This is a genomic window from Streptomyces sp. MNU76 (genome assembly GCF_020982545.1).
Classification (GTDB): domain Bacteria; phylum Actinomycetota; class Actinomycetes; order Streptomycetales; family Streptomycetaceae; genus Streptomyces.
This window is the reverse complement of sequence record NZ_JAJKLK010000009.1, coordinates 230687-286873: the sequence shown is the minus strand read 5'-3', so window position 1 is coordinate 286873 and position 56187 is coordinate 230687. Positions and strand designations below refer to the sequence as shown.

The window sequence follows — 56187 nt, the reverse complement described above, 5'->3', positions numbered from 1 at the left end:
GACGGCTCGGTGGTGTATCTGCTCGCCAAGCCGGTGAAACGGCCGACGATCATCTTCACCAAGCTGGTCGTGGCGATCGCGGTGACCATGGCCTTCTCGGCCGTACCGACGCTGATCGCGGGCCTGATCCTCAACGGCAACGGGCAGCAGATCGCCGTCGCCTACACCGTGGCGGCGCTGGTCGCCTCGATCGCGTACGCCGCGATGTTCCTGCTCCTCGGGACGGTCACCCGGCACGCGGTCGTCTTCGGGCTCGTGTACGCCCTCGTCTGGGAGACCCTCTTCGGTTCCCTGGTGGACGGGGCACGCACCCTCAGCGTCCAGCAGTGGGCGCTCGCCGTCGCCCAGAAGGTCACCGACGGCAACCTGGTGACCTCCGACGTGGGGCTGCCGACCGCGGTGATCCTGCTGACGGTCGTCACGGCGGGCGCGACCTGGTACGCGGGACAGAAGCTGCGGACGCTGAAGCTCGCCGGCGAGGAGTGACGGGACCCTCCGGGGCGAGCCGCCGCCCCGGAGGCCCCGCTCTCGCGGTCTTGACGGAGGCTTCACGCCCGCCCGGGCAGACTGGGCGGACGGATACACGGGACACACCGGCCAGGAAGGGCGGCCAGAGGGCGGGAGGAACGGGGATGACGGCGGAGCATCCGTCCGACGGAGGCGAGACGCGGGGCGCGGGCGAGGACGTCTGGGACGACCTCGTGCTGGACGAGGACTTCATACGGTCCGCCGAGACGGCCGAACCGTCGGCGCGGGCCCGGATGTTGGCGGCGCGGTGGCGGGGGCAGGCTCCGGATCCCCAGCCCTGGCGCTCGGACGAGCCGCCCGCCGGGTGGTTCTTCAGCAAGGCGCGACGTCGCAAGTGGCGCCGCCGCTGACCGTTCGGAGTGGCCGGGGGTGCGCGGCCGATATTCGGTGGCGGGCAACTCGGCCGCCGGGCACAGTGGTTGGTGTCCAGGTCGCCGGATCGGATCGGCGTCACGTACTGGGAGAGGAGCCCGGCGATGCTGTCCTTCAGGCGCAGTACGTCGAGTTCCCCGCAGGGCGGCCCACGACGGACTCCGGAGTAGTTACCCCTCCGTCGAGTCCGTCCCCCCAGTGGGGGGCTGCCCGGGGCGGCCGCTTCGAGCACGCGAATCGCTTCGCGTGGGCCGCCCACCCGGAGGATTGGCCGAGTGGTAAGGCACCGGCTTGCTAAGCCGTGGTCGGGTTCTGCCCGCGCACGTTCGATCCGTGCATCCTCCGCCGTTTCGCTGTCGCTGTGACTTGGCCGGGTTCGTTGGGCGAGGGCGTGTGTGTAGAGAGGCCCCCGGGCGCTGTGCCGGGCTCGTTGGGCCAGGGGGTGTGTAGACAGGCTCAACTGGGCTGTGCCGGGTTCGTCGGGCGAGGGCGTGTGTGTAGAGAGGCCCCCGGGCGCTGTGCCGGGTTCGTTGGGCCAAGGGGTGTGGGCGGAGAGGCTTCTCGGGGCTGTGCCGGGTCTCGCGGCGGCGGTCGGGGAGCCGAGGGGCGGCGCCGGGTGGGCCGGGTGTCCTTGCCGGGCGCACACGTCTGGTCCGAGGCGCCGTCAGGATGTTGCCGCGTCAGCGCACGTGGGGCGGTGAGGTCGCCCGGCCAGAGGTCCCTCGTCCCTCCGGCACTGTCGCCCCGCTTCCCCAGGCCCCCGCCGCGGCGGGGGCCTTCGGTTCGGTCAAGGCAGCAGGCGTTCCAGTACCTCGGCGATGCCGTCGTCCTCGTTCGAGGAGGTCACTTCGTCGGCGACGACCTTGAGGTCGGGGTGGGCGTTGGCCATGGCCACGCCGTGGGTGGACCAGGTGAACATCGGGATGTCGTTGGGCATGTCGCCGAAGGCGATGGTGTCCGTGCGCTTCACCCCGAGGCGGCGGGCGGCGATGGAGAGCCCGGTGGCCTTGGTGAGGCCGAGGGGGAGCAGCTCGACGATGCCCTCACCGGCCATGGCGACCGTGACGAAGCCGCCGGCAGCCTGACGGGCGGCCTCGGTGAGTTCGTCCGAGGTCAGGGTGGGGTGCTGTATGTAGATCTTGTTGAGCGGGGACGTCCAGAGGTCGGAGACGTCCGCGAGCGGGATCGTGGGGAGCGAGCCGTGCAGGGAGTACCCGCTGCCGACCAGGATCTCGCCGTCCAGGCCCGCGCGGCTGGCGGCCAGGTGCAGGGGGCCGACCTCCGCCTCGATCTTCGCGAGGGCGACCGCGGCGAGCTGTCGGTCCAGGGTGACGGCCGTGAGCAGCCGGTGCTCTCCGGCGTCGTAGACCTGTGCGCCCTGGCCGCAGACGGCCAGTCCCCGGTAGCCGAGGTCGTCGAGGATGTGGCGGGTCCAGGGGACGGCCCGGCCGGTGACGACGATGTGGGCGGCGCCCGCCGCGGTGGCCGCGGCGAGCGCTTCCCGGGTGCGCCGGGAGACCGTGTCGTCGGACTGGAGAAGCGTTCCGTCGAGGTCGGTCGCGATCAGCTTGTAGGGGAAGCCCGGGGGCGTCACGGACCGTTCGGAGACCGTGGTCGTTCCGGAGGCCGTGGCCGCGTCGGACGCGACGGGCGCCTCCGACACCGCGCTCTCGCCTGGGTCCGTGGATCCCCCGGTGGCTGCCGCTTCGCTCACTTGGCTACCGGCTCCAGCACCTCGCGGCCGCCCAGGTACGGACGCAGGATCTCGGGGACGCGGACCGAGCCGTCGGCCTGCTGATGGTTCTCGAGGATCGCCACGATGGTGCGCGGGACGGCGCAGAGCGTGCCGTTGAGCGTGGCCAGCGGCTTGACCTGCTTGCCGTCACGGACACGGATCTGCAGGCGGCGCGACTGGAACTCCGTGCAGTCGGACGTCGAGGTCAGCTCGCGGTACTTGCCCTGGGTCGGGATCCACGCCTCGCAGTCGAACTTGCGCGAGGCCGAGGAGCCGAGGTCGGCGGAGGCGACGTCGATGACGCGGAAGGGCAGTTCGAGCGACGTCAGCCACTGCTTCTCCCAGTCCAGCAGACGCTGGTGCTCCGCCTGCGAGTCCTCCGGCGCGACGTACGAGAACATCTCGACCTTGTCGAACTGGTGGACGCGGAAGATGCCCCGGGTGTCCTTGCCGTGCGAACCGGCCTCACGGCGGAAGCAGGGGGAGAAGCCCGCGTACCGCAGGGGGAGGCGGTCGGCGTCGATGATCTCGTCCATGTGGTACGCCGCGAGCGCGACCTCGGAGGTGCCGACCAGGTACAGGTCGTCCTTGTCGAGGTGGTAGACGTCCTGGGCGGCCTGGCCGAGGAAGCCGGTGCCGGCCATCGACTGCGGGCGGACCAGCGCCGGAGTCAGCATCGGGGTGAAGCCGGCCGCGGTGGCCTGGGCGATCGCCGCGTTGACCAGGGCGAGTTCCAGCAGGGCACCGACGCCCGTCAGGAAGTAGAAGCGCGAGCCGGAGACCTTGGCGCCGCGCTCGGTGTCGATGGCGCCGAGGATCGTGCCGAGTTCGAGGTGGTCCTTCGGCTCGAAGCCCTCGGCCGCGAAGTCACGGATCTCGCCGTGCGTCTCCAGCGTGACGAAGTCCTCCTCGCCGCCGACGGGGACATCGGGGTGGACGAGGTTGCCGAGCTGGAGGAGGAGCTCCTGGGTCTCGGTGTCGGCCGCGTCACGCTCGGCGTCGGCGGCCTTGACGTCGGCCTTGAGCTGTTCCGCGCGCTTGAGCAGCTCGGCCTTCTCCTGGGCGGAGGCCTTGGGGATCAGCTTGCCGAGCGACTTCTGCTCGGCACGGAGCTCGTCGAAGCGGACGCCGGACGACCTGCGCCGCTCGTCGGCGGACAGGAGGGAGTCGACGAGCGCGACGTCCTCTCCACGGGCGCGCTGGGACGCGCGCACACGGTCGGGGTCCTCACGGAGCAGGCGAAGGTCAATCACCCCTCAAGGCTACCGGTGCGTGGTTCCGACCCACGACTTGAATTCGCGGTACGCCCTTTATGAGGCACTTTAAGCGGAATGTCGATCGCCTGGGCCCGCCATGGCAGGCGCTGGTGAAAGTCAATGAACTGAAAGGCGACCCCCTGAAAGGGGGTGGGGGTGCGGCGCCTGGTTGACTCGACTTCCTTGTGCGGCAAGGGACTTGGGGATCGTTCGTCCACAGGACTCCACAGTGCCGCAGAGTTATCCACAGGCTGTGCGAAAGATCTGTGGACGTCCGAGAAGATCGCCGGGGAAGTCGGGCGCCGTCCTGAGGATTCCCGGCCCAAACCGCCTTCACGCCCACTTTCGAGTGGATTGACGTGGGAATGGGTCGCTCTAAAGGATTGACGGGAGGAAACACATGGGCGAAGGGTGACCCATGGGGTTGTGGACGCAGCACGGCTCACGAAGGGGATTTGTCGACTGAGTGGGGCTGTGTTGTCGACTTGTCCCCAGGTCGAGAAGGTGCCCTGTGGATAACTTCTGTGGACAAAGAAAATAAGCAGGTAGCACCGACGGCGGGCCGGGTCAGAACCGGCCGTCCTGGCAGCGCGCCACCCAGTCCGCCGCGGCCACGAACTCGGTGTCGGAGGTGCCCGGCAGCGTGGGCCGGACCTTCGCGGTGGCGGCGTCCGCACGCGGGTACGAACCGAGGAAGCGGACCTGGAGGCAGACCCGCTTGAGGCCCATCAGCGCCTCCGCCACCCGCCGGTCGGCGATATGGCCCTCGGCATCGATGGCGAAGCAGTAGTTGCCGATGCCCTCGCCGGTCGGGCGGGACTGCAGAAGCATGAGGTTCACGCCGCGGACGGCGAACTCGCCGAGCAGGTCGCGCAGTCCACCGGGGTGGTCGTCGCGCTGCCAGATGACGACGGACGTCTTGTCGGAGCCGGTCGGGGCGGCCGGCCGGGCGGGACGGCCGACCAGGACGAACCGGGTCTGGGCGTTCTCCGCGTCGTGGATCTCGGTCTGCAGGGCCTCCAGGCCGTAGCGCGAGGCCGCGAACTCTCCGGCGAAGGCGGCGTCGTAACGGCCTTCCTGCACGAGACGGGCACCGTCGGCGTTCGAGGCGGCGGACTCCCAGACCACGTCGGGCGGGAGGTTGGCCTTCATCCACTTGCGGACCTGCGGCTGGGCGGCCGGGTGTGCGGTGACCGTCTTGATGTCCGAGAGCTGGGTGCCCGGCCGGACCAGGAGCGCGAAGGTGATCGAGAGGAGCACCTCGCGGTAGATCATCAGGGGGGCCCCGGCCACCAGCTCGTCGAGCGTGGTCGTGATGCCGCCCTCCACGGAGTTCTCGATCGGGACGAACGCGGCCTCGGCCTCACCGTTGCGGACGGCGTCGAGCGCGGCGGGCACGGACACCATCGGGACGAGCTCGCGGGTCGCGGCCTCCGGCAGCGTGCGCAGGGCGACCTCGGTGAAGGTGCCCTCGGGGCCGAGGTACACGTAGCTGGCTGACATGGACTCACCCTAATGGGCCCCGGTGCAGCCGTACGACTCTCGGCCCGGCCCCGCGGCCGTCAGCCCTCCAGCAGACCCTGCCCCACGTACTCCCCCTCCGACGCGCCTCCCGGCACCGCGAAGAGGCCGCTCGACTCGTGGCGGATGAACTTCGACAGGGCGTCGCCGCGGTCGAGTTTGCGCTGGACGGTGACGAAGCCGCGGAGCGGGTCGGCCTGCCAGCAGACGAAGAGGAGACCGGCATCAGGGACGCCCTTCGCGTCGATGCCGTCGTGGAAGGAGAACGGGCGGCGGAGCATGGCCGCGCCGCCGTTCTGGTCGGGGCGGGAGATACGGGCGTGCGCGTTGATCGGGACCAGGAGACTGCCCTCGGCGTCCGTCTTCTCCAGATCCATCGCGGTCGTCTCCGTGGCCTTCGAGCCCCCGCTCAGCGGGGCGCCGTCGGACTTGCGGCGCCCGATGACGTCCTCCTGCTCCTTGAGTGAGAGCTGCTCCCAGTCGTCGAGGAGCATGCGGATACGGCGTACGACGGCGTAGGACCCGTTCGCCATCCAGGCGGGATCGCCGGAGGTGCTCGGTGAGGCGGACCCGGGCACGAAGATCCGCTCGTCGAAGTCGGACTCGGTCGGCTTGGGGTTGCGGGTGCCGTCGACCTGCCCCATCAGGTTGCGGGCGGTCATGGGGTGGGCCGTGGCGCCCGGCGAGCGGTTGAAGCCGTTCATCTGCCACCGCACCCGGGCCGCGCCGCCCGCGTCCTTCTGGATCGCGCGCAGGGCGTGGAAGGCGACGAGCGCGTCGTCCGCGCCGATCTGCACCCACAGATCGCCGTCGCTGCGCGACCTGTCGAGCTGGTCCGAGGAGAAGTCCGGCAGTGGGTCCAGGGACTCCGGGCGCTGCTTCTCGAGGCCGGTACGGGCGAAGAAGCTGTGTCCGAAGCCGAAGGTGACCGTCAACGACGAGGGCCCGGCGTCCAGGGCGATCGCGGTGTCGTCCTGAGCCGCGGGCTCGCCCGCCATCAGCCGCCGGGCCGTGTCCGACCAGCGGCGCAGCAGGGCGGCGGCCTCCTTGCGCCCGGCCCCGGCAGCCAGGTCGAAGGCGACGAGATGGCCACGCGCCTGGAGCGGGGTGGTGATCCCCGGCTGATGTTTCACGTGAAACATGACCTCCCCCGCGCCGAGGGAGGACAGCGGGGTGACCTTCTCGGCGGAGGACGAGGAGGCGGAGCCCGCCGCGTAGCCTGCGGCGGCGCCCGCCGCACCCAGCGCGAGACCGGTGACGCCGGCCGTGCCGAGCAGGCGGCGGCGGGAGATGGGTCCGCTCGCGGGGCTCCCGTGCGGTCGGTCCCCTTCCCGTTTCTGTTCCGCACCGACGGACGACGACGGTGAGTCGTCCGTGGTCGCCCGCACCCGTGCGGCGGCGGTGTGGTCACCGCCGCCCCGTGCTCCTCTCCGGGCGGGGCCGTCTTCGACGAGGTCCTGGTCAGCCATGGTGTGTTTCAGCCGATCTTCGCGTTCTTGCTGACGGTCGCCTGGTCGATGTCGGATGTCCGTACGGTCATCTCGATCTTCCAGTCGCCCGCCATGGGGACCTGTACGCCACTCGCCGTCCAGTGGCCGGTGGTGACGCGTTCGGGGACCACGGGCAGCGGGCCGATCTTCTTGGCCTCCAGGGTGAAGGCGACCTTCACCTCGGGGACGTCGATGGGTTTGCCGTCGGGCCCCTGGACGTAGACGTGCATCTCGTTGGCACCCACCCGTGCGGGGTCGATCTGCAGCCGGGCGACGCCCTGGCCGTTCTTGCCACCGGTGTCGAACGACATGTCCAACGCCAGCGCGCCCGACGTCTCGTCCTGCTGCGTCACGGCCGCCTTGGCCGCCTCGGCCTCCTCCACCGTGCGCCCCGGCTCGGTGGCCGTCAGCACCGTGGTGACGGCGAGCAGGACGACGGCGACGCCCGCCTCCGCCAGCACGGACCGACGCAGACCGGGACGGCCCGGATCCGCGTCCCGCAGCCGTTTCTCGCGCGCGCTCGCCACCGCCGCCCGCTGCCGGGCGAGCTGGGCGGCCCGCTCCGCGCCCTCGCCGGTCGCCTTCGTGGAACCGACCGCCGCGTGCGCGACCACCGGCTCCTTCTCCTCGGCGGCCCCCTTCTCCTGAGCGGCTTGCGTCTCCCGAGCAGCTTGCGTCTCCAGCGCGGCAGGCGCCTCCGCCAGCTGCGAGGTCCACCGGCGCGAGATCCACGCGATCCCGACCAGGACGGCCACCAGGCCGATCTTCACGAGGAGGAGTTGCCCGTACGACGTGCCGGTCAGCGCGGACCAGCTGCCGACCTGGCGCCACGACTGGTAGATCCCGGTCGCGGCCAGCACGAGCACGCTGCCGAACGCGAGCCGCGAGAACCGCCGTACGGCCCCGGTCTCGATCTGCGCGCCCACGGGTGCTCGGAAGAGTGCCACGAGGAGCGTCGCCAGGCCGCCCAGCCAGGCGGCGACGGCCAGCAGGTGCACGACGTCCAGGGGCATCGAGATGCCGGTCTGGATACCGGTCGAGGCGTGCTCGGCCATCGCCCAGCTCGCGGCGAGGCCGGCCGCGACCACGCCCCCGCCGACGGCCAGCCCGAAGGTGAGGTCCCGCTGGAGGGACGGGTCGTGGTGCTCGGAGTCCGCGTCGGTGTCCGTGTCGGCGTCGTCCCGGGAGTCCGCATCGTCGGCGACGCGCGCGGTGCCGGCGGCCGCCGTGGCTGCGTCCCCGGCGTCCCCGGCGTCCCCGGCTTCCTCGGTCTCCTCGTACCGCCGTGCGTACGCGCCGAACAGCACCGCGATGAACAGGGCCGCGGCGGCGAGGAGCAGCAGACGGGAGACCAGGGCGGCGCCGGTCTTCGTCTGGAGGACCTGGCTGAGGAGGTCCAGGTCCAAGACGTCGCCGAACTTGCCGGAGCCGGTGTAGGCACCGCGCAGCAGCAGCATCGTGAGGGTGGCGATGGTCAGCGTGAGCCACCCGGCCACCACGAGCCGCTGCACGGGCCGTACCCCGGCGCCGCGCTGCCAGCAGGCCAGTACGAAGGTCGCGCCGCCGACCAGCAGGATGAAACCGGCGTACGACAGATAGCGCGCGACGCCGTAGAGGCCGCCGACGAGCCCGCCGCCCGCGCCCTGCTCGGGTACCGCGACCGTCGTCTTGGACGGCGCCCCCACCGAGAAGGTGAAGGCACCGGAGACAGGGTGGCTGTCCGCCGAGACGACCTGGTAGGTGACGGTGAACGTCCCGTCGGGCAGGCCCGAGTGCAGCCCGACGGCATAGCTGTTCCCGCCCAGATCGGTGACCTCGCCGGTGTCGGCCTCCTTGCCCTTGGGGTCGTACACGCGCACCGAACCGTCGGACACCGCGACCTTCTCGGAGAAGGTGAGCGACACCTGGTCCGGTGCCTCCTGGACCACCGAGCCCTGTTGCGGGTCGCTGCCGGTCAGCGCGGCGTGCGCGGAGACGGGCACGGCACCGGCGAGCAGAGCTCCGACGGTGGCGAACAACAGCAACAGCAAGGGCCTCAACCGGCTCACCGGTGCTACCTCCCTCAGTGACCGCTGGTCGGCTGGTACGTCGCCGACTTCACGGGCATCTCGACCGTGATGGCCTCGGACGTGGTGAAGGTCAACCGCAGGGACACCGTCTCGCCTTCCTTCGGCTTGCGCTTCAGGTTCTCGAACATCAGGTGGTTTCCACCGGTCTCCAGGACGAGTTCGCCGTCGGCGGGGACCTTCAGGCCCGCGACCTCCCGCATCGACTGCCCGGTCGTCTCGTGGACGGTGACGTCCTGGGCGAGGTCGCTGGTGACGGAGGTCAGCTCGTCCGCCGTACCGCCGTCGTTCTCGATGACGAGGTATCCGGCGGCCATGGAGTCCGTGACGGGCTGCGGCATGTAGGCCGCCTTCACGGACAGCTTCGCGGCGGAGCCGGAGGAAGAGGAGTCGGTGGAGCCGCAGCCCGTCAGGGCGACGAGCGCGGCGGCGGTGATCAGGACGGGGCCGGCCGGTGCTCTCACGGGTTCTCGCCCTTGAGCAGCTTCGGCAGGCCCTTCTCGTAGTCCTGCACGGTGGCATTGTCGTCGTACAGCACATAGCCGTCGTCGGTCTTCGGCGAGAACGCGATGACCTGGGTGCCGTGCTCGGAGACGGTCTTGCCGTTCTCGTCCTTGGTCGGCGGGGCGATGGAGATGTGGAGGGTGCGGGCGCCGGCCTGGATGTCGTCGAAGTCGCCGGTCAGGCCGACGATCTCGGAGTCGATGCCCTTGAGCCACTTGCCCAGTTCGGCCGAGGTGTCGCGCTCCGGGTCGGTGGTGACGAAGACGAGCCGGAGGTCCGCCAGCTCCGCCTTCGGCACCTTCTTCGCGATCTCCTTCTTGGCGACCGCGAGGTTGTTCATGGTGAGCGGGCAGACGTCGGGGCAGTTGGTGTACCCGAAGTAGATCAGCGTCGGCTTGCCCGCGGTCTCCTTGCGGAGGTCGTACGACTTGCCGTTGGTGTCGGTGAGGACCAGGTCCGGCTTGGTGAACGGCCGGTCGAGGACCGTGAAGTGCCTCTGGGGGCCGGTGTCGGAGACCTCGGCGACCGACGTGGTGGAGTTGTCGCCCGTGCCGCAGGCCGAGAGGCCGAGGACGGCCGCGGCCAGCAGGGCACCGGCCGCGAGCGTCTTCTTCTTGGTGTTCGTGCGCATGAGGGATGTCCAGTTGGTTCGAGCCCCGGCGCGCACGGGGCGTACCCGCGCGCGCCGAGGGAGAGGCCGGGAAGCCGGAGGCTCAGGCGTTCGTGCGCCGGCGGCCGGCGAGGACGCCGTACGCCACGCCCGCCGCGCCGACGACGATGCCGACGACGCCGAGGACGCGGGCGGTGGTGTCGCTGCTGCCGGCGGGTGCGGCGGTGGTCTTGTTCGACGCGGCCTCGGCGTCGTCGGCGTCCTTCGACTCGTCGGAGGCGTTCGAGGCGCCGGACGCGCCGTGGTGGTCGTCGGACGCGGCGGACAGCGCGAGCACGGGCGCCGGGTTCTCGGGCTCCTCCTGGCCGTCCTGCGGCACCTCGATCCAGCGGACGACCTCCTTGTTGGAGTACGTCTGGAGCGCCTTGAAGACCAGTTCGTCGGTGTTCTCGGGGAGTTGACCGATGGAGACCGGGAACTTCTGGAAGAAGCCCGCCGCGATGCCGTCGCCGGTGGCGGTCCAGGTGATCTTGGAGACGGCCTCGTCGATCTGCTCGCCGTGCAGTTCGAGCGGCTTGTCGAGCTTGGCCTTGGTGACCTGGATCTTCCAGCCGGGGACGGCCTCCGGCTGGGCCGAGGCCAGCGGGTGGTCGGTCGGGAAGTTCACCTCGACCTTGGTGGTCGTGGCGTCGTCGCGCTCGTTGGGGACCTTGAAGTTGACGGTCGCGTACCCGCCCTTGGCCGCCGTGCCCTCCGCCGCGACGCTGACGTGCGCGAACGCGGGGCCGGACAGGAGGAACACGGCCGAGCCGACGAGGGCGCCGACGGCGGCGATACGAGAAGCCTTCATGACTGGTGACACTCCACAGTGAGTGAGGGAGAAGAGAGGACGAGGGACCGCGCACCCCGCGAGCCGACAGCCGGGCTGTGGCCCGGGCCGGCATCCACGGCCGGGACCGGGAGCACGGCTGGGAGCCGGTGCTTCGGGTCCGGGAGCCTGCGCCTGGGGATCCGAGCCTGTCGGTCCGAGCCGTGAGGTCCGAGCCCGGGGTCCAGGTCCCGGGCCGGCTCAACAGGCGCCCGAGTTCTGAATCCGCAGAATCGGAAGCCGCAGAGCCGGAGCCCGTGAGGCTGGAGCCGTGGAGCCGTGGAGCCGTGGAGCCGTGGAGCCGTGGAGCCGTGGAGCCGTGGGGCCGGGGTCGGCAGCAGGTGCGCGGGGCTCGGCGCCGGGCGACGGACGCCCTCTCCCTGGTGCGGAGTGAGTGTGCGTCGGGTCAGGCGGCGAGCATGAAGGCGGGGGCGGCGGCCGGCGGGCCGCGGCGGACGACGGTGTGCTGCAGCACGGTCGTCCGCAGGGCGGCGGGCGCCACGTGCACGGTGTGCAAGGCGCGCGAAACCGCCTCCGGCGTGCTCGGCAGCCCGGACCGCAGGACCCGCGCCAGCGCGAGCGCGCCACGCAGCGACCGTACGAGCGGCTCCTCGGTCGCCAGCCGGGTCAGACGGAGCAGCGCGAGGTCGCCGTGGCGCAGTACCCACCCGGCGGCCACGGCCGCGAGCACATGGCCGAGCAGCATGGGCAGGGACGGCAGGAGGGCGGCGGACGAGCCCGGCGCGGTCGTCATCGCGTCCGCCGGGTCGTGCGTGACGTGCGTACCGCCGACTCCCGCGTCGATGAGGATGCGGCGGGCCCGCTCGGGGCTCAGGGCCGCCGCGGTCGTGCCGCACACGAAGCGGGCCGCGCGCTCGATGAGCGCCGCGTCCATCACCTCCGTCGTGCGGGACGCGCCGGTCGCCCCGTGCTGGTTCAGGCCGAACAGGACGTGCAGCACGGTCTGGCCCACCGCCAGCAGTGCCGCGATGCCCGGGAGCGAGCGTTGCCGGCCGGCCAGTGCGGCGGCGACGCAGAAGGTGCCGACGAACCCGACGCCCAGACTCCACAGCGGGACCGTCGCGCACGAGGCGAGTGCGTGTCCGGCCCCGGCCAGCACGACACAGACCGCGGCGAACACCGCGGCCCGCAGGACCCGGAGGTCGCCTCCGGCGCGGGTCCGGCGTGGCGCGGCCGGGCGGTCTGGGTGGGGGACAGTCATGGCGGGCCCATCATCGCACCGGGGCGCCCCGCCGGGTTCGGCGGGTTCATGGGTTGAGGTACGGGGAGGGAGAGCGCGGTGTTCAGGGGCGTGCGGTGGAGGTGGGTGCGCGCGGAAGGGGCGGGTGATTCGGAAGGGTTCGGTCCGCATACACCGAATGTGCGGGGGACGCATCCGCCGTATGGGCGGAGAGACGGGTCCCGGGCGATTGCGGGCGGGCCTCGGTGGCAATACGTAACGGTATGTCGAGCCGCGGCCAGGAGGCTGGAGCATGAGCATCTGGTGGTCACTCCATCTGCGGCGCGAGGCTGCGAGCGTGCCGCTCGCCCGACGGCTGCTGATCGGCACGATGGAGACCGCGGGCGTCGATCCCGACGTCTCCTACGACCTCTCCATCGCCCTCAGCGAGGCCTGTGCCAACGCTGTCGAGCACGGCGGCGCGATCCCGGCCGGCACCAGCAGCGAGGCGTACCGGGTGACGGCCTACCTCGACGGTGAGAAGTGCCGGATCGAGGTCGCCGACTCCGGCCCGGGCTTCCCGCACCGCCGCCCGGTCCGTCCGGCCCCCGCCGACGCCGAGGACGGCCGTGGCCTCTGCCTCATCCGGGAACTCGCCGACCACGTCCACATCGGCAACAAGCCGGGCCGCGGCGGCGCGATCGTCAGCTTCGACAAGATCCTCAAGTGGCGCGACGACGCACCGCTGGTGGCCGTCTAGAGCGCACCCGTTCCTCGTGACCCTTGTCCCGCAGGGTGATCGTCAGGTTGCCCATGCCGACCAGCACATCGGGGTGGTCCGCGCCGAACCGTCGGCGCAGCCCCTCCACGGCCTGGTGTTCCGAGCGCTCGGCGTGGTCGTACAGGCCCCGGTCCCCGTAGGCGTTGGCCAGGTTGAGGCCCGCGGAGCAGACGGCCGGGTGGTCGTCCCCGAGCGTCGCCGCCAGACAGTCGCGGGCGTGCCGGCTCAGCTCCTCCGCCTTCTCGGTGTTGCCGAGGGCCCGGTGGTACATGGCGAGGTTGTTGAAGCAGTACATGGTGAACGGGTGTTCGGCGCCGAACGAGTCCTGGTACTCGTCCAGCACCTCCTCGACCTGGCGGACAGCCCGCGCGGGACCGTCCTCGGGATCGGTGGCGAAGTAGTCCGCGGCGAGGTTGAGCCCGCAGGCCAGGATCTCGGGGAGGGTGCTGCCGTGGCGGTCGTGGTAGCGGGCGTACGTCTTCCAGGTCTCCTCGGTGATCCGCAGCGCCTCGGCGGTACGGCCCGCCTTGCGCAGGGAGACCGCGAGGCTCTTGTCGGCCTGCAACACCTCCGGCACGCCCGGGTTGAACACCTGCTCGAAGCCTTCGCGGACCTCGCGCAGGAGCTCGGCGGAGGTCCGGTAGTCCCCGAGGTCGCGCAGGTCACGCGCGTGGTGGCCCTTGGTGGCGAGCGTGTAGGGATGGGTCGGGCCGAGCAGCGCGGTGCGGCGGCGGACGATGTCCTCGGTGAGCCGGCGGGCGGCCTCGCTGTCGCCGGCCAGCCGTAGGTCGATGGCCAGGTTGTTGGCGGCCGAGAGCGTCCGCGCGTGGTCCTCGCCGAAGGTCTCGCGGAAGCCCAGATGGATGCGCAGGTCCAGTTCCAGGGCCTCCTTGTAGCGGCCCAGGGCCCGGAGGGCGAGTCGCTGCCCAGCGCGTTCGGCGCCACGGGCCACCCCCCGGAGGCCGCAGGTGCTGCACGGTCTGGGCGGGGTGGGCAAGTCCCAGCTCGCCCGCGAGTACGCCCACCGGTTCAAGGCGGACTACGACCTGGTGTGGTGGATCGACGCCGAACAGCCGGACCCCGTGCTGCCGAAGGTGGCCGCCCTCGCGCAGGAACTGGACCTGCCGGTCGGCGACGACGTCTCCGAGGCGGCCGAGGCCGCGATGCGGGCCCCGCGGCAGGGTGACCCGTGCGCCCGCTGGCTGCTGATCTTCGACAATGTGCCGGACCTCAACCGGGCGTTGCCGCTCTTCCCGGGCCAGACGGCTCCGCTGCGGGACCACGTGTACGGCCACATCCTGGTCACCACCCGCGACCGGCCCGGCTCGACGGTGGTGCAGTCGCTGGAGATGGAGGTCTTCACCCGCGAGGAGAGCGTGGAGCACCTGTGCCGCCGGGTCCCCGGACTGCGCGACGCCGACGCGGACCGGGCCGCCGACGCGCTGGGCGACCTGCCGCTGGCCGTGGAGGTCGCGGCGGCCTGGCTGGAGGCGACGGCCACACCGGTGGAGGAGTACATCGACCAGCTGCGGGAGCAGTCCACCCGGGTGCTGTCGGTGCAGGAGGCGGTGAACGCGGTCGAGTACCCGTCCTCCGTCGGCGCCAAGAGGGGGACGAAGACCTTTGGGCGTCGCGCCCCTCGCTCTCCTACGGCCGGACCGTCCGCCGGTGCTGCTCCGCCGCCCGCCGGGCCGCTCGCAGAGCCTCCGCGCCGACCTCGTCCGTGGCCAGCGCCTCCCGGAGGCCCGCCACGAACCGCTGCCCGGTCTCCGTCAGCGCCCCGGAGTCCGCCAGCGTCCCCACCGCCTCCGCCGTCTGGTCCCGCCACCGGGAGAACCGCGTCTCGGCATCCGGCCCGCCCCCGCCGCGCCACCGGGCCCGCCAGAAGTCGACGACCGCCAGATGCGCGTACGTCCCCTGCAACAGCCCCTCCAGCGGGCGCGGGTCGGGACGCCAGGGCGCGTAGAACAACGTCGCGCAGGTCGGGTCGTACAGGTCGACCAGATCCAGTACGGCCCCCAGCTTCACGTGCTGGAACTCGTGGACGAGGAGCAGCGCCAGGGTCTCCGGCGCGGACGGTCGGGCGACGGCCACCGCGCCGAAGGCGTCGCGGGCCGCGGAACTGATGTCGGCGCCCTCGGGGGAGGGCGTGAGGGGGGTGATCGTCCGGAGCCCGGCGGCGATCCCCGGCGCGTACTCGGGCAGTTCGCGCCGGATCCAGGCCCAGGCCGCGGTCAGGTCGGACCGCCACGCCTCGGCCTCGTCCTCGCCGACCTGGGGGTGCGCCGGGTGACCGTGGCAGTCCCGCCAGGGGTCGGTGTCCTCCAGGGTCACGGCCCAGCCGTCCAGTTCGAACCGCCGACTGCCCCGCCAGGCGGGGTCCGCGCGGCCGCTCCGGGGGATCGCGTACGTCCGGTCACCCGCCCGGACCGTGCAGCCGTCGACGTCCGTGCGCACCAGGGCCCTCTCGGTGCCTGCCTCCACTGTGAGGGTCCCGAGCGTGGGCAGCCGCAGCAGCCCGGCGTGCACCGGGACGACCACCGAGGCCCGGCGGCCGGACCGGAACGCGGCGGCGGCCGCGATCTCCGCCGTCCCGCGTACGGCCGTCGCCGCGGCGCCCGTGACGCCCGCGGTCGGTCCCGGCGACGGGCGGGCCCCGAGGGCGCTCAGCGCCCAGGACCGCACATAGGGGTGGGCCAGGACCCGGTCCACCGCTTCGGGGGCCTCGGCGTCGAGGGCGGTCAGCGTGTCCCACGCCTCCTGGCCGTCCTGCTGGCCGCCCTCGGCGGCCGGCGCGAGCGTCGTCTCGTGCCGGACGAGGCCCAGCAGCTCACGGGCCAGGGCGAGTTGGCGGCGGGCCAGCAGGTCGACGGTGGCGCCCGAGCCGCGTCCGGTGGCCAGTTCGGCCAGGTGGTGGTCGGCGAGCGCCGGCCGCGCGGACTGGTCGGTCATATGACGGTCCCGGAGGTCGGTGATGAGGGCCAGCGGATCGGAGCAGTACACGGACGGGTTGCGGAAGCCGCTGCCGTCGGAGCGGTACCGGTGGGTGTGGAGACCGCCGCCGCACGAGCGCACCACCGGGCAGGACCGGCACTGCTCGGCCAGCCCCGTCGAGGCCCCGCTGACGGGCCACGATGCCCGGACGCCCGGCGACCTCGTCCAGGGAGTTGCGGAACACGTCCAGTCCGGTGGCGGGCGCCCCGTCGTGCGCGGTCGTGAGGGAGTCCGCCTGTTCGAAGGTCCCGTCGGTCTCGATCACGGCGAGATCGGCGGGCGCCGGCCCCGGCGACTCGGTCAGGTTGCTCTCGCCGCGCAGGGTCCGCAGCACCGAGTCGAAGTTCCGGACGTCCATGGCGCGACCGGTCGCGGTCCACCGGTCGTGGACGGCCGGCAGCCGACGCGCGTACGCCGTGCCGTCGGTGTCCTCGGCCGGACGCGTGGGCGGCTCGTCCCAGGTGGCGTGCGGGAGGAGGAAGTCGACGCGGGGTGGGGGCGAGGGTCGCCGGCGCGTCATGGACGGCGACCGGGTCGTTGCGCAGGTCGACGGTGCACAGGAGGCCGGCGAAGAGAGGGCGGTGGCGCGGCCGGTTGAGCAGGGCGATGCCCTTGAGGACGCGGTCGTGGCTGCTGCGCCCGTCGGCGTAGCGGCGGTGCAGGTCGTTGGCTGCCCGGTCGCCGTCCAGCGAGACGCCGACCTTGATGCCGAACTCGTCGCACAGGTCCAGGAACCGTCCGTCCAGCGTGACAGCGTTGGTGTGGATCCGCAGGTCCGGCTCGCGCACACCGCTCAGGGCGGCCGTCAGTTCCGTGGCGGCCCTGCGCAGCCGGGCCCGGCCCGCGAGGAGGGGCTCACCGCCGTGCAGGACCACGTGGACGGCGGGCAGCCCGTGCGCCCCGGCGTGCTCGGCGATCCGCTCCGCCGTGGCGCGCGGGACCCCGTCCGAGACCACCACGGGCCGACGGCTCCAGCTCTGGTCGGCGTGCTCGTACACATAGCAGTGGTCGCACGCGAGATCGCAGCGACTGTGCATCTTCAGCACGAACTGACGCAGCGGCAGGAGCGGTCGGCCCATGACGGTCTCGACGGTCATGTGGTCTCAACGGTCATGTGGTCTTGACGGTCATGTGATGTCGGTCGTCTCGGTCGTCATGTGACGTCGGTGGTCTCGGCGGGATCGGGTGGGTGCGGGCGGTGTCACAGGGAGGACTGGAAGGCCGCCACCGCGACCCTTGCCGGGCCCCGGCGTTCGGCGCCGTTCGCCACGGCACGGGTCAGGGCGGGCGACAGCGCGCCGCCGCTCCGCGCCGCCAACTGCACCAAGGACACCCGCTCCGGAGCGACGGCGGCCGTGGCGTGCGACTCGTCGGCCGTGGGGTCGAGGGATGCGTTCATGGGGACCTCATCAATCTGTGCGGGGAAACTGACGGGGTTGCGGAGTCTTGCGGCTCGATGAAGCAGATGCCGACAGAAATTTCTCACTCAAGCATCAGCCGCAGAAGAAGTTAGCGGCCGACCGGGCGAACAGAGCCGAATATCCGGTCGGCTGCCGGTTGCGACCAGAAGATAGCCGACGCCGAGGAGTGGTTCGGACGGCACCACAAGCCTCGTCCGTATTCGGGGCGGCAAACGTGAGAACCGTCTCACCGCCCGGCGCAAGCACGGCAGTTGAGCGGAGGACCGCCCATTCCGGCCGACTCCGGGGCTCCTTCGACTCTCAGCCCCCGCACAGCCACGTCCCAGGCCGCTGACGGACTGCGTCCCTAACTTCACCCGTATGACGGGAAAGCACACAAGCAAAACGATCACGCGGCGTCGCGCCCTCGCGGTGACCGGGGGGAACGGTCGCCGCCGGCGGTCTGGCGGTCGCCGGCTATCAGTCGGCGTTCGCGGACGGAACGACGAGCACCGCCGAGGCGACGGCCACCGCCTCCGTGACGAGCACCTCCGACGCGTGCATGACGCTGATGTCGAGCGTCACCGAGGGCCCGTACTATCTGGACGGCGCCCTGGTCCGCAAGGACATCACCGAAGGCAAGAGCGGTGTTCCCCTGACGCTCCGGCTCACGGTCGTGGACGCCACCGACGGCTGCACCCCGGTTCCCGGCGCGGCCGTGGAGATCTGGCACTGCGACGCCTGGGGCTACTACTCCGGCTACACCACCGCGAATCCCGGCGGCTCGGCGCCCGCCGAGAGCGAGGACGGTTCGACGGCCGACGACGCGACCTACCTCCGCGGTTACCAGATCGCGAACGCGAACGGCGTGGTCAAGTTCGAGACCGTCTTCCCCGGTTGGTACACCCCGCGCACCTGCCACATCCACGTGAAGGTCCACACCGGCGGCGAGAAGGAGGACGGCACGTACGAGGGCGGCAAGGTCAACCACACCGAGCACTCGATGCGGCTCGCCGGGGGCGGCCACCGGGGCGCCACCTGGGTGCTCGGGCTGCTGGTCGCCGCGGCGGCCATGGATCCCGGGGCGCGGGGGCGTGAACTGGCCGCCACCGCGAAGAAGATCGCCGCGCATCCCGACCGGCGGGCGCCGCGGCGGCCGTCCCGGGGGTCGTCGGTGTCCGCCAAGTACGGGGCGGCCGGGGCGCGGGGAGGCGCGCGCCGGATTCCCGCATGTGCGGCGGGCGTTGGACGTGCTGGCGAAGGCGCGTGCGGCGGGGACACCGGAGGCGGACGCCCGGCTCGACGCGTTGCTCACGGTCATGTCGACGTTGCAGGACACCGAGTTGCTGTACACCGCCGGGCCGCATGGGTTGCGGCATGTGCAGGGGCGGCGCGGGGGTGATCGACGTGGGGGTACGGGGACGTCGGAGGGGAGGGCGGCGCTGGCCGCCTTCGACGTGGATCTTCAGGAGCGGGGTGGAGTCCTCGGGGAGCGGGGCGTCGCTGGCGGGGCGCTGTTCGTGGACGCGCTGCCGGTGGCTGCCGCCGCGAAGGCACCCGTCCAGGGTTTCGCCCCCGCCGCCCCTACCCGTCCCGTCCCGTCCCAGGGGCTGCGCCCTTCGACCCCCGTCCGCGGGTCCGGTGGGGGTTGCTCGCGCAGTTCCCCGCGCCCCTCAAAGAGCAGGGGCTGCGCCCCGTGCTCTTTGACGAAGGGCCGAAGGCACCTTCAGGGGCGCGGGGAACTGCGCGACCAGCCCCCACTCACCCGCAGACGACGAACCGGCCCCTCAGCCCCGCGCATCACCCTTCAGCGAGGCCATCCACAGCTCGACCTCGTCCGAACGACGCGGCAGCGCACCGCTGAGGTTGCGGTTGCCGTCGGCCGTCACCAGGATGTCGTCCTCGATGCGGACACCGATGCCCCGGTACTCCTCGGGGACGGTGAGGTCGTCGGCCTGGAAGTAGAGGCCGGGCTCTACGGTCAGTACCATGCCCGGCTCCAGCGTCCCGTCGACGTACGACTCGACGCGCGCGGCGGCGCAGTCGTGGACGTCCATGCCGAGCATGTGCCCGGTGCCGTGGAGCGTCCAGCGACGCTGGAGCCCCAGTTCCAGGACCCGCTCCACGGGGCCCTCGACGAGCCCCCACGCGACCAGCCGTTCGGCCAGGACGTGCTGCGCGGCGTCGTGGAAGTCGCGGTACTTGCCGCCCGGCCGCACGGCGGCGATACCGGCCTCCTGGGCGTCGTACACGGCGTCGTAGATCTTCTTCTGGAGCTCGCTGAACGTGCCGTTGACCGGCAGTGTCCGGGTGACGTCGGCCGTGTAGTACGTGTGCGTCTCGACGCCCGCGTCCAGCAGGAGCAGGTCGCCGGAGCGGACCGGGCCGTCGTTGCGGACCCAGTGCAGGGTGGTGGCGTGCGGGCCGGCGGCGCAGATGGAGCCGTAGCCGACGTCGTTGCCCTCGACCCGGGCGCGCAGGAAGAACGTTCCCTCGATGTAGCGCTCCGACGTGGCCTCGGCCTTGTCCAGCACGCGTACGACGTCCTCGAAGCCGCGCACGGTCGAGTCGACCGCCTTCTGCAGCTCGCCGATCTCGAACTCGTCCTTGATCAGCCGGGCCTCGGAGAGGAAGACCCGCAGCTCCTCGTCGCGTTCGGCGGTGACCTTGTCGGTGAGGGCCGCCTCGATGCCGGCGTCGTAGCCGCGGACGACGCGGACCGGGCCGGTGGCCTCGCGCAGCTTGTCGGCGAGTTCGCGCACGTCGGCGGCGGGGATGCCGTACAGCTTCGCGGACTCGGTCAGCGAGTGGCGTCGGCCGACCCACAGCTCGCCCTGGCCGGAGAGCCAGAACTCGCCGTTCTCCCGGTCGGAGCGCGGCAGCAGGTAGATCGTCGCGTCGTGGCCCTCGCCCGAGGCGGAGGGCTCCAGGACGAGGACGCCGTCCTCCGTCTGGTTGCCGGTGAGGTACGCGTACTCGACCGACGCGCGGAAGGGGTACTCGGTGTCGTTCGAGCGGGTCTTGAGGTTGCCCGAGGGGATCACCAGGCGGTCGCCCGGGAAGCGCGCGGAGAGCGCGGCGCGGCGGGCGGCGGTCTCGGCGGCCTGGGCGATCGGCTCCAGGCCCTGCAGCTCGGTGTCGGCCCAGCCCGACTTCATGCTCTCGGCCAGCTCGTCGGACACGCCCGGGTACAGGCCGTTCTTGCGCTGCTTGATGGGCTCCTCGGCTTCGGTCGCCTCGGTCTCCGGGGTCGCCGGCTCGAGCTCGTCCGCCACGGTCATCCTCCTAGGTACGGCACTGGACCCCGTCCATCGTACGGTCGTACCGAGCAGCCCGAAGGGCGTGTGACCCCCGCTCACGACCGGTCACCACCCCCTCACGACAAGCAGCCACGGGGTCTGTCCGAAACCGGACGCGCACGTCCCGGCCTCGCCCGGCGACCGGTGCCGACGCAGCGTGTCCGACGCCCCGCGTCCGCCCAGCAGCGGCCGAACCGGCTGCCCCATGAGGCCGGAGTACGGCGGTCGGCGTCGCACGGCGCCCACCACCTCGCACCTCGTCCCGCGCATGGCCCGGCTCACGGCGCGTGTCCCCCAGTAAGCGGTCATAGCCGGTCGCGCTCGCACGGCCCGTCGCGGGGACGCGCGGCACCGAACTCGGCCGCGTGGAACGTCACCCGGCACGGGATCCCTCCCATGGCGGGGGATCCCCAACCGCCCACGCCACGCGGTGTCCGGGCCTCAGCGCGCGAGTCACCAGCCCCGCGCTTCTGCTTCCGCCCCGTCACAGACCCCTGCAGCCTCCACCACGCGGCGACCGGCATCGCGCACGCACGTGGCCGAGGTCCGCGACCCGGAGCCGGACAAGCCCCGGTCGGCCAGGCCGGCCCTACTCGAACCGCGCCGCCAAGAGCACCACGTCCTCCGTGTCGTCCGCTTCGTCGAGGCCGTTCGGGAGCATCGTGCGCAGGACGTGGTCGGCCAGGGCGCCGGGGTCGGTGCGCAGGGCCCGGGGGACGCCGGTGGCGGCCGCGTGCAGGCGGGTGAAGGCGCGGTCGATGGACTCGCCCGTGCGCTGGAGGAGGCCGTCGGTGTAGAGCAAAACGGTTTCTCCTGGCTCGGCGGTCAGCTCCACGCTGGGCGCCTCCCAGCAGGCGAGCATGCCGAGCGGCGCCGACAGGGACGTCTCCACGTACTCCGTGCGCCGCTCGCCGATCACCAGCGGCGGACTGTGTCCGGCCCCGGCCAGGGTGATCTTGCGCAGCGCGGGCTCGACGTAGGCGAAGAGCGCGGTGGCGGAGCGGGCCGGTTCGGTGAGCCGCAGGAGCAGCTCCAGGTCGGAGAGGACGGCGACGGGGTCCTCCCCCTCCATCACGGCGTAGGCGCGCAGCGAGGCCCGCAGTCGTCCCATCGCGGCGACCGCGCTGGGCCCCGCCCCCGTGACCGAGCCGACCGCGAGGCCGAGCGCGGCGTCCGGCAGCGGCAGCGCGTCGTACCAGTCGCCGCCGCCGCGCGGCCCGGTGCGGTGCCGGGCGGCGAGCTGGACACCGGAGACGCGGGGCAACCGGGAGGGCAGCAGCTCCTCGGCGATGGTCGCCATGGACGCGCGCGTGCGCTCGACCTCGACGAGCCGTGCCAGGTGCTCGGCGGCGTACCGCGTGTACAGCCCGACGAGGTGCCGCTGCCGCTCGACCGGCTCCGCGGGCTCGTCGTACAGCCACACGGCGGCGCCGAGCCGGCCGGCTCTGTCCGTGGACAGGGGGAGCGCGTAGCTCGCCGCGTATCCGAGCCGGGCGGCGACCTCGCGGTGGCGGGGGTCGAGCCCGTCCTCGGCGAACAGGTCGGGCTGGGCGATCTCACCGTCGCCGCCGGGCAGTCCGTCCAGGATGCGGCCGTACGGCAGGGAGCTGCGGGGCACGGTCTCGATGTGCCCGAGGTCGGCGCGGCCGAGACCGAGGCCGATCGTGGTGTCCGGACCCAGCCCGTCGGCCGGTTCCAGGACGACGAGACCCCGACGGGCGCCGACGAGGACGGCTCCGGCGTGCAGGAGTTCAGTCAGGGCGCTGTCCAGTGAGTCCGTGCGGATCAGACGTTCGGTGAGTTCGTGCAGCGTCGTGAGGTCCGAGACCCAGCCCGCGAGCCGGTCCTGCAGCACGGCCCCGGGGGCGGTGCCCGGTCCTGTGGCGGGAGGGGCCGCCGGGGTGCTCGGGGTGGCGGGCGCGGGCGCGACAGTGTGTGCGGGGGAGGGAACCGTTGAATCGATTCCAGCCACTTTCGGAGGGTGAGGGGCGTTCATGGTGTCCGGCTTTCCGACCGGTGCGTATTGCTCAAAAGCATCGCAAACCCCCATGTCATTCTGCGCCGCTAGCAGTCTCTCCACATGTACACGCACTCGTGAGGGGATGTCCAGCATTGTCCTGCTGGGATATCTGGTGTCCGTGAGGCGTCGTTGGACTGCCGCCGACTTCTTGTCCAGTCCTTAGGAGAAAGCTAAGTTGGCCTAAAAGTGTTGTGGTGAACGGTGTATTGAGGTCGACTGGCCTTGTTCAACAGAGCGTCACAGCGGTCGTGATGGGTACGTACCCGGTGAAGGCCAGGGGCGGCGGATGCCACCCGGAACCTGGCGACGGACCCGGGCGTCCTATCCACCGACGACCGAGCCCCATCCTCCCGTGGCGGAGGCGGCGAGCACATGCGGGACAGTAAAACGCCAGGCGCCGCCACCCCTACGCCATGCCCATGCTTTTGACAGACGCAAGTCGATGCAAGCGATGGACGCGGACGTAACCGAGCTCGGCCCGCAGGGGTTCCCCTTGTCCGCGGCAAGGGTGTGATGCGCCAGCAGGTACGCACAGTGCAGTGAACGACACATGTTGTGATGTGACCCACGGTGTTGCCATGCGTGCAACGGAAAGGACGAGCGCTCATGCGCGAGATCCCCGGAAAGCGACGCAGGCTCCTGTCCAAGCGCAACGGCGGGAGGCCCGAGCTTCTTGAGCAGGTCCTGACGTTCGCGACGCAATGGCAGTGGCCCGTACTCCCGGGGGTGGCGCCGGACCCGCAGGGGCGTGCCCGCTGCGGCTGCCCGGACCCGGAGTGCGTGGTGCCCGGCGCTCACCCCTTCGACCCCGGCCTGCTGGCCGCCACCACCGACGAGCGCATGGTCCGCTGGTGGTGGACCAACCGGCCCACCGCGCCGATCGTGCTGGCCACCGGAGGCACCGCCCCCTGCGCGGTGAGCCTGCCGGCGTCGGCCGCCTCGCGCGCCCTCGCCGCCCTCGACCGCACCGGCATGCGCCTCGGCCCCGTGGTCGCCGCCCCGCACCGCTGGGCGATCCTCGTCGCGCCGTACTCCATGGAGCAGTTGGGCGAGCTCCTCTACGCCAAGGACTTCGTCCCCGGCTCGCTGCGGTTCCACAGCCAGGGCGGCTATCTCGCCCTGCCCCCCTCCGAGACCGGGCACGGCCTGATCCGCTGGGAGCGCGCGCCGCTGCCCGGTTCGGCCGCGCCCTGGGTGCCCGACGTCGAGGCGGTCGTGGACGCGGTCGTCGACGCCCTCACTCGTACGGGTGTGAGCGCGCCCGAGTTCTGAGCCCGCCCGGCGCGCGCGGGCCGGGCGCCCCCGGCCGGTCGTTATCTTCCGGACATGCAGCGTCTTCCCGGGGGCCACGGGGCCCCGTCGCGCGGCCGTCACAGCGCTCCCCCACCCCGGAGCCGTAGAGCACCCGCGTCGGCGCGCGGCGGGCCGGATCCGCGCCGCATCCGCCTCGCGGGACTGACCGCCGCGGTCGCGGTCGCCCTCGGTCTCCCCCTCGTCGCCTCCGCCGGCCCGCTCGGCGACGTCCCCGCGTCCGACCGCGCCTCCACTCCCGAGCGGGCTTCCACTCCCGAGCGGGCTCTCGCCGCCGAACTCGACGGTGCCGCCGAACTTGACGGTGCCGCCGGGCGCGTCGGTGCCGCCGCCGGCCTCGGGGCCGGCGGTGACAGCGGCGGTGGCGTCGGTGGCGCGGACGAATCCGGCGGTGACGTCGAGAAGTCCGCCGACCGCGCCGATCAGAAGGCGGGTGGCGCCGACGGGCCGGACACGAGGGCCGCGGACGACGCCGACGCGTCGGACCAGGCAGGGGGTTCCTCGCAGCTGCTCGGCCTCGGACTCGCCACCGCCGCCCGCTGCGGCCCCGACCTCACCTCCCCCGACGGCATCGAGGCCCAGACGTGTGTCCTCACCCAAGGCGACCGGACCTGGGCCCGCACGTACTACCGCAACGCCACCGGACGTGAACTCAGCTCGGTCCTCAGCATGATGGCGCCGGGCGGGCACACCGTACGGATCCACTGCGCCGTGGGCGGGCACGACGAGCCGGGGGTGTGCGAGACGCCGAGGGAGCGCACGCGGGGCGGGACGGGGGCGTACACGGCCGTCGCGGAGTTCGCCGCACCGGAGGGCGAGGGGCCGCTGTTGCTGCGCTCAGGGAGCAACTCAGGCAGCTCGTAAGGGCGTTGACGCCCGAGGGGTTTCCGTCCAGTGGAGCCGCCGCGGAACCCGGGCATGAAAGGACCCGGTTGCTGGCGACGGGGGATGCACCAGCAACCGGGCTAATGGAACCGTAACAAGAGATCGGCGCTTCGCAAATTCGATCTCGGCTATTCGGACACGAATTTGCCTGTCACGTAGGGGAGTTGTGACAGGAGTCACCACACGTCGAACGCGCTCGGTCGTCCGGCGTCCCCTTCGGCTCGGGAGCGAACGTCAGCTCAGCGTGACCTGTCGGTTGGTGAGACCACCGCGTGCCCGGCGCTCCTCCGGCGTGAGCGGGGACTCGTCGGCCAGGGCGCCGGCGAGCCGCTCGGCGAACTCGGCCGCCGGCTTCTCGATGTCGTCCGCGCCGACCCCGCTGGGGAGGTCCCAGACCGGCACGGTGAGGCCGTGAGCACGGAAGGAGCCCACCAGACGGGTGCCCTCGCCGAGACTCGAACGCCCGGCCGCGTGCAGTCGGGCCAGCGCGTCCAGAAGCCGCTCCTCGGCGTGCGGCATGACCCAGCGCAGGTGGTTCTTCTCCGGGGTCTCGCACCAGTAGGCCGCGTCGACGCCCGCGAGCTTCACCGTGGGGATCGCCGCGGAGTTGGCGCGCTCCAGGGAGGCGGTCACCTCCGGCGTGGAGTTCTCCGTGTCCGGGACCCAGAACTCGAAGCCCGTGTGCACAACTGGCTCGAACTCACCTTCGGGGTCGATCAGGTCCTGCAACCGCGGACCGTCGGCCGGGGCGCGCCGCCCCTGAACCGGAGTGCCCGGCGCGGCGACCAGTGCGCGCTGCAGGGTGTCGGCGAGGTCGCGGCTGATGTCACCGGAGGCCGTGTCGTTCTGCAGGCCGAGCAGGACCGAGCCGTCGTCGCGGCGCAGCGCGGGCCACGCCATGGGCAGCACGGTGGCGAGCGTCACCGACGGGACCCCTTCGGGGAGCGCGTCCTTCAGCTTCAGCTCGACGGTGGCGGCGGGCACCAGCTCGCGCAGCGCGATCCAGTCGGCCTCGCCGGGCAGGCCCTCGAAGGGGCGCTGCACCAGCTCGGTCACGGCCTGGGCGGCGGCCCGGCCGTGGCAGGCCTTGTAGCGGCGGCCGCTGCCGCAGGGGCATTGCTCGCGCGCGCCGACAACCGGAACCTGCCCATCGGCGCCTGCGGCGCCGACTCCGCCGGTGCCCTGCGGGCGCTTGGCCTTCGTGTGGGGTCGCTTCTTGGCCATCGTGGGTGTCTCCCGATCACGGCTCGTCTCGTACTCGCGCGAGCCTAGCCGCTCGTACGACGCCCGACGGGACCCTGTGGACAACGCACCGAGTCGTCCCGGAACCGGTGGTTCGGGCCGGGATGCGCACCGGTGCCGTGGCCGGATGTGTCCGGGCCTGCCGGTCCGGCCTGCCGTTCCGGGCCTGCCGGTCCGGCCCGTCAGTCCGGCCCGTCAGTCCGGCCCGTCAGTCCAGGTCGTCGAACGCGTCCGCGAAGTCCAGGTCGGGGAGGGCGGAGACCGAGGGGGCGACGACGCGGGAGGCGAAGTCGTCCCGGCGGTGGGCCCGGTAGACGTCGTCCTGGACGACGACCCACACCGTGACCTCGCCGCGGGCGTCGTCCCGCACGCCCCAGTCGTCCGCCAGCGCCGTGACGATGTTCAGCCCGCGGCCGCCGTGTGCGGTGACCGAGGGCGTGGACGGAACAGGGCGGGTCGGACCACCGCCGTCCGTCACCTCGACCGTGAGCCGCCCCGTGGGATCCATTCGCCAGGCGCAGCGCACGTCGCCGTCGCCGGCCAGCGCGTCACCGAGCGGCCTGCCGTGTTTGCAGGCATTGCTGAGCAGTTCGGAAAGGATCAGTAGGGCATCGTCGATGACCGATTCCGCCACACCTCCCGTGCGCAACTGATCACGCATCCGGTGCCTTGCTTTCCCCACGCCCGCAGGGCCATGGGGTACGGCCATGCTCGACGACGTGGGCACCTCCTGTGCCACCACCAACGCCACCCCCGAGACCTCCTTCGCCCCACGCCACGGTGTGAATGCCCCATGGGACTGGACTGGAAACCGGCCAAACCACGTGCTCTGACGCACTCCTCACGCTCGAATACAGAACGAACGCGCCGGTGCACACCCCGTAGTCGGATGGCTGAATTTCGTCCCCAATATGGCGACTTGTCCCTGTCCGCAGGTTGGTCGTCTTGGCGGAATTCTTACCTCCGTCAAGCGCCGCGCGGGGGCGCCGCCGGGGGCGGACGGGGTCGTCGCAGATGTGAACCGAGGCGTGTTCGGAGCTGTCGCCGAGGTGTGTGTGCGGAGTTGTCGAGAACCGTGTGTTCGGAGTTGTGGGAACGCGTGCGCTCAGCGGCCGAGTTGGTGCAGAACCGCGTGCGGGCGGTTGGTGATGATGGCGTCGACACCCAACCCGACACAGAGGTCGACGTCCTGGGGTTCGTTCACGGTCCACACATGCACCTGGTGCCCGGCGCTCTTCAGGCGCTCGATGTAGGTGGGGTGGTTGCGCACGATCCGGATCGAGGGACCCGCGATCCGGACACCGACGGGCAGTCGGCCGTCGCGCAGCCGGGGCGAGACGAACTGCGTCAGATAGACCGTGGGCAGAGTCGGGGACGCGGCCCGGACGCGGTGCAGCGAGCGCGCCGAGAAGCTCATGATCCTCACCGGCGAGTCGGCGGCGGACTCGGGGGCGTCCAGGCCGAACCGCTTCAGCAGTTCCAGCAGCCGCTCCTCGACCTGTCCGGCCCAACGCGTGGGGTGCTTGGTCTCGATCGCCAGCTCCACCCGGCGCCCGGCGTCGGCCACGAGTTGGAGCAGCCGTTCGAGGGTGAGGACGGAGGTGTCCGCCCGGTCCTCGGGGGTGACCTCCCAGTCGGGCGCCTCGTCGCCGGTCTTCCAGGAGCCGAAGTCCAGGGCTGCCAGGTCGGCGAGCTCCAGGGCGGAGACCGCGCCGCGGCCGTTCGACGTACGGTTGACGCGTCGGTCGTGGACACAGACGAGGTGGCCGTCCGCCGTCAGCCGGACATCGCACTCGAGGGCGTCCGCGCCGTCCTCGATCGCCTTCTTGTACGCGGCCAGGGTGTGCTCGGGGGCCGCCTCGGATGCGCCCCGGTGGGCGACGACCTGAATCGGGAGCTGTCGTGCGTGGGTCACCGCGTCATGGTGCCACCGTGACGGGGTACGCGTGGTGGTGGTGACCGTGGACGACCGGGTTCGTACGCACAGTACGCGCCGTTAGTCTGATAGGTCCTATATAAAGGATGGTCCCGGACCCACAGGCACCGCTTATGGTGCCCTGACGGCTCGTGGGAAAAGCTGACCGCAGACAAAACTCTCGCACAGCCCTCTGTGCGAACAAGAACACGCGACGCGCAAGCACGCGGCGCAAGAGCACGCAAGCAAGAACAGTCGACCGCCTACCAGGTGAAGCCGTGGACCGAGGAGAAAAGCTGTGAGCACCGAGAACGAGGGCACCGCGGTACCCCCGGCCCCGTCCGCACCTCCCGTGCCGGTGGATGCTCCCGCTGCCTCCGCGCCGGCCCCGACGCACGAGCCGAGCGCGGCACCGGCGGAGCCCACCGCCCCGCCCCGGCCCCTCGGCCGGAACCGCCGCCGACAACGCGCCGACGACGCAGCTCCCGCCGGTCCCGCCGACGGAGCAGCTCCCGCCCGTCCCGCCGACGACCCAGCAGCCGCAGCCCGAGCTGGTGTCCACGGGCGCACCCGGATACGCGGCGAGCCACGGCCAGGTGCCCGGCGGTGGATACGGCCAGGCGCCCGGTGGCGGCGGCTACGCACAGGCACCCGGCGGTCCGGTTTACCCGGCCGGACCCGGCGGGTCCTCGGCGCCCGACGCCTCCTGGCCTCCCCGCCGCCGCCCGCCGTCCCGTCGTACGCGGACAACGGCGCCGCCGCCGGCGCGTACGGCAACGCGGGCGCGGCCTCAGGCGCCGGTGGCGCGGGCGGTCACGGCGGACCGGGCGACGGCGGCTGGGGCTCTTCCTGGCAGCAGACGCAGCAGCCGGCCCCCAAGCCGGCCGGCAACAAGCGCGGCGGTCTGATCGCCGCGATCCTCGTGGCCGCGCTGGTCGCGGGCGGTGTCGGCGGTGGCCTCGGTTACACGCTGGCCGAACGCAACGACAACTCCACCGGCTCCACGACCGTCTCGGCCTCCCAGAACGGCGGTGACGTCAAGCGCGCGGCCGGTACGGTCGCCGCCGTGGCCTCCGCCGCGCTGCCGAGCACGGTCACCATCGAGGCGTCCGGCAACGACGGCGAGGGCGGCACGGGCACCGGGTTCGTGTTCGACAAGGAAGGCCACATCGTCACCAACAACCACGTGGTGGCGGAGGCCGTCGACGGCGGCAAGGTGTCGGTCACCTTCCCGAACGGCAAGAAGTACGCCGCCGAGGTCGTCGGGCACGCGCAGGGCTACGACGTGGCGGTCATCAAGCTGAAGAACGCCCCGTCGAACCTGCAGCCGCTGACGCTCGGCGACTCCGACAAGGTCGCGGTGGGCGACTCGACGATCGCGATCGGCGCGCCCTTCGGGCTCTCCAACACGGTCACGACCGGCATCATCAGCGCCAAGAACCGTCCGGTGGCCTCCAGCGACGGCTCCTCCAGCAGCAAGGCCTCCTACATGAGCGCCCTGCAGACCGACGCGTCGATCAACCCGGGCAACTCCGGCGGCCCGCTGCTCGACGCGCGGGGCAACGTCATCGGCATCAACTCGGCGATCCAGTCCGCCAGCAACGGCAGCTTCGGCTCCGGCCAGGCGGGCTCCATCGGCCTCGGCTTCGCCATCCCGATCAACCAGGCCAAGAACGTGGCCCAGCAGCTGATCAGGACGGGCGAGCCGGTGTACCCGGTGATCGGTGCGTCGGTCTCCCTGGATGAGGGCACGGGCGGAGCGAAGATCACGAACGCGGGTGACGGCGGGTCGGACTCCATCACCGCGGGCGGCCCCGCCGACAAGGCCGGCCTGAAGCCCGGTGACGTCATCACCAAGCTCGACGACCACGTCATCGACAGCGGCCCCACCCTCATCGGCGAGATCTGGACCCACCTCCCCGGCGACAAGGTGACCCTCACGTACACCCGCGACGGCAAGACCCACACGGCGGACGTCACTCTGGGCGAACGCGAGGGCGACAGCTGACCGACGCCGCCACCGCCCGGCTTCGCCTTCCCCGTGCCCTCAGCTGTCCGCTGTGGGGCGGGCGGGGCGGAGCGGGCGTGGGCGTTGGCCGGGCTGTGACGGGGCGGCTCGGCCTCAGGCGGGCATCAGGCAGGGGGTTCCCACGGCGGGACCAGCACGGCCCTGAAGTTCTCACCGCCGTACAGCGACTCGTAGAAGATCTCGACCATCAGACGCTCGCTGACAAGCCTCCAGAACCACGCGTGCTCGTCCCCGTCGAAGTCGTCGAGGAACAGCAGGTGCACGACTTGTCCGGTGAGGACGGGAACACCTGGTTGCAAGCGTCGACACCTTCGGGGAGACCGAGTGCCCTCGCGTGAGCTGCCTGTACGTCTGCGGGTCCCACCCACCGACCACCTCGCCGTCCACCCGCACGACGCTCGTGGTGACCATGGTCGGTCCCAGACCGGCGTTGACGAGCTGGATGCCCGTCCTCGTCCCTTCGAAGTTCAGCACCCGCCGGATCTGCAGGAGCGGTCTCACCGACTGACGGTTGTGGGACCGGATGCTTCTCGATTCGGTGAAACTCACCCAGAGCGAAGCGAGTGCGATCACGGTCGCCGACACGGAGATCAGCATCTCCGGCTTCATGGGGCCCCTCCCTCGCTCACCGTCGTAGCCGGTCGCCCTTCGCCATATGCCCGTTGTGGGCCGCCTTCTCGTGATCATGAACGCAGCCGGTACGCTGTACCCGCTCCGCCCCAGGTGGGCCGGGGCGTAGGTGGGTTGCCCGAGCGGCCTAAGGGAACGGTCTTGAAAAACGTGAGGACGTGAAAGCGTCCCCGTGAGCCCGGATCCCGCCCACTCCGCACGTCATAGACATGCTGGTCAGAAGGGGTGCCTCTCATTGAGGGGCACCCCTTCTGCGTGCGGCTGTCTCACCTTGATCCGGCGCTGTCGCGGTGTGGATCAGTGCGTGTGGACCAGGCGTGGACCAAGTGGGGCGCCTTGGCGAGACCAGTGGCATGCCGGCTGACCAGGCTCATCCGGTGGTCTGAGCTAACCCGCCTTTTCATCCGGCCACCCCCGTGATGTGGACGCGACATGTGGCAGACCCTGCCTAGGGTTGGTGTGCCTTGCAGCCCTCGGCGATTTTGAGATGCGGAGAGACGATGCGCCACGAAGCGGCCACTGACCACGGTCCCATCACAGGGCCTGATCCAGGCTCCAACGACAGCAGAGCACGCAAGCACCGGTTACGGCTCCTGGCGATCGGAGTTGTGGCCGGGGCCGCACTCGCTGTTGGTGGCATTCTCGCCTTCACGTCGATCATCGGCGGGAACACCCAACCGCAGACGGACGCGAAGCCGTCCCCGAGTTCGGATGGTGACAAGAGCTCTGCACCACCGGGCCGGGGGCAGGAGTACACGCCAGCCACTGCCCGCCCTGTCTCATTGTTCAAGCCAAAGTCGAGCGCCAAGGGCATCGGGACCGGGTTCGAGCACTCCTCGCTTGGCGCGGAATCCGCTGCGGTCTCCTACTGGCAGGACTTCGACCTGACAGACGAGGTGATCGCTCGCGAACAGTGGACCGCGGTCACTTCCGAGGACTCCCCCGAAACCATCGACAGAGGTGTCAGCGGAACGGTCGGAGAGCCGTTTCTGATCGCAGTGCCGAAGGATGGGAAAACCGTCGTGAAGGCGCTCCTCTCCCGCAGCCTTGACGACAGCGGCGAAGTCATCGCCGTTTGGATGTTCTACGACCGCCTCGTCCCCAGTGGCGAAGAGAGTGCCGACAACAAGTCGCTGAAGGGTGAGACCACCTACCTGATCGTCAAGTGGGAGAACGGTGACTGGAAGGTGACCGAGGAGCCGCAGTACAAGACCAAGGTGCGCGGCCCGCGTTCGTACCACCCGGACAGCAAGTGGGCTTTCGCTGCCGGATGGCGACGGGTTGCCCTTGGCTAGACCGTGTCGGATGGATGCGTGACGAGCACAAGCGCGATTCTTCGGACAGCGACAAGGCGGCCCGCCTACGGCGTGCGGCGCGCTGGCGGCCACGGGCCGCCGCCGCTCCATGTCTCCGCCACCGCTGCGGCGGCCCCGCCCACTCAGCGCGCAACACCGCCAGGGTGGGCAGCCAGAACAGGAAGCAACCCGACCAGTCCGAGCGCCAGGACCAGACCCAAGCGCGCTGGTGACGACCGCACCGTGCCATTGGCCGCCGTTTCGCTCCGAGAGCTCCGAAGCCGACCTGAGCACCGTCCCGACGTACACAACGCCCAGGCCGGAGGGGGTGCGGGCCGTGACGCATTCGGGCAGCGTGGCTGAGGCCCGTACGGGGTTGCTGGAGGCACACGTGACGGGTGCTCGTTCGGCGCACCCGCCGCCGTAGCTGACTTTCGGTGGCTGAGGCCAGAACTGCGTTCCTCGACGGGACTTCACCAGTGACCCTCTCCAACTCGACAAGAAGAAGCCGAGGTTGTGGCCGCACCCGCATTCGGGCATGGCGACCACCCCGGTACCATCGGCACCGGGGTCCTGATCAGGGCTTCCACGACCGGACCACCCGGAATGCTGTCCAGGCTGAGGGGTGGTCCGGTCTGTTGTTGTCGGCCGCCACCGCACGAGCAACGCGCGGCGCACGGGCTTCGGGTCAGCTCAGGGCTTTGCCCACCTCGTAGATCGTCGGCCGGTCTTCGGGGGCGTGGCTGAGCATGGCGTCGATCAGTTCGCCCAGCTCACCGGGCGCCTTCACGGGGCGACGCCGACCGTTCGCCACGGCTTGTCTCTGTACGGGTCGAGGAGCGTCGTCCGGGTACTCGACCGCCCGCCAGCCGGTGGCGGAGATGAGCAGAGACGCGCCGAGGGCGTAGATATCGGCTTCCGGTGTCGGCTCGGCTTCGCCGGTGGCGAGCACACTGCGGGAGATCTCGGGTGCTTCGTAGTGGACGAGACAGCCGCGGAACGGGAAGTCGTACCCCTCGGGCACGCTTCCGCCACGGGCGAGGGCGAGGTCGATCAGGTGCGTCCGTTCGGGCCCGATGATGAAGTGGGCGGGTTGCACATCACCGTGCGCCCAGCCCTTCGCGTGCAGTTCGACCAGTGCCTCGACACACCCCAGGGCAACATCCGTGTGGGGCGCGATGGGTGAGTCCGGTCGACGGCAGGGTTCCCACAGCCGGTACAGGTCCGGGCCTTCGTGCCACGGCTGGAAGTTCCAGGTACCGCGCTCCCACTCGCCGTAGGCGATCTCGTCGAGGCCGAGACGATGCAGTACGGCACCCTCGCGCGCCGGCGCGAGCGCGGTCCAGGGCTGGGCGGCCCAGTCAGGCGTGGCCTCGATGGGGTGGCCGAGCTTCACGGCGTAGTGACCCCGTGGGCTCTCCACCTCCCAGACCGTGGAGCCCCGGCGGTTGACGACCAGGTGGTGAGCCGTGGGCATGAGCGCGTCGAGCACCACGATCGGCAGTTCAGGGGTTGGGCCGGACAACGTCTCTTCTCCTTCCGGGCGCACGCGACCGGCCACGAGTCGTGGCCGGTCGCGTCGCTGTTGGGTGGGGTTAGTCCTGACCGTAGGGTCGGCCGCAGTCCGAGTCGCACTGCGCGAGGTTCGTGCCGTCCACGGTCCACAGGTCGTCGAAGACCATGAACCCGGCCGCCTTCATGGCGTGAGCCGAGGCAGCGACCCGCTCAGGGTCACGCGCTCCCCCGCCCGGCTTCGGGTTGTGGTGGAGGAAGCGCCCCGCGTACTGCTCGCACAGCCCGGCGTACTCCTTCGTGTGCAGGATGAGCGCGTGGAGGCCGAGGTCCACGTCATCCGACGGGACCATGGGGACCGTCGCGGTGGCCGCCGTGACCACGAACGCGAGCGCTTGGTCCGCGATCCGCTCGGCATGCTCGGGCGACTGGTCGTTGTGGGTGATCACGAAGTGGGCGAGGCTCTGGAACAGTTCCTCACCCGCCACCGCGCGGCCGGTCCTCTGATCGTTCGCTGTTGCCGTCATCTGCATTCTCCTGGTGTGAGGTGGTGCAGGGCACTTACCTGCCGCCCTGATCGCCGAGCACGGCTCGAAGACGATCGCGAGCGGGCTTGGAGGCCGGCCCCGAACGGGGACGGGGGAGCCGTAACGGCACCCGTTCGGGGCGGCCGGTCTACTGGCCGAGGCCGAGGGCCACACCGATCACCAAGCCGCACGAACCGCTAATGCAGATGATGAACAGGACCCCGGCGTACCGACCGACGGCGCGCATCACATCCCAGCCCGACTGTTGCCGTTCTTCATGGCCAGACGTGCGCTCAGTTCTTCCCGAGCGCTGAGCGCCACGACGTTGCCCGGCATTGCATCCCACTCCCGGCCGCCACAGACCGGCCGTATCTGCACACGACCGCCGATCTGACCCATGACGACGCCGATGCGTCCGTTGGCACTGTCCTTCGCCAGTTCACCGATGCCTGGCCTGGTCTGCTGATTGCTCGCCATGCCGACGAGCTTCCCGCCGCCCGTCAGGACGTAGGAACCACCGACAAACCCCACTTTGGGACGTCCCGCGTGGGGTAGAACGTCCCTAGTGCCGTCCCCGGATGTTGGGAGAGATTGAGATGCCGAACGAGAGATTACGTGCTGCCATGGCGGCCGGCGGCTGGACGTACAACGCCCTCGCGGACAAGGTCGAAGTCGATCCCAAGTCCGTCGAACGTTGGGTCAATCTGGGGCGGACGCCGCGTCGAGCCACGGCCATGGTGGCAGCAGAAACGCTAGGAGAAGACGTGCACGCTCTATGGCCAGCGCTCAGGCAGGCACGCCCGGCCCGCGCTGTCAGCCCGGAACTTGTGGCTCTCTACGACCAGCGGGCGGACGTCCCTGTGTCCGCCTTCGTGGACATGCTGACCCAGGCCCGAGAGCGGATTGACGTGTTGGTGTACGCCGCCGTCTTCCTGCATGAGGCGTATCCGAGACTCAACGAGCTCTTGAAGGAGCGAGCGGACGAGGGGTGCGCAGTCCGCATCGCACTTGGCGACGCGGACAGCTCCAACGTCCAAGAGCGTGGCGAGGAAGAGAAGTTCGGACACGGGATTCAGTCCCGCTGCCGCCTCGCACTGATGCACTATCGCCCCCTCGTCGGGGTACCTGGCATCGAGGTGCGAACCCATGCCACAACGCTCTACAACTCGATCTACCGGGCCGACGATCAGGCCCTGGTCAACGCTCATGTCTGGGGCGTGAACGCCTTCGGGGCCCCTGTCTGGCACCTGCGTCGAAGTAGGGCAGGCGGCATGTTCGACACCTACGCCGACAGCTTCGACGCGGTGTGGGCGACCGCCACGCCAGTACGAGAAGGGTGAGCATGGCACGGACCGAGTACTACGACGACCCAGACGCCCCCAAGCCCAACAGTTTGGTTGTCGCGGCGTCCGCGGTGGTCACCGACGATGAAGGACGCATCCTCCTGCAGCGTCGGCGAGACAACGATCTCTGGGCTCTGCCTGGCGGCGGCATGGAGATGACCGACTCTCTACCGGGAACCGCCGTCCGTGAGGTGAAGGAGGAAACGGGCCTAGACGTGGAGATCACCGGGCTCGTCGGGACATACACCGACCCGCGCCACGTCATCGCTTACACGGACGGTGAGGTGCGCCGACAGTTCAATGTCTGCTTCACCGCCCGCGTGGTCGGCGGTCGACTCGTGATCTCGGACGAGTCCACGGAGCTCCGGTTCGTCCACCCAAGGGAGATTGATCGGCTGCCAATGCACCACACGCAGCGGCTCCGGATCGGTCATTTTCTGGAGCTCCGTGAACGTCCCTACCTCGGCTGACTTGGAGCACCGTGACGCTGCTGGGTCCGCCGAGCGTTGACAGGCGCGAGCCGTGGCGGACAACGGCTGAGGTGCTGTCTCCGTGAGCCGAAACGGACAGCTGAGAGCGTGGGCGTCGGCCTTGTTGCCCGGTGCCGGCCGGGCCGAGGCGATGACCAGGCGGGTGCCAGCGTCGATGATGACCTGCATGTTCGCCGAGAACCGGTAGTTGCGGCTCGAGGCGCCCACGGTGCGGTCACGGACCGGGATCAGCGTGCCGTCCACGATCCACAGCCGGTCCGACTCGGCGACCGGCCTCGGGGCAGGCTCCAGCGCGAGCAACGGCCGCAGCCGGTGGATGACCCGGCAGACAGTTGCCGGGGACATGTCGAAGAGCGGGGCGAGTTGCCGCATGGTGCGGTAGTAGACGGCCACCAGCAGGACCCGGTCCGCCAGCGGCAGGCACCACGGAGGGCCACCACCGGGCCCGTCACCGCCCTGCTCCCGCATCACCTTCACCAGCTTCACGAACCGGTCCATACGCAAGCCTGTGAACGTCTCCACCCACACCGGCTCAGCCCGCAACACCCCACCCATACAGGCAAAATGCCCTGAACCAAGCCTTCTGCAACACCCTTTAGCACAGCCCGCCGCATGAAGTGCTCTGTCAGACGATCATCCAAGATCTTCGATGGAGTCCGTCAGGCCGTTGAGACGTGGAAGCTCATGACATCGATGCTGTTGATCGCTCGCCACTGGTCCTGGCTGTAACCGTCCCAGTTCTTGGCTTTGCGGTCGGCCGGGAACTCGGCGGCTTGGTCACGGCCTACCAGCACGAGCATGTAGATCTGCCCGATCCCCTTGGCGCCCGGGTAGCCGACCGGCCGGTTGTTGTCTTCCCAGCAGCCGGCGGATGTGGGTGTTACGGGTGTGGCGGGGTAGTACCGGTTATTTCCTGGGTTCCCGAACGTGTCTTTGGTGTTGGCGTCAGGTCGCCTGATCAGATACAGGACCTGGCCGGCAGGCACATCGAGGTTGAGCTGCCCCTTGACGCTCACTTCCGGATTGCTGTCCGGGCTCACTTGTGAGTAGATCCTGGGTCGGATTCGATCGGCGAAGAGAGCCTGGTTGTAGCGCTGAGACGGTGGCTGGACCCAGTAGTCGCCGAGCCGGTCGAGGTCGCACGGTTCCCCTGGTGGCTCGTCAGCACGATTCAGGAGGACGGGAATTACCGCTGCGGCCACGACGGCCAGGCTGCCGATGACGGCAATGAGGATCCTGATCCTTCCGCTGTTGCCTTCCTCGCCTTCACCTTGCGGACCAGGTGTCGCGGTGTCATCAGCGGACCCCGTATTGGTGTTTGTCACTTACATCCCCCTCGCTCAGAAGTCCGTATTAGCGGATTTCTGGAATTTCAGGAAGAGGCGTACAGGCGCGCAGAGGTAGTGCGCCGACTTCCCGATGCGCCCATTACCCCCCGCGGAACGAGTCCTGTGGCCCCGATTAGCGATCTTCGCTCCAGGTCCGGGCCCGCGGCCCGGCGGACCCGGTCGCGCAGCCGGTCGTGGCACTCGGCGGTCAGGCCCTTGTCCTGCTAGCGCCGGAAGAAGGCGTAGACGCGGTCCCACGCGGGGAAGTCCGCAGGCATCGCCCGCCAGGTGATACCGCCCGCGACCAGATAGCGCACCGCATCGACCATCTGCCGGTGGCAATAGCTCTCCGGTTGCCCGCCGCGGCCCTCGAGCCAGCCGGGAACCGGCATCGCGTCACGTACGACGGCCCACTCCGCGTCGCTCATCGGACGGATACTTCGGTCGCCTGTACGGCCGGTCCGCAGCGTTCCCGAACTGGTGAGCGAGGCAATCACACGACAGAGACGCCGAGTTGCACGCCATCGACGCCAGCACGGAAGACTGCAGCACCAGGGGCGTCCTGTTGCTCGTTTGGATTCGACACCCTCGAGCTGTGCGGGAGGCCCCGCTTTCATGCCCGGTCGGCCACGAGATCACCCGACCGAGTCGACGACCTCGAACTCACGCCCACCAAGATCGATAGAGCAACAGCTTCTTACCTTGGTGTTTAACCTCGGCCGTTCACCTGACCTGCTGATCTTGGCTCGTTCCCGAGACAGCAGGGCGGCCGTTCTTCACGCTTCGAGGTGTCGAGCAACGTCGCGTGAAGGAACGGCCGCTGGTGAAGAGTCTCGCCGCTGAACAGTCCGCTGACGCCGCGTTGGGTGTCCTGTCCCACTTTCGTGTCGAGTTCTACGACTGCCTCTACACCCGGGCGGATGCGCTCTTCGAGCTCACCGACGCGGTGCTGTGCTCGGACGGCCCGGTCACCTCGCTGGTCGAGTTGACGCTCACGGCCGAGCACCGGCGCGGGCACGGAGCAATGTACGACGCCGTCAACCACGGCTGGCTGGAACCGCGCCGCCTGCGCAGGCTGCTGGCCTCCACGCCGCTGCCGCGAGCCGCCGACGGGCGGATCGTGCTCGCGGTGGACGTGAGCAACTGGCTGCGACCCGACGCCCCCACCAGCCCGGAGTTGCTGTTCTGCCACGTCTACGGGCGGGGTCGCAGTGCGGATCAGTTCATCCCCGGCTGGCCCTACTCCTTCGTCGCCGCACTGGAGACGGGACGCACGTCCTGGACTGCCGTGCTGGACGCGATGCGGCTCGGGCCGGCCGACGATGCCACCGCGGTGACCGCCACCCAGCTGCGGGAGGTGGTCACCCGGCTGGTGCATGCCGGGCAGTGGCGGCCGGGCGACGCGGACATCCTCGTCGTCATGGACACCGGCTACGACGTCACCCGCCTCGCCTACGTCCTGGCCGACCTGCCCGTCGAGCTGATCGGCCGGCTCCGCTCGGACCGCGTCATGCTCCGGGACGCCGGCCCACGCCGCTCCACCCCACGCGGCGGACAGCCCCGCAAGCACGGCGGCGTCCTCACCTTCTCCAAGCCGGAGTCCTGGCACACCCCTGAACAGGCCACGACGTGCGACACCACCCGCTACGGCCAGGCCGAAGCCCTCGCCTGGGACCGGATGCACCCCCGCTTGCAGGCCCGTGGCCCCTGGCTCGACCACTGCGGTGAACTCCCTTTAATCCACGGCACGTTGATCCGGCTGAAGGTCGGGCACCTGCCCGGCGACCGCGACCCCAAGCCGGTGTGGCTGTGGTCCTCACGCACCGGAATGACCGGACAGGACGTCGACCTGCGGTGGCAGGCGTTCCTCCGCAGATTCGATCTTGAACACACCTTCCGGCTGTTCAAACAGACCCTGGGCTGGACCGTCCCCAAGGTCCGCGATCCACACACGGCCGACCTGTGGACCTGGCTGATCATCGCCGCCCACACCCAACTCCGCCTCGCCCGGCCCCTCGCCGAGGACCTCCGCCGACCCTGGGAACGGCCTGCCGAGCCGCGCCGACTTACCCCCGCCCGGGTCCGCCGGGGGTTTCGCCACCTCCGCGTGAAGACAGCCCGTCCCGCCGACGTGCCCAGACCCTCCAAGCCCGGCCCCGGACGCCCACCCGGCTCGAAGAACCGCAGGCCAGCCCCGCGTCACGAGCCGGGGAAGACCGTGAAACGAATCGAAACCCTCACCGAACACGTCCGCCTGAAACAGCAGCGAGGTTAATGATCAAGCTTACACCAGAGAAGGTGTCGTCTGGCATCGACGCACTCGCCGCTGTTGGGGGGGAACGGAGGGCGACAAGTGCGGCTGACCCAGCCGTAGGTTTCCTCGTATGGCGTGGCCTCGGCCATACGCTGGATCAGGAGGGGACCCTGGGTCGAGTCGGAGCCAGTGGACCCCGCGTGGACCGAGAGCCCCGCGCGAGGCTGGCGGCCGGTACGCTGTACCTGCTCCGTCCCAGGTGGGCGGGGCGCAGGTGGGTTGCCCGAGCGGCCTAAGGGAACGGTCTTGAAAACCGTCGTGGCGCGAGTCACCGTGGGTTCAAATCCCACACCCACCGCATCGCAGGTCAGAAGCTTGCAGGTCAGAAGGGGTGCCACTCTCCGGAGCGGCACCCCTTCCGCGTGCACCCTGTCTCACCCTGATTCGGTGGTATCCCACTTCTGACCAGCGCGTGCGGCCAACCTGCGGCCAGGATTCAGGGCCCTTCGTCCTCGCCCTCGTGCTCCGCCAAGCCCTGCTCGATCAGGGCGTTCATCTTCGCTTCCTCGCCGTCCAGAACCTTGGCGTAGTAGCGCTGAAGAACGGCGACGCTCTGTCCCGCGCGCCGGGCGGTCTCGGCGAGGCTCACCCCGGAGCGGAGCCAGAACGACACGCACGCGTGCCGCAGGTCGTACGGGATCGCGGCCAGCGGAGAGGCGACCTGCGCGGGCGTGAGCACCTTCCGGCGGGCTTCCTTCCACGCGGCGCTGTACTCCTGCGAGCGGATCGGTCCGCCCCGTACGGCACTGAAGAGCTGCCCTTCACCCGTGGTCCCGAACGCGTCGACGTGGGCCCGCAGTATGGCGACCAGAACCGGCGGGATGGGGACGGGCCGGACCGCGCGGCGGGCCCGGTGCTTCAACTGCCGTTCCTCGTACGGCTTGCCGTTGTCCGTCCAGGCGGACCCCACCTGCGGCCGGGCGCCGGCGAGCATGAGCCGCCCCCACCCTTCCGTGGGGAGGTCGCACTGGTCGGCGCTCAGCATGGATACCTCCTCCGGGCGCATCGCCGCGTAGTAGATGCACGCGAAGAACGCGACTAGGTGAGCACCGCGCGGCCCCTGAGCGCGGACCGCGTCCAGCAGCGCCCGCGCCTGTACGGGCGTAGCGACGCTGCGCACGTCCAGTTCCTCCACCGCTTTGGGGGTCTCCCAGTGCACGCGGAGCAGGGGATTGCCGGGCAGCAACTCGTGTTCCACGGCCAGGCGCAGGCAGTTGCTCAGCACCGCGCGCCGGCGCCGGAACGTGTTGGCAGCCGCGGGCTTCCCGTCCTGCCGCTTGGCCAGGTGCTCCAGCACCGTGCGCACACGCTTGGCGCTGTCCAGGTCGACCACGGCCGGCGCATTGCGTTCCACCCACGCCAGGGCCTTGGCTTCCGCTTCGGGCGGTTCCTGGTCGTGACGCCCGGCGTTGAAGCCCCATTGGTAGAGAGCACGGCGCAAGAGGTCGTCTTCCGGGCGCCCCCTGCCCGCCGGACACAGAGCCATGGTGGCGATGGTGAGGCTTTCCGCGATGCTGGCTCGGTGCTTCGCCGCAGCAGTTGGCCACTTCCGGGCAGCGTGTGCACGGGCATGGGCGTACCAACTCGTACGGTTTCGCTCGCGCACCTCCGAGACGGGAAGCCCCGTCTCCGTGTCGAACGGCTCACCCTTGCGCGTCGCTGTCAGCAGCTCTGCCCGGCGGGCGTCCGCGAGAGTCTTGGTCGCGAACTTCTCGTGGAACTCCGTTCCGCCGACCAGCCAGCGCAGTTGGAACGGGGCGGCCTTGCTGGCGCGCTTGCGAACGCTCCAAAGGCGTACGTCGTAGCTGTGCATTGTTCCCCTTCATCCCAATGGGGCCCTGCCGTTTGGCAGGGCCCCATTGGTCGGTCAACGGTCAGGCTGCGGTCTCGTGCTCGGCCCACCACGCGTCCAAGTCGCTGCGACGGCAACGGATCTGTCCGTTCGGCAGCTTGATGAGCTTCGGCGCCTTGCCGCGTGCGCGCATTCGGTAAAAGGCGGCGCGGCTCATCTTGATCTCTGTGAGGACTTCGGCGAGCTTGAGCTTTTCGGGGCGGGACATGGCACTCCTCAGCGCGGGGTGACGCGGTGATGGGGTTCGGAGCACATTGCTCTGAGTCGCGACTCATCGCGACTCAGAGCCGATGCGAGGGGCTTGAGCCGCGATGAGTCACGACTCAGGCAGATGTGGTTCGGACGTGTTCAGCGTGATTCCGGTGTAGGTGGCGACCTGTTGGCCGTAGGCGTCGCGGGGGCGGGTGCGGTTGAGCTGGGGGACGACGGAGAGCAGGTTGCGGCCGAACACCTGCTTCGTTCCGGGCTTGACGCCGTTGTCCTCGGCCCAGTCCCGCCAGACGGCCCACAGCGCTTCCACGGGCACGCTGCACGTGGGGCCGGTGGTGCAGCGTTCGCGGACGAATGCGCTGGTGGGGCTTGCGGTGTCGCGCATGGTGGTGACGGCTTCGCGGCTGGATGCCGGTTCGGTGATCCGTCCGGTGCGCTGGAGTCGGGCGAGTCCTTCCAGGGCCCAGTTGATGATGCCGGGGACTTCGGCGATGAGCCGGTCGGTGAGGGTGGGATCTTCCTTGCCCAGCCAGGACAGGCGGGTGTTGAGCAGGATGAACCGGTTGGCGATGACGCCGGAGGAGTCGCCGAAGTGAGGCAGTTCGTTGGACAGAATGACCAGCCGGGTGGGGAGCTTGCCCGTCCACGGTTGGCGGTACTTGCGGTCGATGTCGATGGTGTCCTCGCCGGAGATGGTGAGGAGCCGTTCGACGACCTGGGTGTTGTCGTTGCCGGACAATCGGGCGTCGGAGATGACCCCCAGGGGCTTGCCGATCAGGGTGGACAGGCCGAAGTTCGTACCGAGTCCGGCGAGGGTGGGGCCGGCAAGGTTCTCCTTGCCGACCAGCGCTTTGAGGACACGCGCGATGGTGCCCTTGCCGGATCGGGTCGGGCCGACCATGAGGAGGATCTTCTGTTGGTCGGTGCGGCCGGAGATGACGTAGCCGAACCACTCCTGGAGGGCGGAGACGGAGTCGGGGTCGTCGGGCCAGAGCTGGGCGAGGAAGTTGTCCCACGTCGGTGCGCTCGCGCTGGGGTCGTAGGCGTAGGGGATGGAGACGTTGTTGAAGAACTCCGGTGTGTGCGGCATGAGCGCCCGGTCGCGGATGCGCAGCAACCCGTTCTGACAGGCCACGATGGGGCCGTGATCCTGTCCGGTGTCGCCCTGGTCGTCGATCCATGCGGGGGTGTCGGTGTCGGTGGGCAGGAGAACGATCGAGCCCAGGGCATCGAGCAGGTTGCTGATCTTCGGTTTGGTCGGTGCCCAGTCGCGTTCCTCGGTCTCGCCGTCCTTGGCGGGGACCTGGTAGACGGCGTGCTCAAGGCGCTCGTACATGGCTTTGCGGACCTGGTCGTCGTCGACCTCGCGCCAGCAGGTGCCGTTCCAGCGCATCCAGGACGCGCGCCAGCGGCGGTAGACGAGCTTGCCGTCCTCGCCCTGCCAGTCGGGCAGCAGACGCCGGGCGACGGCCATGGGGTGGGACGGTGCGGGCAGTTCCTCGCTCGGGGCGGTGCGGGTGTCCGTCATGCTGCCGTCCTCCCTTCGGCGGTGGTGTGGTGGCAGATGCCGACGATGACGCGGGCGGCCAGCCGGAGGACGGCGGTACGGCCCCGGGCGCGTTCGTGCTGCCCGCAGGTACACAGCCAGTCCGCGACCGGCACGCCGGCGCACTGGATCTGCAAGCCCGGGGTGATGCCGGTGACGCTGACCGTCTGCGGGTGAGAGCCAACGGCAGAAAGGACGCCCTTGCGGGCGACGTCCTTTGGTTCGCCCACGGTCGGCCGTGGCGGGCCCTGTACGGCGCCCTGAGGCTCGTTTTCGGGGTTTCGGGGTGCTTTGTTCATGCCGCACGCCCGGAAGTCGTCTCAAGGCCGTTGGTGACCGCGCGGCGGGCGTAGGTCTCGGGGACGCCCACGGCGACGGCGGCGGCCACGATCTCCTCCCCGAGGACGTCCAGCGCGCACGGGCCGGGGCAGGCGGTGTGTTGGACGGCGAGGAACCGGGCGACACCGAACGTCTGTGATCCGGCGCCGGATTGGGTGCGGGCCCGTACGAGGGCGAGGCCGCGTTCGAGACCGGTGCGGACGTAGCGCTCGGTATGGCGGCACCCGGTGGCCACGCTGCGGTCCCACGGGGCGCGGATGGAAGACACCACCCCTGCGCGCGCGAGGGTGGTGTCTTCCTTCACGACCAGCGCGCGCACGGCCGCCGGGAGCACGGTCGTGTGGCCGGTGCCGTGGCCTAGCCAACGGGCGTACTGCATGTGGGACTTCACGTCGACGCCGGGGCGGACGTTGTTGGCCGAACGCATCACGCCCCGGTAGATCCAGTGCTCACCGCGCGTGGTGGGCACGGTGAGCGTGGTGGGCAGAGTGGCGCGGGCCCAGTCGACGGCGTCGGCGTTGTCGAGGTCGACCACGGTCAGTTCGGCGCCGCCGGGGTGGTAGGCGACGGCGGCGGCCCGACGCCACGCCGTGGCCCATGGCAGGGAGGCGAGGACGACCGGGTCGGTGGTCGCGGCGGCCCAGCCGTGGCACGGGCGCGGGCAGGCGCAGGCTCCGGGGGTCTTCATGTTCGGCCGGCCGCCGCACGCGTTGTCGACGCAGTCGGGGCAGTTGCCGAACGGCACCTTCCCTGCCCGCAGGGGCAGCACGGGCACGCCGTGCGTGGCGAGGGCGAGCGCTCGCCGGAGGGGGGTCGGTTGCGTCATGCTGGGAGACCTCCAACAGGTCTGTTGAGGACGGGTTGGACAAGGGCGGCCCCGGCTTTGGCGAGACGGGGGCCGCCCTTGGCGTAGCTAGGCGCCCTTGGAGCGGGCGAGGCGGAAGGTGATGCCGCCGACGCCGATGGGTCCTGCGGCGGTGGCGATGGCGGTGACAGCGTCGGCGGTGGCGTCGAGCAGCGTGCACAGCGCGACGACCAGGCCCCACGTGCCGACCGCTGCGGCCCCGGCGACGCCGAACGCGATCAGGACGCGGCGCCACGGGATGCTGGTGCTGTCGGTGGCCTGGACGACGATGACGAGCGGGGCCCCGGTGGCTTCGGCGCGGCGCCAGTCGTCGGCGGGTATGTGCGGGGCGATGATCCCCGGCGGGTCACGGTGCGACATGCGGAATCCCTTCTCCGAGTCGTTCAGGGAGGCGGAACCACCCCCTTGCGGGAGGCGTGTGGAGGGGGTTTCAGGGGTGCTGACCTGCGGCCCTCCCTGCCTCCCTGACTGATCATTCGCGCAGGTCAGGTGCAGGGAGGCGGGTCAGGGAGGGGTTCAGGGAGTTCTCCCTGCCTCCCTGACCCGGACGGGGTGCGCCCCCTGTCATTCGGCGGTGGAAGCGGAACCCGTCTCGTCGTGGTTGGCGAGGGCGCGGGTGAGGCGGTCGCGGCCGATGACCATGACGCCGTCGGACTTGTACGGCTCCGCGCCGGTGCCGTCCAGGACGCGCTTCAGATCGATGAACGACCACTTGCCGTAGGCGTCCTCGTTCAGCAGCGCGAGCCGCTTGAGGACGTCCTGCGTGCGCACCCGCGCAGCGTCGCCGACCACGCCGGCGATGTCGGCGAGCGGGTCACGGTCCTCGCCCCGCTCGATCACGTGCAGGGTGGTGACGCCGTCCCGGAGTGCCTTGGCCCGGTCGGTGAGGGCTTCGGCCGCGTCGTCGTCGATGTAGTGCGTGCGCACCGTGATCGACGCCTGTCCGGCCGGAATGGCGATGCCGTCGGAGGCGACGACCAGCGTTCCCCGGTCCAGGCCCGGACGCAGCATGTTCGGAGCCGCGCCGCCGTCGACGGCCTTGTCTCCGAGAGCCATGCGGGCCTGCGACTCGGTGCCGAGCGCGAGGGATGCGCGGGTGTGGGCGCCCTCGCGGACCAGCTTGGGGAGGTTCTGGTCGGTGGGGTCCTGGGTGCCCTGCCACATCAGCACGTTCACCGCACGGCCCTGGTTGTGGATCTTGCGGACGGCCATGAAGTACCGGGACTTGGCCTTGGAACCGCCGTAGGGCCGCTTGTCCTCGTCCACGGCCGGGCACATGAACGCCACCTGCGCCTCGTCCACCAGCACGATCAGCGGCGGGAACACCGTGCCGGGCGGCGCCTGGATACGGCGGTTCATCTCCTCCACCGCGCCCTCCACCATCTCCGTCACCTGGATCACGTGCTCATCCGTCGGGCCCTGGATCAAGGTGGTGGCCAGACCATCGAACATGGCCCAGTCACCCACGCCCTTGAGGTCACCCATGAGGAACTGCACCGACTTGTCCAGCGCGACCCACAGAGCGAGGGAGCGCAGGGCCACGGTCTTGCCCTGGTTGGACAGACCGGTGATCAGGAGGTGGCGCTGGTACAGGCTCAGGCTCGCAGCGTCGCCGCGCAGGTCCTGACCCCACGGGGCGCGGCCCTTGGCGTAGTCGGCGGTCATCGTCTCGTCGGTGACCAGCGGGGACGGGCCGATCGGCTCGTCCAGCGCACCCGAGTCGGCCACCCACAGCCGCACCGTGCGCGCGGCCTGCGGGATCGTGATGAACACTTCGTGCTCGTGCCGGGTCAGGTTCTCCGCTAGCTTGCGCCGCCGGTTCTGTACCTCGATCGTCGACACCCCGGACGGAAGCGTGACGTCGACCTCGATGCCGCATCCGGCGATCCGGATCGGACCGAGCATGGACGCCCCGGCATCCCCCATCTCCTTGATGGCGTTGCGCAGCGCGGGAACCCCGAGGTCGCGCAGCGCCTTGACCACGATGGACGGGGTGATCGGCTCACCTTCGCCCGTCCGGACATTCGCGGGCAGCGCCCATGCGGGTGCGGCCTGCTGCTTGCTGCCGACGGCCCACAGGGCGAGCAGGGCGAGGAACGGTCCGATGGTGAGCGCCGGGCCCCACACGACCTGGACGATCCGGATGAGCAGGGCGATGAAGTCGATGGTCGCCGACAACGGGGTGATCACGTCCGCGATGTCGCCGTTGTTGACGGCCATCACGACCCCGAGCGCGACCAGGACACCGATGCTCATCCCGGCACCGACGGCCACGCCCTTGGCCGCTTCCATGGGGGAGTGCAGCAGGTCCATGCGGCGATGGTGGCGGGCGGCGCGGAAGCGCTGCAGGCGCTCCTCCCACTCCTCCGCCGCTTCCAGGTTCCCCGCGGCTTCCGCCGCACGGATCATCCGCTCGTACCGGGCGCCGGTCTTGCCGTCCCAGGTGCGGCGGGCCACGATCCGCCCGCCATTGAACGTATAGGCGCCGTGCCGGGCCACCGCCCGCACCGTGGCACCGGTCCGCTCGTGCGTGACGGCCGATTTCACCGCGCGGCCGGAGCGCACCCACAGAGGCATCGGCCGCGCCGGCGGGACGTCGGGGACCACGGTGAGCACGGTCGGCGCTGTGCCGTCGAGGGTCGGGGTGTCGGTGGGCTTGTGGAGGTGAACGACGTTCTCAGACATGCTGGAACTGCTCCTGACTGCCCCGATACGGGGCGGGAGTTGAGGGAGAGAGGCCGGGGTGGCCGTGTCCGTGGCGGGGGCGGCCACCCCGGCGTGCGCGGGTTGGGGCTGGTCAGAACCAGCCGGAGGACTTCTTGGCGGCCTTGGCGCGGGCGGCCTCGGTGATCAGGCGCTGACGCTCGCCGTGCAGTGCGGCCAGCTCGGCGTTCAGCCGCGTCTCGGCGGCGGAGCCGATGGAGTCCATGCGGTCCTCGGCACCGGCCGTGCTGCGGCCCTTGTGGACGCTGCGCGCGCCGCCAGCCATGGCGCGGGTCATCGACAGTCGTTCGCGGCTGGTCAGCGGCCACCACTCGCCCCGGCGGACCGCTTCCAGCTTCTTCGTGGTCCGCCCGATCTCGCGGTCGAGGCGGCGGATGTCGGCGTTACCCATCAGAGGTTTCTCCTTGGGGTGTGATGGACGGGCGAGCTTGCGTGGGTTCCTGCATCCGTTGCCGCAGCTCAGGCGGCAACGCGGGAGGGCAGGGCGGCGCGTGTGAGGAAGTGGAGTGCGGCCACGGCCTGTTGGGGGACCACGCCGTTGCCCAGTGCTTTGAGCTGTGCGGAGCGGGACAGGCCGGGGACGTCGGTGACGTGGCCGGGTTCCAGGCCCATGAGCCATTCGACGAAGGGCGGGTTCAGCCGTCCCACAGCGTCAGTTGGCCGGGGAGCGGGGCGCCCGAGGACCCTTTCCCAGCGCGCGATGGCCGGGCCGTACTCGCCGAAGTCGGCGCCGGGTCCGGCAGGCTCGCCACTTCCGCAGCCAGGCACTTGCCGTGCGTCCCGGCTTCCTGCGACGGGGTGCGCTTCGTCTGCCGGTTCTCGTTCTCCGACGCGCGCGGGGTCGGCAGCAGTGCCCCGCTGAACGTCAGGTCCGTCAGCGTCGGTGAGCTGCTGCGGGGGTTGGGCGCCGTCGCCTGACGGGCGCCCTTGGAGTCCCCGACCAGCGGGGTGGGCAGCAGGGAGACGACGTGCCGCAGGTTCATGCCGCCCTGTGCCGCGTGCCCGGGACCGGTGTTCTCCGAGGTCGACGGGGTCGGCAGCAGCGAGGCCACGGCGGTGGGAAGCTGCCCCCTCTGTCCGCCTCCCCGCCAGTCCCTCGCTGCCGGAGTCGGCAGGCCAGGCGAGGACGAAGAGCCGGTTTCGCTGGTGAGCCGCGCCCACGTCAGATGCGCGAAGAGTGCACCACCGCGCATCGAACCCGAGGGCGGCAAGGTCAGCGAGGACGGCGTCGAATCCGAGAGAAAGGTGCCCTGCGACGTTCTCAAAGACCGCGTAGCGGGGTCGTAGAACGCCAAGGGCACGGGCGATGTGGGGCCAGATGTGCCGGGCATCGGCGGTTCCCTTCCGTTTGCCGGCGGAGCTGAACGGCTGGCACGGATACCCGCCGCAGACCACATCGACCGGCCCGACGCCGCGCCAGTCGACAGCCGTGATGTCCCCGAGGTTGGGCACCCCGGGGTGCCGGTGGGCCAGGATGCGGCTCGCGCCCGGGTCGACGTCCGCGACCCACGCCAGCTCACCGCCGAACACGGACTGCACGGCCATGTCCAGCCCGCCGTAACCGGTGCACAGCGAGCCGATCCGCAGCGCCCCCGTCACGCGACCCTCTTCCAGGCGGCCCGAAGCCGGACCTCGGATGCGGAGTGACCGGCCGCGCGGAACCGGGCGGACATCTCCCGGTAGGACAGCGCGGGCGTCTGGCTGTGGCGGACCTCGTCGACCAGCGCGTCGAGCTGAGCGTCGGTGAGCGCGGGTGCCGACTCCAGCGCGAGGGGTTCGGTGGGGCCCCACACGGGCAGTTCCCACCGGGGCGTGACGCCGGGTGTGACGCGGGTCGTCACGCTGGTCAGCGCCCTGCCGGTGTCCTCGCCGTCCCGCGCCGCTTCCAGCGTCGACCACGCCCCGGCGAGGGTGGCGGCGGTCTTGGCCTGGACGCGTGCGACGCGGGCACCGGCCTGCGTCACGGCCGTCAGCCGGGTCTCCTCGGTGGCCGCTTCCGCCCGCAGCCGGGCGCGGGCAACGGCCGCTTCGTCGCGGGCCTCTTGCTGGATTCCCCGGATCGCACCGAGCGCGGAAGGGGTGAGCGCAGTGCGCTCCCACAGCCCGTGAACCAGCCACAAGGCTTTGGCCGCGACCGGCAGCCAGGCCACGGCCAGCCACGCGCCGACGGAAGTCTCGGCGGTGAGCGCGTGCGCGACGAGAACACCGGTGGCGACCAGACCGAACGACCAGCCGACGGCGGTCACCGTGCGGTTGTGGTCGCCCTGCGCGGCCAACCTGCGCTCGTAGGCGAGGGTGGCCAGCCATCCGCCGTCGATCCCCAGACCGACGACCAGCGCGACCGGCCACGGCATCGCCGTGCCCAGCCACATCAGCACCACGGCCAGGGTCAGGACCATGGACACCGCCGTCATCGCGACGGCGGGAAGAACGGTCTTTCCCCTCATGCCGCACCCCCGAGGGGAGTGGGGCCGTCGCTGTAGCCGTACAGGTGGACCTCGGCGCCCGCGTACACGGCCGACGCCTCCAGCACGCGCGTCGTGCCTTGCCCCTGTACCCGGTGCGTCACGTCCTCGGCCGGTATGGCCAGGGCCTCGCGCCACGTCTCGAACGCGTGCAGCCCGTCGTGGAAGCGCAGCGTCAGCCGCTCCGGGTAGACGTTGGACAGGTCCAGGCTCGGCGCGGGCAGGTGACCAAAGTCGACCGCCAGCAGCCGCAGCACCCGCAACGGCGCGGCCATGCCGTCCAGCGTGAGCATCCCGTTCATGCCGCACCCCCCACCACAGCGACCACGACGGCGAGGACGAGCAGCGTGCCGCCCGCGCAGGTCAGGTCGACCGCGCGGCGCAGACCGGTGAACTTGGCGACCGCCAGCCGGGACAGACCCGCGATGTCCGCACTGAGGGTGTCCTCGGCGAGGGTGGCCGTGATCTCCTCGGCGGTCAGCGTCGCCCACAGCGGGAAGCCATGGCGTCCCTTGATGTTGGGGCGCACCGACCGCAGCAGCAGACCCGCCGCCGCGACCAGCACCACCATGCCGCCCCCGCCCACGATGTACGCGGGCAGGTTCAGCGGGGCGTCCTTGGCCACCGTCCACGCACCGGCCAGCACCGCGCCGATGAAAGCCAGCAGAAGCCCGGTCTTGGTGTCGGTCCGCGCGATCTCCGCCTTCACCTCGGCGTGCGCGGCGGTCAGGTTCCGTTCGGCGGCACTCACGCGGCACCGCCGGGAAGGCTCGCGCCGGCCGCGCGGTTGAGCAGCGCGACGCGGGCGGCCAGCGCCCGGCGGCGGGCCCGGCGGATACGGCGGATGTCCAGCTCGGTCGGCGTGCGGTCGAGGGTGACGATTTGCGCGTCCAACAGGTCGACGTCCGCCAGGATGACGGGCATCTCCCGCTCGATCGCGTCCAACTCAGCCGCCGTCGGCTCCATGAAGTCGGCGAACGCGGTAACAGCGTCCTGAACAGTCACGATGGATTCCATGGGTCGTGTTCTCCCTGCAAGGTGGCAACGGCCCGAACCGCGCCCCCGGTGTTCGAGCACCGGGGGCGCTTGCCGTTGGGGTCGGAATATCCGGCTCCCCGCGCCCCGCCCGTACGGCTTCCGCACCGAGCGCGGGACCGGACGGCCGGGGGAGGCAACCGACGCGGCCAGAGCCGCCGCGAAGGCTGGAAGAGAAGCGGACCGAGTTACCGCACAGGCGCCGTCGGCTGGTCCATCACGGCGACGCCCAAAGCTGTCGTTGACGCATCGGAACTCCCGAAGATCGAAGGAACAAGGAACCGCACTGCAAGGGGGAGCACGTCCCCACACTCCGGCCGTTGCTCGCGGTCACCGGGCCACCTCGCCAGTACAGGCCGAAACCCTGTTCCACCTGGCCTTTAGCGGGATTGCAGCGTCCCCGCCCTCTGCGTTGGAGCAGCCCAAAGAAGGCCCTCCCGTGCTCGCTGTCCTAGGACTGCGAGGCACTGGTAAGACCATGGCGCACAGTCCCAGGACTGTCAACAGTCCTGGGACTGTGTTTCACTGGGACGCATCGAAGGGAGTTCGGCTGTGGCACCCAAGTGGCGCGAACTGGCGGATCGGATCGCGCAGGAGATCAAGAACGGAGAGCGAGAACCCGGCGATCAGTTGCCCCAGATCAGGGAGCTGGTTGAGGCCGGGGAAGGCTCGAAGTCCACTGTTCATCAGGCGTACAAGGCTCTTGAGGCCGAAGGGCTCGTGACGTCGTCACGCGGGCACGGCACAGTCGTGCGCGCTCGTACCCCTCTCAAGCGGCTCGGCATTGCCCGCTACGACAAGGCGAAGTGGCGCGATGGCGATGAGGTCGCGTTCATCGCTGACCGTGTGGCGTCGGGGCGGGCGTACAAGCGGGATGAGCAGACGCAGACGGTTAGCCGCGTCGAAGCGACTGCCCTTGTAGCCGAAGGGCTCGGCGTCCCGGTTGGGTCGCGGGTGTACGCGCGGGCCCGGCTGGTGAAGGAAGGGACACAGCCGACTCACACTCTGACCAGCTACTACCGCCCGGAGCACGTTGAGGGGACCCGTATCGTCGATCCCACGCCCGGCCCCGCCGGCCGGGGCGGGGGGTATCGCGTCCTCTATGACGCCGGATACGAGATCGACCACATGAAAGAGGCGCTTTTCGCCCGCGTCCCGACGGCGGACGAGGTGCGACTTCTCCAGCTCCCGGTCGGCGAGCCTGTGGTCGAACTGCACCGCACTACCTACACGGCGGACGGTACGGTCGTCGAGTTTGCCGTCGGCGTCCACTCGGCCTCGCGTTTCGCGTGGGAATACGAGTTCAAGGTGCCCGACTCCGCCAGTGACACGGGCACGAAAGGCTCAGCGTGATCTCCGTACAGGACTGGGAAGACGCCAACACGGTGTGGAACTACCAGCACATGCACCACGAGCTGCACCCTTGCTCGGTCGGCATCGGTCTGGGCAGTCACGACCTGGGCGTCGCCGACACGACCGTCGACTTGTTCAAGCGCGGCATGATGCCGCTGATCGTCTTCACGGGGGCAACCAGCCGGACGACGCAGGACCGCATGCCGCGTGGTGAGGCGGAACATTACCGGGGTCGCGCGCTTGAGCTAGGCGTTCCGACGGAATCCATCCTTGTCGAGCCTCTAGCCCGGAACACCGGACAGAACATCACGTTGTCTCGCGCCCTTCTCGAAGAGCGCGGGATCGATGTTTCCTCCGTACTCCTCATTAGCAAGCCGTACGAAGAGCGGCGGGCGTATGCAACGGCACGGAAGCTTTGGCCCGAAGTGGATCTAATTAGCGCATCCACGCCCATGCCGCTCCATGAGTATGTGGACTTTATCCAGGACGCACGTCTCGTGATTGACATGATGGTTGGGTCGTTGCAGCGCCTGATCATCTATCCTGCACGGGGATTCATGATCGAACAGGACGTTCCATGTGAAGTTATGCGCGCCTTTGAGCGACTCGTGGCGCACGGTTTCACAAGCCGCCTTTCCGCTGATCCCTCCGAGGGCTCTACGAGGGTGGCAATGCCGTAATTCGCGTGGCGGACAGTGAATGTCCTATGGGACCATGAGGTATGAGCACAGTTCAGCCATCCGGGGTGGGGCAGTCTCAGCATCCCCTTCTGCAGCACGACTATCAGGGACTCTGCTGGTGGTGCGGTAGCACGGCCGACTCTCGCGAGCATCGCCACAAGAAGGCCGACGTGGTGCGCTCGTTCGGGTCCGGCCCCTGGCCGGACCCCGTGGTGCGCGTCCGTGGCGGCAGCAGCTACGAGGAACGGATTCAGGGACCCAACTCGGACAAGCTCAAGTTCGCCAAGGTGTTGTGCGCCAACTGCAACAATGCCAGGAGCCAGCCCTTCGACCTCGCTTACGATGCCTTCGCAAGCTTCCTCCATCAGAATGCTGAGTCTGTCGTGAAGACAGGCGGCTTCCAGTTCTCTCGGATTTACGGAAAGAACTGGAGGGATGAGCGAAGGGCTCTGGCGAAGTACTTCACAAAAAGCATCTGTTGTCGCTTGGCCGAAGACAGAGTTCGCGTCCCTCAATCACTGATTCACTATATGGACGGGTCGCTGCGAGATCTCCCAAGTTTGACCCTCGAAATGAACGTCAATATGGCGAAGTACGAGTTGGGGGTTCATATGAGGGATGCGCATGGTGACGGAGACGGAAGTCTGTGGCTAGGGGATCACCGGATCATCTATGACCAGCAGGGCGACCCTGTGGGCACGCTCAGTCATCTAGGGTTCGACTGGTTCAACTTGGACTACCAATTCATGTTCACCCGCAGAAGGGGGCGAGCAAACTTCTTCGCTGGAGACTCCGTGCGGCTTGAGCGCTTCTGGCCGGATGGCTTTTCTGCTGGTGACGTCGCCCGCGCGTGCCAAGACTGCAACTCCACCTCCACCTGAGAGCGCGTCCAAGCCATCAAGCCGAGCCATCGGTTCGTCAACCCGTACGACGGTAGTGCAAAGCCCGGCGGCGGGCGGCCTACGTGTCTTCTGGCCATCCTCTGGCCAAGCGTAGGCGGACAGTGCAGGTGCGATAAGGAAATCTGCTGGTCAGAGGTGGTGTGATCGCAGACTGTAGGTCGGTCTTGAAAACCGTCGTGGCAGCGATGTCACCGTGGGTTCAAATCCCACACCCACCGCAGATGAACGGCCCCCGACCAGCTAAGTCAGTCGGGGGCCGTCGCCGTTGCCGGTGTCCGTGAGCGACCGCTGTTCCCCGCGGTTTCCCGCTCGTTCGGGCACGCGAGGGGCACGCCGATGGGATGATCCGACGCACCGGTGACTGTCTGAGACGGAGGCGTTCTGTTGCAGGAAGCGTTGTACGTGCGATTCCAGGGGACCACTCGAAGCGAGCGGGGTCATTTCCCCGGGGTCTTCGCCCTCGTCAACGGTCTGGCTCGTGAGGGCAGACTGACCGATGAGCAGGAGCGATTTCGGCGGACCAACAACGACTGGTATGACGCGAACTACATCAACCCGTCAGACACCGATCCGACCGTCTATGACCCTCATCTCAACCCCGGCGCTGTCGCGTGGTTCAAGATGTCATCTGCCGACCTCATCAAGCGCGTGGATGGGTACCTGGAGATCCTTGCAGCACACGGTGTTGGCTGCGAGCGAGCTGAGTCGTCGGAGCCTGGAACGATCATCTACGAAGATCAGTACCAAGTTGTCGTGGTGCCTCACCGGAAGACCCTTGGCGAGACCTAAGCACGACATCGATGTGAGGTGGCGGAGTCTCAATGTACTTCGCTGCTGTACTGCTCAGCCGCCGGAGGCCTGTGACCCCTACCTGTTCTGTCTCTCTGCCTTCCTGGTCCGGTGAAGGAGCATGGCTCCGGCAATCCAGCTTGCGAACAGCAGGCCAAAAGCGGACTCGAGCATGGCGACCCAGCGGTCCCCGTCCGCGATGAACTCGGCAACGTAAATTCCTGCGCAAAGGCTCCCCTGCGTGAAGAGGGAGATCGAGGCCCAACCAAGCGATCCACGTGTCTTGCCGGTTCTTGCTCCCCCCTGGACACTCTGCATGTTGCTCATGATGGGTGCGATCAGGCCACATGGCTATATCCCTGCAGCCCTTGTGATCGTGGGACGACGCCACCAGCCGACCGCCCCAGCCACAGCGGGTTTCTCCCTCGTCAGCCCGCAGCACGTAGTGCGCCGCCGGGCGCGGCCAGCCGGGGCGCAGACAGGAGGCAGGCCGCGCCGCAGAGGCGGCGCGCGCCCGCGCCGTGCGCGGGCACTTGAACCAGTAGAGAAAGTTTGAATCACGGGCTACTGGCAGCTAGTTGATCTTGGTCGTGGCTCCTGCTGGATGCTGGGCCCTCGTGGTGTAGAACCCTTGGTATGGGGAGTGAGCGGCGGGAGCGGATGAATGCGCTTGGGGCGCGTCTTCGTGCTCTGCGGGCGGATGCCGGTCTGACGGGTGCTGTTCTGGCGCAGCGAGCCGGTGTGGGGCAGCCGACCGTGTCCAAGGTTGAGACGGGGCGGATGGTCCCCAGCTCCGATGTCCTTGACAGGCTTTCCCGGGCCCTGGGGCTCGATGAGCCGACCTCGGGTGAGGTGCGGGAGCTCCTGGCCGCTGTGGAAGCGGCAGTTGACACCGCTCCGCAGTCCGAGCCGGATGCACTTCCCGGTGCCGTCCTGGATGGTGCGATCCGGGCCCGGGTCTGTAAAGGCTTCCGTGGAACTCGGTTTGGTGGTGGTCAGTCGCGGGCTGCGGTGACGCCGGGCTCAGACTCGTTCTTGTCCATCACGGTAGGCATCAACTCTCCCAGTAGGAACGGGAGTTACACGGCTCACCGTACAGACCCCCCCTTTGTGGTGTGTGGTGGGGTTGCTGGACGTGGGTCCGGGGAGTGCTGCGGGCCGGGTGGGCCGACGGGGCGGGGCTCAGGTCGTGTCGGTGTCGGGGCCGGGCTCTTCCGGTGGGGTCGATTCGCGGGCCGCGATGATTTCTGTCTCGTACTGGTCGATGACCTGTTCCGCCGTGCGGCCCGTGTACTTCGCCACCTCGTCGACGGCGACGACCGCCCAGTTCGCCAAGGAGAGTGCGAAGGCCAGGAGTTGGTCGTCGCCGTAGGCTCGCTTGACCGTCAGGAGATACATGAGGTTCAGGTAGGGCACGAGATCGGGTTCCGAGACCTGGCCCGTGCTCGTGCGCATCAGTTCGATCGTGGCCTCCGTCGCCTCCGCGCGGAGGGGGAGCAGGCGGTCCCGTTCCCGGTGGACCTCGGCGAGCATTTCCTGGCGGTGTTCCCTGTCGGAGTCCAAGAAGTCCAAAGCGTGCCTCCGGAGCGGCGGTTCGTCGCGCGGGGCCGTGCCCCGACGGAGCACGTCGGACCACGGCATCTTCAGCACCTCAGTTCTTCCAACCACCGGTCCCCCGAAACGCCCGCTCCCGTCCCCGCTTCCGTCCGCTCCCGTCCCCGGTCTGATCACCGGCCGCCCCTCGACATCCGCGCCGCCGACGCGATCGTCGACCTCGCCTCGCGTTCCGTGAGGCCCGTGCGGACGGCCGCCTCGATCAGGGCGCCCGCGAGTTCGGGGCCGAGGCCGTTCTCGTAGGCGCGGCAAGCCGCCCAGAAGAGGCGGGTGTTGCGTTGTCCCTCCTGCGCGGTCAGGACGAAGTGGACGAGGCCGTGGCCGTTGCCCTGGCCGCCCGTCGTCCGGGCGGAGTCCGTGCGCGGGG

At 70.1% G+C, this 56187-nt stretch carries 52 protein-coding genes, 3 tRNA genes and 7 pseudogenes (2 of these 62 only partly in view); 21 read left to right on the top strand and 41 right to left on the bottom strand.

All coding sequences use genetic code 11. From position 1 onward, the window contains the following. From E4N62_RS23720 to E4N62_RS23710, 3 genes are all read left to right on the top strand, one after another. Positions 1-486: the 3' portion of an ABC transporter permease gene (locus E4N62_RS23720; RefSeq protein ID WP_230217466.1), read on the top strand. The gene continues 234 nt to the left of window position 1, outside the view; the window shows 486 of its 720 coding nt (coding positions 235-720); the start codon falls outside the window, past its left edge; its stop codon occupies positions 484-486. A 146-nt stretch (positions 487-632) separates the two neighbouring features. Further along, positions 633-878: a hypothetical protein gene (locus E4N62_RS23715; RefSeq protein WP_230217464.1), complete on the top strand. Its 246-nt coding sequence runs from the start codon at positions 633-635 to the stop codon at positions 876-878. Positions 879-1161: 283 nt separating this feature from the next. Further along, positions 1162-1245 (top strand) — tRNA-Ser (locus E4N62_RS23710). A 442-nt stretch (positions 1246-1687) separates the two neighbouring features. Here E4N62_RS23710 and E4N62_RS23705 read toward each other — a convergent pair. The 9 genes from E4N62_RS23705 to E4N62_RS23665 all read right to left on the bottom strand — a co-directional run bounded on the left by E4N62_RS23705 (position 1688) and on the right by E4N62_RS23665 (position 12172). Next, on the bottom strand, positions 1688-2494 hold the full coding sequence (locus tag E4N62_RS23705; RefSeq protein WP_230217525.1) for an HAD family hydrolase: 807 nt from the start codon (positions 2492-2494) through the stop codon (positions 1688-1690). A gap of 116 nt (positions 2495-2610) precedes the next feature. Beyond that, complete coding sequence (gene serS, locus E4N62_RS23700) at positions 2611-3888, bottom strand: serine--tRNA ligase (RefSeq protein ID WP_230217462.1); 1278 nt, start codon at positions 3886-3888, stop codon at positions 2611-2613. Positions 3889-4458: 570 nt separating this feature from the next. Continuing rightward, entirely contained in the window at positions 4459-5394 is a 936-nt protein-coding gene (gene pheA, locus E4N62_RS23695) for a prephenate dehydratase (protein WP_184891990.1), read from the bottom strand. A gap of 59 nt (positions 5395-5453) precedes the next feature. Then, positions 5454-6881: an iron uptake transporter deferrochelatase/peroxidase subunit gene (gene efeB, locus E4N62_RS23690; protein WP_230217460.1), complete on the bottom strand. Its 1428-nt coding sequence runs from the start codon at positions 6879-6881 to the stop codon at positions 5454-5456. An 8-nt stretch (positions 6882-6889) separates the two neighbouring features. After that, positions 6890-8950 carry a copper resistance protein CopC gene (locus E4N62_RS23685; RefSeq protein ID WP_230217458.1) on the bottom strand — a complete coding sequence of 687 codons (2061 nt, stop codon included), beginning with the start codon at positions 8948-8950 and terminating at the stop codon, positions 6890-6892. A gap of 14 nt (positions 8951-8964) precedes the next feature. Then, positions 8965-9432, bottom strand: coding sequence for a copper chaperone PCu(A)C (locus E4N62_RS23680; protein WP_230217456.1), 468 nt, complete (start codon positions 9430-9432; stop codon positions 8965-8967). Further along, positions 9429-10103 (bottom strand): SCO family protein, encoded by a 675-nt coding sequence (locus E4N62_RS23675; RefSeq protein WP_230217454.1) that lies wholly within the window; start codon positions 10101-10103, stop codon positions 9429-9431. The genes E4N62_RS23680 and E4N62_RS23675 overlap by 4 nt, the downstream gene beginning before the upstream one ends. Positions 10104-10185: 82 nt before the next feature. After that, positions 10186-10932, bottom strand: a complete 747-nt coding sequence (locus E4N62_RS23670; protein ID WP_230217452.1) for a YcnI family protein — start codon at positions 10930-10932, stop codon at positions 10186-10188. Positions 10933-11356: 424 nt separating this feature from the next. Beyond that, positions 11357-12172 (bottom strand): hypothetical protein, encoded by an 816-nt coding sequence (locus tag E4N62_RS23665; protein WP_230217450.1) that lies wholly within the window; start codon positions 12170-12172, stop codon positions 11357-11359. 271 nt (positions 12173-12443) lie between these two features. Here E4N62_RS23665 and E4N62_RS23660 point away from each other — a divergent pair, with 271 nt between their 5' ends. Further along, entirely contained in the window at positions 12444-12890 is a 447-nt protein-coding gene (locus tag E4N62_RS23660; RefSeq protein WP_230217448.1) for an ATP-binding protein, read from the top strand. Here E4N62_RS23660 and fxsT read toward each other — a convergent pair. Then, the gene (gene fxsT / locus E4N62_RS23655; RefSeq protein WP_230217446.1) at positions 12853-13863 is read right to left on the bottom strand and encodes an FxSxx-COOH system tetratricopeptide repeat protein; all 1011 of its coding nucleotides are present in this window, start codon (positions 13861-13863) and stop codon (positions 12853-12855) included. The two genes, E4N62_RS23660 and fxsT, sit on opposite strands and share 38 nt — an antisense overlap. On the opposite strand from fxsT, the pseudogene E4N62_RS23650 reads away from it, so the two are divergent. Beyond that, positions 13856-14515: pseudogene (locus E4N62_RS23650) on the top strand (NB-ARC domain-containing protein); the annotation flags it as partial. The gene fxsT and the pseudogene E4N62_RS23650 sit on opposite strands and share 8 nt — an antisense overlap. A 43-nt stretch (positions 14516-14558) precedes the next feature. On the opposite strand, the gene E4N62_RS49590 reads toward E4N62_RS23650, so the two are convergent. The 3 genes from E4N62_RS49590 to fxsA form a co-directional block, all read right to left on the bottom strand. Continuing rightward, positions 14559-15863: an HEXXH motif domain-containing protein gene (locus E4N62_RS49590; RefSeq protein ID WP_374117047.1), complete on the bottom strand. Its 1305-nt coding sequence runs from the start codon at positions 15861-15863 to the stop codon at positions 14559-14561. Then, positions 15860-17002 carry a radical SAM protein gene (locus E4N62_RS49585; RefSeq protein WP_374117046.1) on the bottom strand — a complete coding sequence of 381 codons (1143 nt, stop codon included), beginning with the start codon at positions 17000-17002 and terminating at the stop codon, positions 15860-15862. The genes E4N62_RS49590 and E4N62_RS49585 overlap by 4 nt, the downstream gene beginning before the upstream one ends. Positions 17003-17106: 104 nt before the next feature. Then, a complete protein-coding gene (gene fxsA, locus E4N62_RS23640) occupies positions 17107-17304 on the bottom strand; it encodes an FxSxx-COOH cyclophane-containing RiPP peptide (protein ID WP_230217443.1) in 198 nt (65 codons plus the stop codon). 382 nt (positions 17305-17686) lie between these two features. On the opposite strand from fxsA, the pseudogene E4N62_RS23635 reads away from it, so the two are divergent. Beyond that, positions 17687-18299 (top strand): annotated as a pseudogene (locus E4N62_RS23635) (intradiol ring-cleavage dioxygenase); the annotation flags it as partial. Positions 18300-18399: 100 nt separating this feature from the next. Beyond that, a pseudogene (locus tag E4N62_RS49580) lies at positions 18400-18723 on the top strand (triphosphoribosyl-dephospho-CoA synthase); the annotation flags it as partial. Positions 18724-19092: 369 nt separating this feature from the next. Here E4N62_RS49580 and E4N62_RS23625 read toward each other — a convergent pair. After that, on the bottom strand, positions 19093-20580 hold the full coding sequence (locus E4N62_RS23625; RefSeq protein WP_230217441.1) for an aminopeptidase P family protein: 1488 nt from the start codon (positions 20578-20580) through the stop codon (positions 19093-19095). Positions 20581-21193: 613 nt separating this feature from the next. After that, positions 21194-22717 (bottom strand): PP2C family protein-serine/threonine phosphatase, encoded by a 1524-nt coding sequence (locus E4N62_RS23620; protein ID WP_230217439.1) that lies wholly within the window; start codon positions 22715-22717, stop codon positions 21194-21196. 513 nt (positions 22718-23230) lie between these two features. On the opposite strand from E4N62_RS23620, the gene E4N62_RS23615 reads away from it, so the two are divergent. Then, positions 23231-23896, top strand: coding sequence for a bifunctional DNA primase/polymerase (locus tag E4N62_RS23615; RefSeq protein ID WP_230217437.1), 666 nt, complete (start codon positions 23231-23233; stop codon positions 23894-23896). A 54-nt stretch (positions 23897-23950) separates the two neighbouring features. Continuing rightward, the gene (locus E4N62_RS23610; protein WP_374117045.1) at positions 23951-24799 is read left to right on the top strand and encodes a hypothetical protein; all 849 of its coding nucleotides are present in this window, start codon (positions 23951-23953) and stop codon (positions 24797-24799) included. A gap of 255 nt (positions 24800-25054) precedes the next feature. Here E4N62_RS23610 and E4N62_RS23605 read toward each other — a convergent pair whose 3' ends face one another. From E4N62_RS23605 to E4N62_RS23595, 3 genes are all read right to left on the bottom strand, one after another. Further along, positions 25055-26044: a DUF5926 family protein gene (locus E4N62_RS23605; protein ID WP_230217435.1), complete on the bottom strand. Its 990-nt coding sequence runs from the start codon at positions 26042-26044 to the stop codon at positions 25055-25057. Positions 26045-26270: 226 nt separating this feature from the next. Then, a complete protein-coding gene (locus E4N62_RS23600; protein ID WP_230217433.1) occupies positions 26271-26900 on the bottom strand; it encodes an ATP-binding protein in 630 nt (209 codons plus the stop codon). Positions 26901-27167: 267 nt separating this feature from the next. Continuing rightward, on the bottom strand, positions 27168-27977 hold the full coding sequence (locus tag E4N62_RS23595; protein WP_230217431.1) for a glycerophosphodiester phosphodiesterase: 810 nt from the start codon (positions 27975-27977) through the stop codon (positions 27168-27170). Between the two features lie 298 nt (positions 27978-28275). Here E4N62_RS23595 and E4N62_RS23590 point away from each other — a divergent pair. Beyond that, positions 28276-29985 (top strand): annotated as a pseudogene (locus E4N62_RS23590) (S1C family serine protease). Positions 29986-30110: 125 nt separating this feature from the next. On the opposite strand, the gene E4N62_RS23585 reads toward E4N62_RS23590, so the two are convergent. Then, positions 30111-30305 carry a hypothetical protein gene (locus tag E4N62_RS23585; protein WP_230217427.1) on the bottom strand — a complete coding sequence of 65 codons (195 nt, stop codon included), beginning with the start codon at positions 30303-30305 and terminating at the stop codon, positions 30111-30113. Positions 30306-31136: 831 nt separating this feature from the next. Between E4N62_RS23585 and E4N62_RS23580 the strand changes: the two genes are divergently transcribed. Continuing rightward, positions 31137-31931 (top strand): hypothetical protein, encoded by a 795-nt coding sequence (locus E4N62_RS23580; RefSeq protein ID WP_230217425.1) that lies wholly within the window; start codon positions 31137-31139, stop codon positions 31929-31931. Positions 31932-32619: 688 nt separating this feature from the next. Here E4N62_RS23580 and E4N62_RS23575 read toward each other — a convergent pair. The 3 genes from E4N62_RS23575 to E4N62_RS23565 all read right to left on the bottom strand — a co-directional run bounded on the left by E4N62_RS23575 (position 32620) and on the right by E4N62_RS23565 (position 34447). Then, positions 32620-33456 (bottom strand): protein kinase, encoded by an 837-nt coding sequence (locus E4N62_RS23575; protein ID WP_230217423.1) that lies wholly within the window; start codon positions 33454-33456, stop codon positions 32620-32622. A gap of 70 nt (positions 33457-33526) precedes the next feature. Continuing rightward, the gene (locus E4N62_RS23570) at positions 33527-33970 is read right to left on the bottom strand and encodes a hypothetical protein (RefSeq protein WP_230217421.1); all 444 of its coding nucleotides are present in this window, start codon (positions 33968-33970) and stop codon (positions 33527-33529) included. A 246-nt stretch (positions 33971-34216) separates the two neighbouring features. Continuing rightward, entirely contained in the window at positions 34217-34447 is a 231-nt protein-coding gene (locus E4N62_RS23565; RefSeq protein ID WP_230217419.1) for a hypothetical protein, read from the bottom strand. Between the two features lie 119 nt (positions 34448-34566). Between E4N62_RS23565 and E4N62_RS23560 the strand changes: the two genes are divergently transcribed. After that, complete coding sequence (locus E4N62_RS23560; RefSeq protein ID WP_230217417.1) at positions 34567-35310, top strand: helix-turn-helix domain-containing protein; 744 nt, start codon at positions 34567-34569, stop codon at positions 35308-35310. 2 nt (positions 35311-35312) lie between these two features. Next, on the top strand, positions 35313-35783 hold the full coding sequence (locus E4N62_RS23555) for an NUDIX domain-containing protein (RefSeq protein WP_230217414.1): 471 nt from the start codon (positions 35313-35315) through the stop codon (positions 35781-35783). A gap of 105 nt (positions 35784-35888) precedes the next feature. Here E4N62_RS23555 and E4N62_RS23550 read toward each other — a convergent pair. The 3 genes and pseudogenes from E4N62_RS23550 to E4N62_RS23540 form a co-directional block, all read right to left on the bottom strand. Further along, positions 35889-36359, bottom strand: a pseudogene (locus E4N62_RS23550) (transposase family protein); the annotation flags it as partial. A gap of 104 nt (positions 36360-36463) precedes the next feature. Continuing rightward, positions 36464-37129: a hypothetical protein gene (locus E4N62_RS23545; protein ID WP_230217412.1), complete on the bottom strand. Its 666-nt coding sequence runs from the start codon at positions 37127-37129 to the stop codon at positions 36464-36466. 227 nt (positions 37130-37356) lie between these two features. Beyond that, the gene (locus E4N62_RS23540) at positions 37357-37560 is read right to left on the bottom strand and encodes a transposase (protein ID WP_230217410.1); all 204 of its coding nucleotides are present in this window, start codon (positions 37558-37560) and stop codon (positions 37357-37359) included. 395 nt (positions 37561-37955) lie between these two features. Here E4N62_RS23540 and E4N62_RS23535 point away from each other — a divergent pair, with 395 nt between their 5' ends. Together E4N62_RS23535 and E4N62_RS23530 are read left to right on the top strand one after the other, a co-directional pair. Further along, positions 37956-39407, top strand: a complete 1452-nt coding sequence (locus tag E4N62_RS23535) for an NF041680 family putative transposase (protein ID WP_230217408.1) — start codon at positions 37956-37958, stop codon at positions 39405-39407. Between the two features lie 252 nt (positions 39408-39659). Continuing rightward, a tRNA-Ser gene (locus tag E4N62_RS23530) sits at positions 39660-39744 on the top strand. 138 nt (positions 39745-39882) lie between these two features. Here the strand turns inward: E4N62_RS23530 and E4N62_RS23525 are convergent. From E4N62_RS23525 to E4N62_RS23455, 15 genes and pseudogenes are all read right to left on the bottom strand, one after another. After that, entirely contained in the window at positions 39883-41259 is a 1377-nt protein-coding gene (locus E4N62_RS23525) for a site-specific integrase (RefSeq protein ID WP_230217406.1), read from the bottom strand. 61 nt (positions 41260-41320) lie between these two features. After that, positions 41321-41506 carry an AlpA family transcriptional regulator gene (locus E4N62_RS23520; protein WP_230217404.1) on the bottom strand — a complete coding sequence of 62 codons (186 nt, stop codon included), beginning with the start codon at positions 41504-41506 and terminating at the stop codon, positions 41321-41323. A 108-nt stretch (positions 41507-41614) separates the two neighbouring features. Further along, a complete protein-coding gene (locus E4N62_RS23515; protein ID WP_230217402.1) occupies positions 41615-43036 on the bottom strand; it encodes a phage/plasmid primase, P4 family in 1422 nt (473 codons plus the stop codon). After that, a complete protein-coding gene (locus tag E4N62_RS23510; protein ID WP_230217400.1) occupies positions 43033-43284 on the bottom strand; it encodes a hypothetical protein in 252 nt (83 codons plus the stop codon). The genes E4N62_RS23515 and E4N62_RS23510 overlap by 4 nt, the downstream gene beginning before the upstream one ends. 65 nt (positions 43285-43349) lie before the next feature. Further along, positions 43350-44219, bottom strand: a complete 870-nt coding sequence (locus E4N62_RS23505; protein ID WP_230217398.1) for a bifunctional DNA primase/polymerase — start codon at positions 44217-44219, stop codon at positions 43350-43352. Between the two features lie 87 nt (positions 44220-44306). Further along, complete coding sequence (locus E4N62_RS23500; RefSeq protein ID WP_230217396.1) at positions 44307-44618, bottom strand: hypothetical protein; 312 nt, start codon at positions 44616-44618, stop codon at positions 44307-44309. Positions 44619-44822: 204 nt separating this feature from the next. After that, a complete protein-coding gene (locus tag E4N62_RS23495) occupies positions 44823-46943 on the bottom strand; it encodes an FtsK/SpoIIIE domain-containing protein (RefSeq protein WP_230217394.1) in 2121 nt (706 codons plus the stop codon). A gap of 112 nt (positions 46944-47055) precedes the next feature. Beyond that, positions 47056-47373, bottom strand: a complete 318-nt coding sequence (locus E4N62_RS23490; RefSeq protein WP_230217392.1) for a hypothetical protein — start codon at positions 47371-47373, stop codon at positions 47056-47058. Between the two features lie 68 nt (positions 47374-47441). Further along, positions 47442-47630: a hypothetical protein gene (locus E4N62_RS23485; protein WP_230217535.1), complete on the bottom strand. Its 189-nt coding sequence runs from the start codon at positions 47628-47630 to the stop codon at positions 47442-47444. Then, a complete protein-coding gene (locus E4N62_RS23480; RefSeq protein ID WP_230217533.1) occupies positions 47618-48034 on the bottom strand; it encodes a hypothetical protein in 417 nt (138 codons plus the stop codon). The genes E4N62_RS23485 and E4N62_RS23480 overlap by 13 nt, the downstream gene beginning before the upstream one ends. Positions 48035-48101: 67 nt before the next feature. Next, positions 48102-48581, bottom strand: a pseudogene (locus E4N62_RS23475) (DNA cytosine methyltransferase); the annotation flags it as partial. Beyond that, positions 48578-49429, bottom strand: coding sequence for a protein spdB (locus E4N62_RS23470; RefSeq protein ID WP_230217389.1), 852 nt, complete (start codon positions 49427-49429; stop codon positions 48578-48580). The gene E4N62_RS23470 and the pseudogene E4N62_RS23475, both read right to left, overlap by 4 nt. Continuing rightward, positions 49426-49749, bottom strand: a complete 324-nt coding sequence (locus E4N62_RS23465; RefSeq protein WP_230217387.1) for a hypothetical protein — start codon at positions 49747-49749, stop codon at positions 49426-49428. Before E4N62_RS23465 ends, E4N62_RS23470 begins: the two co-directional genes overlap by 4 nt. Continuing rightward, a complete protein-coding gene (locus E4N62_RS23460) occupies positions 49746-50198 on the bottom strand; it encodes a Pycsar system effector family protein (RefSeq protein ID WP_230217385.1) in 453 nt (150 codons plus the stop codon). Before E4N62_RS23460 ends, E4N62_RS23465 begins: the two co-directional genes overlap by 4 nt. Continuing rightward, on the bottom strand, positions 50195-50464 hold the full coding sequence (locus tag E4N62_RS23455; protein ID WP_230217383.1) for a DUF6284 family protein: 270 nt from the start codon (positions 50462-50464) through the stop codon (positions 50195-50197). The genes E4N62_RS23460 and E4N62_RS23455 overlap by 4 nt, the downstream gene beginning before the upstream one ends. 570 nt (positions 50465-51034) lie before the next feature. On the opposite strand from E4N62_RS23455, the gene E4N62_RS23450 reads away from it, so the two are divergent. The 6 genes from E4N62_RS23450 (at position 51035) to E4N62_RS49575 (ending at position 56063) form a co-directional block, all read left to right on the top strand. After that, positions 51035-51835, top strand: a complete 801-nt coding sequence (locus E4N62_RS23450) for a GntR family transcriptional regulator (RefSeq protein WP_230217381.1) — start codon at positions 51035-51037, stop codon at positions 51833-51835. Then, a complete protein-coding gene (locus E4N62_RS23445) occupies positions 51832-52515 on the top strand; it encodes a YdcF family protein (RefSeq protein WP_230217379.1) in 684 nt (227 codons plus the stop codon). Before E4N62_RS23450 ends, E4N62_RS23445 begins: the two co-directional genes overlap by 4 nt. A gap of 41 nt (positions 52516-52556) precedes the next feature. Continuing rightward, positions 52557-53396, top strand: coding sequence for a hypothetical protein (locus E4N62_RS23440; protein WP_230217377.1), 840 nt, complete (start codon positions 52557-52559; stop codon positions 53394-53396). A gap of 155 nt (positions 53397-53551) precedes the next feature. Next, a tRNA-Ser gene (locus E4N62_RS23435) sits at positions 53552-53635 on the top strand. 166 nt (positions 53636-53801) lie between these two features. Further along, the gene (locus E4N62_RS23430; RefSeq protein ID WP_230217375.1) at positions 53802-54206 is read left to right on the top strand and encodes a hypothetical protein; all 405 of its coding nucleotides are present in this window, start codon (positions 53802-53804) and stop codon (positions 54204-54206) included. Between the two features lie 636 nt (positions 54207-54842). Beyond that, a complete protein-coding gene (locus E4N62_RS49575) occupies positions 54843-56063 on the top strand; it encodes a helix-turn-helix domain-containing protein (protein WP_374117044.1) in 1221 nt (406 codons plus the stop codon). Here the strand turns inward: E4N62_RS49575 and E4N62_RS23420 are convergent. Next, positions 55949-56187: pseudogene (locus tag E4N62_RS23420) on the bottom strand (bifunctional DNA primase/polymerase); its annotated part runs 631 nt beyond the window's last position; the annotation flags it as partial. The gene E4N62_RS49575 and the pseudogene E4N62_RS23420 sit on opposite strands and share 115 nt — an antisense overlap.

Bases quoted from the DNA above. Each gene is read 5' to 3' on its own strand.
- E4N62_RS23610 (WP_374117045.1), top strand. From the start codon at position 23,951: ATGCAGCGTCTTCCCGGGGGCCACGGGGCCCCGTCGCGCGGCCGTCAC.
- E4N62_RS23520 (WP_230217404.1), bottom strand. From the start codon at position 41,506: ATGTCCCGCCCCGAAAAGCTCAAGCTCGCCGAAGTCCTCACAGAGATC.
- E4N62_RS23505 (WP_230217398.1), bottom strand. From the start codon at position 44,219: ATGACGCAACCGACCCCCCTCCGGCGAGCGCTCGCCCTCGCCACGCAC.
- E4N62_RS23470 (WP_230217389.1), bottom strand. From the start codon at position 49,429: ATGAGGGGAAAGACCGTTCTTCCCGCCGTCGCGATGACGGCGGTGTCC.
- E4N62_RS49585 (WP_374117046.1), bottom strand. From the start codon at position 17,002: ATGACCGTCGAGACCGTCATGGGCCGACCGCTCCTGCCGCTGCGTCAG.
- pheA (WP_184891990.1), bottom strand. From the start codon at position 5,394: ATGTCAGCCAGCTACGTGTACCTCGGCCCCGAGGGCACCTTCACCGAG.
- E4N62_RS23565 (WP_230217419.1), bottom strand. From the start codon at position 34,447: ATGGCGAGCAATCAGCAGACCAGGCCAGGCATCGGTGAACTGGCGAAG.
- E4N62_RS23495 (WP_230217394.1), bottom strand. From the start codon at position 46,943: ATGTCTGAGAACGTCGTTCACCTCCACAAGCCCACCGACACCCCGACC.
- E4N62_RS23605 (WP_230217435.1), bottom strand. From the start codon at position 26,044: ATGGCCAAGAAGCGACCCCACACGAAGGCCAAGCGCCCGCAGGGCACC.
- E4N62_RS23580 (WP_230217425.1), top strand. From the start codon at position 31,137: ATGCGCCACGAAGCGGCCACTGACCACGGTCCCATCACAGGGCCTGAT.
- E4N62_RS23665 (WP_230217450.1), bottom strand. From the start codon at position 12,172: ATGACTGTCCCCCACCCAGACCGCCCGGCCGCGCCACGCCGGACCCGC.
- E4N62_RS49575 (WP_374117044.1), top strand. From the start codon at position 54,843: ATGGGGAGTGAGCGGCGGGAGCGGATGAATGCGCTTGGGGCGCGTCTT.
- E4N62_RS23440 (WP_230217377.1), top strand. From the start codon at position 52,557: ATGAGCACAGTTCAGCCATCCGGGGTGGGGCAGTCTCAGCATCCCCTT.
- E4N62_RS23515 (WP_230217402.1), bottom strand. From the start codon at position 43,036: ATGACGGACACCCGCACCGCCCCGAGCGAGGAACTGCCCGCACCGTCC.
- E4N62_RS49590 (WP_374117047.1), bottom strand. From the start codon at position 15,863: ATGACCGACCAGTCCGCGCGGCCGGCGCTCGCCGACCACCACCTGGCC.
- E4N62_RS23540 (WP_230217410.1), bottom strand. From the start codon at position 37,560: ATGAGCGACGCGGAGTGGGCCGTCGTACGTGACGCGATGCCGGTTCCC.
- E4N62_RS23670 (WP_230217452.1), bottom strand. From the start codon at position 10,932: ATGAAGGCTTCTCGTATCGCCGCCGTCGGCGCCCTCGTCGGCTCGGCC.
- E4N62_RS23525 (WP_230217406.1), bottom strand. From the start codon at position 41,259: ATGCACAGCTACGACGTACGCCTTTGGAGCGTTCGCAAGCGCGCCAGC.
- E4N62_RS23455 (WP_230217383.1), bottom strand. From the start codon at position 50,464: ATGGAATCCATCGTGACTGTTCAGGACGCTGTTACCGCGTTCGCCGAC.
- E4N62_RS23465 (WP_230217387.1), bottom strand. From the start codon at position 49,749: ATGAACGGGATGCTCACGCTGGACGGCATGGCCGCGCCGTTGCGGGTG.
- fxsA (WP_230217443.1), bottom strand. From the start codon at position 17,304: ATGAACGCATCCCTCGACCCCACGGCCGACGAGTCGCACGCCACGGCC.
- E4N62_RS23675 (WP_230217454.1), bottom strand. From the start codon at position 10,103: ATGCGCACGAACACCAAGAAGAAGACGCTCGCGGCCGGTGCCCTGCTG.
- E4N62_RS23660 (WP_230217448.1), top strand. From the start codon at position 12,444: ATGAGCATCTGGTGGTCACTCCATCTGCGGCGCGAGGCTGCGAGCGTG.
- E4N62_RS23555 (WP_230217414.1), top strand. From the start codon at position 35,313: ATGGCACGGACCGAGTACTACGACGACCCAGACGCCCCCAAGCCCAAC.
- E4N62_RS23570 (WP_230217421.1), bottom strand. From the start codon at position 33,970: ATGACGGCAACAGCGAACGATCAGAGGACCGGCCGCGCGGTGGCGGGT.
- E4N62_RS23620 (WP_230217439.1), bottom strand. From the start codon at position 22,717: ATGCTGGACATCCCCTCACGAGTGCGTGTACATGTGGAGAGACTGCTA.
- E4N62_RS23615 (WP_230217437.1), top strand. From the start codon at position 23,231: ATGCGCGAGATCCCCGGAAAGCGACGCAGGCTCCTGTCCAAGCGCAAC.
- E4N62_RS23490 (WP_230217392.1), bottom strand. From the start codon at position 47,373: ATGGGTAACGCCGACATCCGCCGCCTCGACCGCGAGATCGGGCGGACC.
- E4N62_RS23560 (WP_230217417.1), top strand. From the start codon at position 34,567: ATGCCGAACGAGAGATTACGTGCTGCCATGGCGGCCGGCGGCTGGACG.
- efeB (WP_230217460.1), bottom strand. From the start codon at position 6,881: ATGGCTGACCAGGACCTCGTCGAAGACGGCCCCGCCCGGAGAGGAGCA.
- E4N62_RS23715 (WP_230217464.1), top strand. From the start codon at position 633: ATGACGGCGGAGCATCCGTCCGACGGAGGCGAGACGCGGGGCGCGGGC.
- E4N62_RS23500 (WP_230217396.1), bottom strand. From the start codon at position 44,618: ATGTCGCACCGTGACCCGCCGGGGATCATCGCCCCGCACATACCCGCC.